The sequence below is a fragment of the Rhizobium mulingense genome, assembly GCF_029194105.1.
In the GTDB taxonomy this organism is placed as follows: domain Bacteria; phylum Pseudomonadota; class Alphaproteobacteria; order Rhizobiales; family Rhizobiaceae; genus Rhizobium; species Rhizobium mulingense.
The window spans coordinates 172473-228883 of the sequence record NZ_JARFVE010000007.1 but is presented as its reverse complement, the minus strand read 5'-3'; the positions used below and the strand labels follow the sequence as shown (position 1 = coordinate 228883).

The 56411-nt window shown below is 62.0% G+C and carries 54 protein-coding genes (2 of these 54 cut by a window edge); 29 read left to right on the top strand and 25 right to left on the bottom strand.

The genetic code is table 11. The features are described 5' to 3' along the window. From PYR71_RS18335 to PYR71_RS18280, 12 genes are all read right to left on the bottom strand, one after another. Positions 1–441: the beginning of a MotA/TolQ/ExbB proton channel family protein gene (locus tag PYR71_RS18335; RefSeq protein WP_275620346.1), read on the bottom strand. The gene continues 657 nt to the left of window position 1, outside the view; the window shows 441 of its 1098 coding nt (coding positions 1–441); its start codon is at positions 439–441; its stop codon lies off the left edge, out of view. A gap of 112 nt (positions 442–553) precedes the next feature. Then, on the bottom strand, positions 554–1354 hold the full coding sequence (locus PYR71_RS18330; protein ID WP_275620345.1) for an inositol monophosphatase family protein: 801 nt from the start codon (positions 1352–1354) through the stop codon (positions 554–556). 200 nt (positions 1355–1554) lie between these two features. Next, positions 1555–2652: a protein-glutamate methylesterase/protein-glutamine glutaminase gene (locus PYR71_RS18325; RefSeq protein WP_183918040.1), complete on the bottom strand. Its 1098-nt coding sequence runs from the start codon at positions 2650–2652 to the stop codon at positions 1555–1557. An 8-nt stretch (positions 2653–2660) separates the two neighbouring features. Beyond that, positions 2661–3518 carry a CheR family methyltransferase gene (locus PYR71_RS18320; protein WP_275620344.1) on the bottom strand — a complete coding sequence of 286 codons (858 nt, stop codon included), beginning with the start codon at positions 3516–3518 and terminating at the stop codon, positions 2661–2663. A 29-nt stretch (positions 3519–3547) separates the two neighbouring features. Then, the gene (locus tag PYR71_RS18315) at positions 3548–4030 is read right to left on the bottom strand and encodes a chemotaxis protein CheW (RefSeq protein WP_171049239.1); all 483 of its coding nucleotides are present in this window, start codon (positions 4028–4030) and stop codon (positions 3548–3550) included. Then, on the bottom strand, positions 4027–5853 hold the full coding sequence (locus tag PYR71_RS18310) for a methyl-accepting chemotaxis protein (RefSeq protein WP_275620343.1): 1827 nt from the start codon (positions 5851–5853) through the stop codon (positions 4027–4029). Before PYR71_RS18310 ends, PYR71_RS18315 begins: the two co-directional genes overlap by 4 nt. Before the next feature lie 221 nt (positions 5854–6074). Then, positions 6075–7997: a HAMP domain-containing methyl-accepting chemotaxis protein gene (locus PYR71_RS18305; RefSeq protein WP_275620342.1), complete on the bottom strand. Its 1923-nt coding sequence runs from the start codon at positions 7995–7997 to the stop codon at positions 6075–6077. Between the two features lie 266 nt (positions 7998–8263). Further along, complete coding sequence (locus PYR71_RS18300; protein ID WP_275620341.1) at positions 8264–9967, bottom strand: methyl-accepting chemotaxis protein; 1704 nt, start codon at positions 9965–9967, stop codon at positions 8264–8266. Between the two features lie 31 nt (positions 9968–9998). Then, on the bottom strand, positions 9999–10508 hold the full coding sequence (locus PYR71_RS18295; RefSeq protein ID WP_275620340.1) for a chemotaxis protein CheW: 510 nt from the start codon (positions 10506–10508) through the stop codon (positions 9999–10001). Next, positions 10505–12556, bottom strand: a complete 2052-nt coding sequence (locus PYR71_RS18290; RefSeq protein WP_275620339.1) for a chemotaxis protein CheA — start codon at positions 12554–12556, stop codon at positions 10505–10507. The genes PYR71_RS18295 and PYR71_RS18290 overlap by 4 nt, the downstream gene beginning before the upstream one ends. Then, a complete protein-coding gene (locus PYR71_RS18285) occupies positions 12553–12921 on the bottom strand; it encodes a response regulator (RefSeq protein ID WP_275620338.1) in 369 nt (122 codons plus the stop codon). Before PYR71_RS18285 ends, PYR71_RS18290 begins: the two co-directional genes overlap by 4 nt. Further along, positions 12918–13247 (bottom strand): STAS domain-containing protein, encoded by a 330-nt coding sequence (locus PYR71_RS18280; RefSeq protein ID WP_275620337.1) that lies wholly within the window; start codon positions 13245–13247, stop codon positions 12918–12920. The genes PYR71_RS18285 and PYR71_RS18280 overlap by 4 nt, the downstream gene beginning before the upstream one ends. A gap of 337 nt (positions 13248–13584) precedes the next feature. Between PYR71_RS18280 and PYR71_RS18275 the strand changes: the two genes are divergently transcribed. Next, a complete protein-coding gene (locus PYR71_RS18275) occupies positions 13585–15318 on the top strand; it encodes a chemotaxis protein (RefSeq protein ID WP_275620336.1) in 1734 nt (577 codons plus the stop codon). A gap of 24 nt (positions 15319–15342) precedes the next feature. On the opposite strand, the gene PYR71_RS18270 is transcribed toward PYR71_RS18275, so the two are convergent. Next, positions 15343–16425, bottom strand: a complete 1083-nt coding sequence (locus PYR71_RS18270) for a tetratricopeptide repeat protein (protein ID WP_275620335.1) — start codon at positions 16423–16425, stop codon at positions 15343–15345. 10 nt (positions 16426–16435) lie between these two features. After that, positions 16436–17089 (bottom strand): thiamine phosphate synthase, encoded by a 654-nt coding sequence (locus PYR71_RS18265; protein WP_275620334.1) that lies wholly within the window; start codon positions 17087–17089, stop codon positions 16436–16438. A 108-nt stretch (positions 17090–17197) separates the two neighbouring features. Between PYR71_RS18265 and PYR71_RS18260 the strand changes: the two genes are divergently transcribed. Both PYR71_RS18260 and PYR71_RS18255 read left to right on the top strand, forming a co-directional pair. Continuing rightward, positions 17198–17962: a sulfite exporter TauE/SafE family protein gene (locus tag PYR71_RS18260; RefSeq protein ID WP_183918019.1), complete on the top strand. Its 765-nt coding sequence runs from the start codon at positions 17198–17200 to the stop codon at positions 17960–17962. 71 nt (positions 17963–18033) lie between these two features. Beyond that, a complete protein-coding gene (locus PYR71_RS18255) occupies positions 18034–18294 on the top strand; it encodes an ArsR/SmtB family transcription factor (RefSeq protein ID WP_003552646.1) in 261 nt (86 codons plus the stop codon). Between the two features lie 198 nt (positions 18295–18492). Here the strand turns inward: PYR71_RS18255 and PYR71_RS18250 are convergent, their stop codons facing one another. After that, positions 18493–18666: a YdcH family protein gene (locus PYR71_RS18250; protein WP_009996782.1), complete on the bottom strand. Its 174-nt coding sequence runs from the start codon at positions 18664–18666 to the stop codon at positions 18493–18495. A 228-nt stretch (positions 18667–18894) separates the two neighbouring features. On the opposite strand from PYR71_RS18250, the gene PYR71_RS18245 reads away from it, so the two are divergent. The 8 genes from PYR71_RS18245 to PYR71_RS18210 all read left to right on the top strand — a co-directional run bounded on the left by PYR71_RS18245 (position 18895) and on the right by PYR71_RS18210 (position 25833). Beyond that, positions 18895–19098: a YdcH family protein gene (locus tag PYR71_RS18245; protein WP_010028538.1), complete on the top strand. Its 204-nt coding sequence runs from the start codon at positions 18895–18897 to the stop codon at positions 19096–19098. A gap of 38 nt (positions 19099–19136) precedes the next feature. Further along, a complete protein-coding gene (purE, locus tag PYR71_RS18240; protein WP_004679370.1) occupies positions 19137–19631 on the top strand; it encodes a 5-(carboxyamino)imidazole ribonucleotide mutase in 495 nt (164 codons plus the stop codon). Next, positions 19628–20704, top strand: coding sequence for a 5-(carboxyamino)imidazole ribonucleotide synthase (locus PYR71_RS18235; RefSeq protein WP_275620333.1), 1077 nt, complete (start codon positions 19628–19630; stop codon positions 20702–20704). Before purE ends, PYR71_RS18235 begins: the two co-directional genes overlap by 4 nt. Before the next feature lie 164 nt (positions 20705–20868). Further along, on the top strand, positions 20869–20994 hold the full coding sequence (gene ykgO / locus PYR71_RS18230) for a type B 50S ribosomal protein L36 (protein ID WP_003582204.1): 126 nt from the start codon (positions 20869–20871) through the stop codon (positions 20992–20994). Between the two features lie 108 nt (positions 20995–21102). After that, entirely contained in the window at positions 21103–21717 is a 615-nt protein-coding gene (locus tag PYR71_RS18225; protein WP_183918015.1) for a tetratricopeptide repeat protein, read from the top strand. A 120-nt stretch (positions 21718–21837) separates the two neighbouring features. Further along, positions 21838–22923: an alpha/beta fold hydrolase gene (locus tag PYR71_RS18220; RefSeq protein ID WP_275620332.1), complete on the top strand. Its 1086-nt coding sequence runs from the start codon at positions 21838–21840 to the stop codon at positions 22921–22923. 75 nt (positions 22924–22998) lie between these two features. Then, entirely contained in the window at positions 22999–24735 is a 1737-nt protein-coding gene (ggt, locus tag PYR71_RS18215; protein WP_275620331.1) for a gamma-glutamyltransferase, read from the top strand. A 123-nt stretch (positions 24736–24858) separates the two neighbouring features. Further along, positions 24859–25833 carry a threonine ammonia-lyase gene (locus PYR71_RS18210; RefSeq protein ID WP_275620330.1) on the top strand — a complete coding sequence of 325 codons (975 nt, stop codon included), beginning with the start codon at positions 24859–24861 and terminating at the stop codon, positions 25831–25833. Positions 25834–25837: 4 nt separating this feature from the next. On the opposite strand, the gene PYR71_RS18205 is transcribed toward PYR71_RS18210, so the two are convergent. Beyond that, positions 25838–26731, bottom strand: coding sequence for a LysR substrate-binding domain-containing protein (locus PYR71_RS18205; RefSeq protein ID WP_275620329.1), 894 nt, complete (start codon positions 26729–26731; stop codon positions 25838–25840). A 117-nt stretch (positions 26732–26848) separates the two neighbouring features. Between PYR71_RS18205 and PYR71_RS18200 the strand changes: the two genes are divergently transcribed. Both PYR71_RS18200 and PYR71_RS18195 read left to right on the top strand, forming a co-directional pair. Continuing rightward, positions 26849–27265 carry a tautomerase family protein gene (locus PYR71_RS18200; protein WP_275620328.1) on the top strand — a complete coding sequence of 139 codons (417 nt, stop codon included), beginning with the start codon at positions 26849–26851 and terminating at the stop codon, positions 27263–27265. Continuing rightward, complete coding sequence (locus PYR71_RS18195; RefSeq protein ID WP_275620327.1) at positions 27265–27816, top strand: DUF4865 family protein; 552 nt, start codon at positions 27265–27267, stop codon at positions 27814–27816. The genes PYR71_RS18200 and PYR71_RS18195 overlap by 1 nt, the downstream gene beginning before the upstream one ends. Positions 27817–27824: 8 nt before the next feature. Here PYR71_RS18195 and PYR71_RS18190 read toward each other — a convergent pair whose 3' ends face one another. From PYR71_RS18190 to PYR71_RS18180, 3 genes are all read right to left on the bottom strand, one after another. Then, positions 27825–28460, bottom strand: a complete 636-nt coding sequence (locus tag PYR71_RS18190) for a LysE family translocator (RefSeq protein ID WP_275620326.1) — start codon at positions 28458–28460, stop codon at positions 27825–27827. 123 nt (positions 28461–28583) lie between these two features. Next, positions 28584–30023 (bottom strand): pyruvate kinase, encoded by a 1440-nt coding sequence (gene pyk / locus PYR71_RS18185; protein WP_097580356.1) that lies wholly within the window; start codon positions 30021–30023, stop codon positions 28584–28586. After that, positions 30023–30508 (bottom strand): DUF1036 domain-containing protein, encoded by a 486-nt coding sequence (locus PYR71_RS18180; RefSeq protein WP_012485172.1) that lies wholly within the window; start codon positions 30506–30508, stop codon positions 30023–30025. Before PYR71_RS18180 ends, pyk begins: the two co-directional genes overlap by 1 nt. Positions 30509–30710: 202 nt before the next feature. Here PYR71_RS18180 and PYR71_RS18175 point away from each other — a divergent pair, with 202 nt between their 5' ends. The 3 genes from PYR71_RS18175 to PYR71_RS18165 all read left to right on the top strand — a co-directional run bounded on the left by PYR71_RS18175 (position 30711) and on the right by PYR71_RS18165 (position 32171). Next, positions 30711–31499: an N-formylglutamate amidohydrolase gene (locus tag PYR71_RS18175; protein WP_275620325.1), complete on the top strand. Its 789-nt coding sequence runs from the start codon at positions 30711–30713 to the stop codon at positions 31497–31499. Positions 31500–31514: 15 nt separating this feature from the next. Beyond that, the gene (locus PYR71_RS18170) at positions 31515–31820 is read left to right on the top strand and encodes a DUF1244 domain-containing protein (protein ID WP_275620324.1); all 306 of its coding nucleotides are present in this window, start codon (positions 31515–31517) and stop codon (positions 31818–31820) included. An 87-nt stretch (positions 31821–31907) separates the two neighbouring features. After that, entirely contained in the window at positions 31908–32171 is a 264-nt protein-coding gene (locus tag PYR71_RS18165; protein WP_003585771.1) for a DUF2312 domain-containing protein, read from the top strand. 165 nt (positions 32172–32336) lie between these two features. On the opposite strand, the gene PYR71_RS18160 is transcribed toward PYR71_RS18165, so the two are convergent. Next, positions 32337–34181 carry a peptidoglycan L,D-endopeptidase MepK gene (locus PYR71_RS18160; RefSeq protein ID WP_275620323.1) on the bottom strand — a complete coding sequence of 615 codons (1845 nt, stop codon included), beginning with the start codon at positions 34179–34181 and terminating at the stop codon, positions 32337–32339. 179 nt (positions 34182–34360) lie between these two features. After that, entirely contained in the window at positions 34361–35908 is a 1548-nt protein-coding gene (locus PYR71_RS18155; RefSeq protein ID WP_183917995.1) for a sigma-54-dependent transcriptional regulator, read from the bottom strand. A 207-nt stretch (positions 35909–36115) separates the two neighbouring features. Between PYR71_RS18155 and PYR71_RS18150 the strand changes: the two genes are divergently transcribed. From PYR71_RS18150 to PYR71_RS18105, 10 genes are all read left to right on the top strand, one after another. Then, complete coding sequence (locus PYR71_RS18150; protein WP_275620322.1) at positions 36116–37969, top strand: M3 family oligoendopeptidase; 1854 nt, start codon at positions 36116–36118, stop codon at positions 37967–37969. Between the two features lie 365 nt (positions 37970–38334). Then, positions 38335–39489 (top strand): aminodeoxychorismate synthase component I, encoded by a 1155-nt coding sequence (locus PYR71_RS18145; RefSeq protein ID WP_275620321.1) that lies wholly within the window; start codon positions 38335–38337, stop codon positions 39487–39489. Then, entirely contained in the window at positions 39486–40115 is a 630-nt protein-coding gene (locus PYR71_RS18140) for an aminotransferase class IV family protein (protein WP_275620320.1), read from the top strand. The genes PYR71_RS18145 and PYR71_RS18140 overlap by 4 nt, the downstream gene beginning before the upstream one ends. Positions 40116–40117: 2 nt before the next feature. Continuing rightward, positions 40118–40402, top strand: coding sequence for a YciI family protein (locus PYR71_RS18135; protein WP_275620319.1), 285 nt, complete (start codon positions 40118–40120; stop codon positions 40400–40402). A 192-nt stretch (positions 40403–40594) separates the two neighbouring features. Then, on the top strand, positions 40595–42046 hold the full coding sequence (locus tag PYR71_RS18130; protein WP_275620318.1) for a homospermidine synthase: 1452 nt from the start codon (positions 40595–40597) through the stop codon (positions 42044–42046). 170 nt (positions 42047–42216) lie between these two features. Beyond that, positions 42217–42585 carry an outer membrane lipoprotein Omp10 gene (gene omp10, locus PYR71_RS18125; RefSeq protein ID WP_275620317.1) on the top strand — a complete coding sequence of 123 codons (369 nt, stop codon included), beginning with the start codon at positions 42217–42219 and terminating at the stop codon, positions 42583–42585. Positions 42586–43089: 504 nt separating this feature from the next. Then, entirely contained in the window at positions 43090–45066 is a 1977-nt protein-coding gene (locus PYR71_RS18120) for a 5'-nucleotidase C-terminal domain-containing protein (RefSeq protein WP_275620316.1), read from the top strand. A 123-nt stretch (positions 45067–45189) separates the two neighbouring features. Beyond that, a complete protein-coding gene (gene hemH / locus PYR71_RS18115; protein WP_275620315.1) occupies positions 45190–46224 on the top strand; it encodes a ferrochelatase in 1035 nt (344 codons plus the stop codon). 160 nt (positions 46225–46384) lie between these two features. Further along, on the top strand, positions 46385–47413 hold the full coding sequence (locus PYR71_RS18110; RefSeq protein WP_275620314.1) for an SPFH domain-containing protein: 1029 nt from the start codon (positions 46385–46387) through the stop codon (positions 47411–47413). A gap of 3 nt (positions 47414–47416) precedes the next feature. Next, on the top strand, positions 47417–47872 hold the full coding sequence (locus PYR71_RS18105) for an NfeD family protein (protein ID WP_010033200.1): 456 nt from the start codon (positions 47417–47419) through the stop codon (positions 47870–47872). 14 nt (positions 47873–47886) lie between these two features. Here PYR71_RS18105 and PYR71_RS18100 read toward each other — a convergent pair whose 3' ends face one another. Further along, positions 47887–48882 carry a KpsF/GutQ family sugar-phosphate isomerase gene (locus tag PYR71_RS18100; protein ID WP_183917973.1) on the bottom strand — a complete coding sequence of 332 codons (996 nt, stop codon included), beginning with the start codon at positions 48880–48882 and terminating at the stop codon, positions 47887–47889. A gap of 143 nt (positions 48883–49025) precedes the next feature. Here PYR71_RS18100 and PYR71_RS18095 point away from each other — a divergent pair, with 143 nt between their 5' ends. Beyond that, complete coding sequence (locus PYR71_RS18095; protein WP_275620313.1) at positions 49026–50549, top strand: outer membrane beta-barrel protein; 1524 nt, start codon at positions 49026–49028, stop codon at positions 50547–50549. Positions 50550–50672: 123 nt separating this feature from the next. On the opposite strand, the gene galU is transcribed toward PYR71_RS18095, so the two are convergent. Continuing rightward, entirely contained in the window at positions 50673–51560 is an 888-nt protein-coding gene (gene galU / locus PYR71_RS18090; RefSeq protein ID WP_183917969.1) for a UTP--glucose-1-phosphate uridylyltransferase GalU, read from the bottom strand. A gap of 203 nt (positions 51561–51763) precedes the next feature. Here galU and PYR71_RS18085 point away from each other — a divergent pair, with 203 nt between their 5' ends. After that, the gene (locus PYR71_RS18085) at positions 51764–52987 is read left to right on the top strand and encodes a lytic murein transglycosylase (protein WP_275620312.1); all 1224 of its coding nucleotides are present in this window, start codon (positions 51764–51766) and stop codon (positions 52985–52987) included. 92 nt (positions 52988–53079) lie between these two features. Beyond that, positions 53080–54324: an SGNH/GDSL hydrolase family protein gene (locus tag PYR71_RS18080; RefSeq protein ID WP_275620311.1), complete on the top strand. Its 1245-nt coding sequence runs from the start codon at positions 53080–53082 to the stop codon at positions 54322–54324. A gap of 31 nt (positions 54325–54355) precedes the next feature. Here PYR71_RS18080 and PYR71_RS18075 read toward each other — a convergent pair whose 3' ends face one another. Then, on the bottom strand, positions 54356–54988 hold the full coding sequence (locus PYR71_RS18075; RefSeq protein ID WP_275620310.1) for a hypothetical protein: 633 nt from the start codon (positions 54986–54988) through the stop codon (positions 54356–54358). A 215-nt stretch (positions 54989–55203) separates the two neighbouring features. After that, positions 55204–56411 carry the 3' portion of a glutamate synthase subunit beta gene (locus PYR71_RS18070; protein WP_275620424.1) on the bottom strand. The gene runs 247 nt beyond the window's last position, so only the last 1208 of its 1455 coding nucleotides appear in the window; the start codon falls outside the window, past its right edge — the gene reads right to left on this strand; the stop codon is at positions 55204–55206.

Sequence of the window (56411 nt, the reverse complement as noted above, 5' to 3'; positions counted from 1 at the left end):
GACGTCGCGCGATTCATCGAGGCGGGTCGCGATCGAATCGAGGATCGAACGCAGCGCCGTCGTCGATAGCGCCAACGAGGTCTTGCGATTGCCGATCAGTGCCCGCATCGGCGCCAAAAGCCGCGGATTGCGGTTGACCTTGTCGGCGCTGCCGGCGGCGCGGAAGGAGTTGAACCAGCGCACTTCGGGGCGAAGCGCTAGCACGTGACTGAAAACAAGGATGATGCCGACCGCGAGAACGCCGACGATCAGGCCGTTGAGGCCCGGATTGTGCATGAAGGCGGTCTGCGTCTGCCGGAAGAGGATGGCGGCAATGAACCCGACGATGACGAGGAAAAGCAGCATCGTCCAGAGGAAGGGCATGGGGCTCGAAAGCCTGTAGGCATAACCGCCCGGCGTCTTTTCGGTGGAGCCGAGCTCCGCCACATTCACATTTTCCATAGGTTCAGCAGCCTCCGAACTCATTGCTGGCGGAGACTAGAGCAACATTGTGCCGAATTGAAGTATCTGGAGGCGAAAACCGTGACTTTACAACAGCCGCGTTTTCCTTCGCCTACTTGGCGGGAATCGGTCGCTTGATAACCTCGACCAGCGCCTTGTGGATGTGTTCGTTGCCGGCGACGATCGCGCCACCCTCTAGAATGGCCGCTCCGCCGTCCCAATCGCTGGCAAAGCCGCCGGCTTCGCGGATGAGCAGGATCCCGGCCGCCATGTCCCAGGGTGCAAGCTCCGCCTCCCAGAAACCATCGAAACGTCCGGCGGCGACATAGGCGAGATCAAGCGTCGGCGAGCCCAGGCGGCGAATGCCCGCCACTTCGCCCATCACGTGGCGAAGCTCGACCAGGAATTTGCCGTGGTTGCGTTTGCCGAGTGCCGGCACGCCGCAGCCGATGACGCAATCCGACAGCACGCGGCGCGCGGCGACGCGCAGGCGCCGGTCGTTGAGGAAGGCGCCGCCGCCGCGCTCCGCAGTATAAAGCTCGTCGGTCGCCGGATTGAAGACTACGGCCGCAACGATCTCGCCGTTGCGTTCGAGGGCGATCGAAACCGCGAAGGCCGGGATGCCGTGCAGGAAGTTGGTGGTGCCGTCGAGCGGATCGACGATCCAGCGATGCGCGCCGTCGGTGCCCTTGATCTCCTCGCTCTCCTCGCCGAGGAAGCCATAGGTCGGACGCGCCTTCATCAGCTCTTCCCTGACGATCTTCTCGGCCTTGCGGTCGGCGGCGGAAACGAAATCGCCCGGCCCCTTCACCGAAACCTGCAGGTTCTGCACTTCGCCGAAATCACGCCCCAGCGATTTTCCTGCCTTGAGAGCAGCCTGAACCATGACATTGAGAAGAGCTGAGCGGGCCATCGGCGCATTTCCTTGGGACTGATACGGGACGCGCGCTGCCAGGGGCGGGAAATGTCCCTGAACATGCATGACAGGCAGCGCTGCAAAGATTGGCGGCCTCAAGACCACAAAATCGCGGAAATTTCAAGGGGAGGCACGCATGGCTGCCCGCCGGCCTGAAAAGCGCCCGCTTTATTTGCCCAACGGAACTGGAACCGCCCTCAGAACTTCTGTTGCGTTATCAGGACTTCGCGGGCGATCTGATCGAGCGGCAGAATGCGGTTGACCCCGCCCCTGGCAATCGCCTCCTTCGGCATGCCGAAGACAACCGAACTCGCCTCGTCCTGCGCCACGGTGTAGGCGCCGGCTTCATGCATCTCCAGCATGCCGCGCGCACCGTCGTCGCCCATGCCGGTCATGATGATCCCCATGGCGTTGGAGCCGGCCGAACGCGCCGCCGAACGGAAGAGCACATCGACGGAAGGCCGGTGGCGGGAGACCAGCGGCCCGGTCTTCACGCTCACATAATAGCGCGCACCCTGGCGTTCGAGCAGAGTGTGCTTGTCACCGGGCGCGATCAGCACATGGCCGCGCAGCACCGGATCGCCGTCGGCGGCCTCCTTGACCTCGACCTCGCAGAGCCCGTTCAGGCGCTTGGCGAAGGCGGCGGTGAATTTCTCCGGCATATGCTGGACGATCACCATGCCGGGCGCATTGGCCGGCAGCTCCTCCAGGAATTCGCGCAACGCTTCGGTTCCGCCGGTAGAGGCGCCGACGCAGACGACCATCTCCGTCGTCTTCGCCATGGCGCGGCCCGTTGGCGGCGGCAGCATGGCATCGGCCGTCAGCTTCTTGGCTGGTCCCTCGGCGGAAGCGGAACGAATGGTTCCGGCGGCACGGCGCGCGATGGAAAGTCGCGCGTGCGAGGCGCTCTTGACGACTTCGCGAATGCGCATCGCATCATCGGCAAGACCGTCGGCGGCGCCGATCTTCGATTTCAGAATGACGTCGACGGCGCCCGCCTCCAGCGCCTGGATCAGCGTTTCCGAGCCCGCTTCCGTCAGCGACGAACACATCACTACCGGGATCGGCCGCTGCGACATCAGTTTGCGCAGGAAGGTGATGCCATCCATGCGCGGCATCTCCACGTCCAGCGTGATAACGTCGGGAATCTCCTCCTGCAGCCTTCGCGCCGCCACGAAAGGATCGGACGCCACTGCCATGATCTCGATATCAGGATCCTGCTCCAGCACATGAGCCAGCGTCTGCCGGACGCTGGCGGAATCGTCGATGATGAGAACCCGGATTTTCTTGCGCATGAATGCCTCTAGATACGCTGAAACACCGTATTCGAGACCTGCTTCAGCGGCAGGTCGAAGCCGGTGATCGATTCGGAATGACCGATGAAAATATAGCCGCCCTTCGCCAGGCAATCACAGAGACGGCTGAGCACGCCCGCTTGAGTCTGCTTGTCGAAATAGATGAGCACGTTGCGGCAGAAGATGACGTTCATAGAGTCGCCGATCGGATATTTTTCATCCATGAGATTCATGCGGGCAAAGCCAATCTTGCTGCGCAGCTTCGGCGTGATGCGCACTTCCCGCCGATTGGGCTGCTTGGCTGTCAGCACATATTTGCGCTGTAGGTCGCGCGGCACGGGCGCAATCAGATCTTCCGGATAGATGCCCCGGCGCGCGGTCTGCAACACGTCTGTGGAAAGGTCGGTTGCCAGCACGCTGTAGGAGACATCGTTGCGACCTTCGGTGAACTCGGCCAGCACCATCGCCATCGTGTAGGGTTCTGCTCCCGTCGAGCAAGCCGAGCTCCAGGCGCGGATGGTCCGCACGCCGCAATTGACGATCTCCGGCAGCGCGACGCTCTGCAGATAGTCGAAATGCTTTGCTTCGCGGAAGAAGTCGGTCTTGTTCGTCGTCACCACATCGATCAGGTATACGGTTTCCTGGGCGAGGCCGTCGTTATTGAACAGGAAGTCGCAGTAATCGTCGAAGGTCGAGTGGTTGGTCGCGCGAAGGCGGCGTCTCAGCCGCCCTTCAAGCATCGTCAGCTTTGTCGGCGGCATCTTGATGCCGCTATAATCGTAAATGAACCGGGCAAGCTTGTCGAAATTGCGCTTGCTGATCCGGTCGCCGGGCAATTGGGTTTCGACCGCTGCTGGCATACTCATGGAACGCGTTTCTCCGGGTTGACGCGCGGTCAGGCCGCCGATTGCAGTGCAGAAGCATCCTCGCGCGACAAGAGCCGTGCAAGATCGATGATGACGACGAAGCCGTTTTCACGGCGGACGACGCCGGCAATATAGTCCGAGCGCCAGCGCACGCCGATGTCGGGCGCCGCCTCGATCTGGTCGCGCCGGAACGGCGTGACCTCGAAGACGCGGTCGGCGACGAGGCCCAGCGTCAGGAGCCGACTCTCCATCGGTACGTCGAGGACCAGCACCCGTGTGTGCGGCGTCGGCACGGTCTTGGTCATGCCGAGCTTCAATCGAAGATCGATGGTCGGCACACCTTGCCCGCGCACGTCGCGCAGGCCGAGCAGATAGTCGGGACCATTCGGAATCTTGAAGGCTTCCGCATAGTCGAGGATTTCCCGAACGACCTCAACCGGCACGGCGAAAATCTCCTCGCCGAGACTGAAGGTCACGAATTGCGCTTCCAGAGATGTAGTGGCCATGATCATGCGCTTTCCTTGAATTCGGCGTCTCCATCATCGGGACCGCCCATCGACATATCGAGGGCAAAGCCCTTCGCGCGGGCCTGCTGGCCTGCGATGCTGTTAGCGGCGGCCGCCTTGCCGGCAGGCTTGCGCACCGAGGCCGCAGCCGGGCTGCGCGCCGTCATCTTGACGGCAGCAGCGCGTCCATGGCGACCGGTCGCCGCCTTGCCGTTGCCGGTCATATCGACCTTGAAGAAGGCAATCGAAGCCTGCAGTTCTTCCGCCTGGGCGGCAAGCTCTTCCGAGGTTGACGACATTTCTTCGGAGGCGCCGGCATTCTGCTGCGTCACCTTGTCAAGCAGCTGGATCGCTTCGTTGATCTGCGCCGCACCGATATCCTGCTCGCGGCAGGCCGCGCTGATTTCGGAGACCAGTTCCGCCGTCTTGCGAATGTCGGGAACCAGGCGCCCGAGCATGTCGCCGGCTTCCTGAGCCGCCGTTACGGTATCGCTCGACATGGCGCTGATTTCGGCGGCGGCCGATTGGCTGCGTTCGGCAAGCTTGCGCACCTCGGAGGCTACGACCGCAAAGCCCTTGCCATGTTCGCCCGCACGAGCGGCTTCGACGGCAGCGTTAAGAGCCAGGAGATCGGTCTGGCGGGCGATCTCTTGAACGATGCCGATCTTCTCGGCGATAGTGCGCATCGCCTGCACGGCGCGGGTTACCGCGTCACCGCTGGCTTCCGCATCCTTGGCGGATTGACGCGCGATCTTTTCCGTCTGCGCGGCATTGTCGGCATTCTGCTTGATGTTCGAGGCCATTTCCTCCATCGAGGCAGAGGCCTCCTCGGCGGACGCGGCCTGCTCCGAGGCGCCCTGCGAAACCTGCTCGGAACTTGCCGACAGTTCCTGGCTGCCGGCCGAGACATTTTCGGCGGCCGAGATCGCATCGGCAACGACGCCGCGAAGCCGTTCGACCATCTGTTCCAGCGCGATACCAAGCGTATCCTTCTCCGAGAGCGGCTTCGGCGAGACCGTCAGGTCGCCGCCGGCGATTTGCATAGCGATCTCGGCGGTGGCTCGAAGATTAGAGGTCATGACGTTGATTGTATCGACGAGATCCCTGATCTCGTCGTTGCTCTTGATCTCGACCTTCTGGTTCAGGTCGCCGGCGGCGACGGCATTGGCAACGTTCATGATCTTGCTCAGGCCGCTGTCGACGCCGAGAGCGATCCACAATGCGGCCGCGAAGGCGATGAGGGATGCACCGAGTGCGATGCCGATCAGCATGTTCTTGGTGGTGCTATAGAGGACGTCGGTGTCGTTATCGGCCTGCGTCATGGCCTTCTGCTGCAGCGCGACGAGCGTGTCGAACACTTCTTCCAGTTCCACGACGACAGCACGAACCTCTCCTGACGAAAGTGCGTTGGCCCCTGCCCTGTCACCACTTTCCTGGATGGCGGCGACCTTAGCGGACCCTTCGCTGAAGCGTTTGGCCAGCTCGATCAGCCTGTCCCAGGTGGGCTTGCCCTCCGCGGTTGCGAGCTGTTGACCGCTTGTCGCGAAGGCGAGCATCTCATCCGTGCTCTTGGCCGACTTCTGATAGTCCCTGATCACCGTTTCAGGATTCATCTCCAGTAGGGCGTTCTTCTGCCAGCGAACAGCATTGAGTTCGGCCGTCTGGGCTTCCAGAGCCAACTCCAGTCTTTTTGCCGGACCGGAGATGAGGCTGCCGACAGCATCGTTCAGCGAGCCGAGGCTGATGATTCCATAAATCGCGCTCCCCACCAGCAACAGTATGACGAAACCGAATGCGGCTGCGAGTTTAAGTTTGATCGTAATACGCATCTCAATATCCCTCTCTGAGAGCGAAGCAACAATGTGGACCGGGCGCGCGGCGTCATGCAGCAAAGAAATTCCGGCAGGCGAAAAGCAGGTAAAAGGAATTGGCGTCCACCGCCCTCGAGCGGCGGAGTTATGCGTCGCGGGCCGTGCTGGCTGGCCCACGACAGTTGCGAGGGAAAGCACCCCATCCCTGGGGAACGTCATGCGCTATTCCCAGGGAAGCGTCATGCGCTCTCCCTGAAATCGTCGTCGCCGGCGTCAGGGCCGCCCATCGACATGTCGAGCGCAAAGCCCTTCACGCGGGCCTGCTGGCCGGCAACGCTGTTGGCGGCCGGCTTCTTTGCCGCCGGCTTGCGGGCGGCAGGAGCCGGGCTGCGCACCGTCATCTTGGCGGCCGGTGTGCGATCGCGGCGCCCACCCGCCATATCGACCTTGAAGAAGGCGATCGAGGTCTGCAGTTCTTCCGCCTGGGAGGCGAGCTCTTCGGAAGTCGCCGACATTTGCTCCGAGGCGCCGGCATTCTGCTGCGTCACCTTGTCGAGCTGCTGGATCGCTTCGTTGATCTGAGCCGCACCGATATCCTGTTCGCGGCAGGCGGCGCTGATTTCGGAGACCAGCTCCGCCGTCTTGCGGATGTCGGGCACCAGGCGCCCGAGCATCTCGCCAGCTTCTTGGGCGGCCGTCACGGTATCGCTCGACATCGAGCTGATTTCAGCAGCGGCCGACTGGCTGCGCTCCGCAAGCTTGCGCACTTCCGAGGCGACAACGGCAAAACCCTTCCCGTGTTCACCCGCACGAGCGGCTTCGACGGCAGCGTTGAGAGCCAAGAGGTCGGTCTGCCGGGCGATTTCTTGGACGATACCGATCTTCTGGGCGATCGTGCGCATGGCATCGACCGCGCGGGATACGGCTTCGCCGCTGGCTTCCGCATCCCTGGCCGACTGACGCGCGATCTTTTCCGTCTGCGCGGCATTGTCGGCATTCTGCTTGATGTTCGAGGCCATTTCCTCCATCGAGGCGGAAGCCTCTTCGGCGGAAGCGGCCTGTTCCGTAGCCCCCTGCGAGACCTGCTCGGAACTTGCCGACAGCTCCTGGCTGCCGGCCGAAACATTTTCAGCGGCCGAGATCGCGTCGGCAACGACACCGCGCAACCGTTCGACCATCTGCTCCAGGGCAAGACCCAGCGCATCCTTGTCGGAGAGCGGCTTCGGAGACACGGTGAGATCGCCATTTGCGATCTGGTTGGCAATCCCCGCCGTAGTCCTGAGGTTGGCAATCATGCTTTGCATGGCAATCCCGAGCGTGTCCTTGTCCGAGAGCGGCTTGGCATCGCTGGCCAGATCACCCATGGCAATCTGGTCGGCAAGGGCGGCTGTCGCCCGCAGATTGGCGGTCATTGTGTTGACCGTATCGATGAGATCCTTGATTTCGTCATTAGTCCTGACGTCGACCTTCTGATTGAGATCGCCGATTGCCACGGCGTTTGCGACGCTCACGATCTTCCTCAGACCATTGTTGATGCCGAGCGTGATCCACAATGCGGCGCCGAGCGCCACGAGCACGGCGATCCCGGATGCCGTGGTGAGGATGAGCTTGGTCGAGTTGTAAAGATCGGTGTTCGATTGATCGGTAGCTTGCATACCTTTGCGCTGAATCTCGGTAAGGGCGGCAATCGCGTCGCCCATGTCGCCGGTCATCGCCCGGAGATCACCAAGTGAAAGCGCCAGCGCGCCTGCCTTGTCCCCCCTGACATCGAGTTGCTGCAGCTCGGCGGACTTCTCGCGGAATTTCCCGCCAACACTCCGCAGCTTCTCCCAATGCGGCTTGCCTTCCGGAGAGGCGATGGCCAAGCCGGCGTCGACAGCGTCGAACATGGCCTGCAGATTCTGATCGGCCTCTTTGTAGAAATCGGCGGCCGTGTCGGGATCGGTGGAAAGCAGCGCGTTCTTCTGAGCCCGAATGGCGTTAACTTCGGCAATGTTTGCGTTCAGCGCCAGTTCCAGCCGGCGCATGGGGCCGTCGATCATGTTGCCGCTCGCCTCGTTCAAAGTGCCGAGGCTGAAGCTTCCATAAACTGCAATGCCGATCAGCAGCAGCGTCATGATCCCGAAAGCGAGACCCAATTTCAGTTTGATGGTGAAACGCATGTGATACCCCGTTCTATGCGCAAAACGATTGGATAGAGAGACGTTCCGGTCCAGGGAACGCCGAACTTCAGAGTGATGTGTGTGAAGAGGGAAAGCGACTGCATTCACTTCCCGGCAGCCGGACATCTATCGGTCGCAGCGCCAACGCCTACACGCGTTGGGGATATTTCCGCCTCGGGCCACCGGAGTGGCCCGAGATATCCGATGAGGGCGAAAGCGCTCAGGTGCCTCGCCGGGGAAACGCTATGCGCGTCCCCAGGAAGCTCCTACGCGCTTTCCCGAAAATCGTCATCGCCGGCGTCAGGGCCGCCCATCGACATATCGAGAGCAAAGCCCTTGAGACGCTGCTGCTGAGCCGAAACCGTCTGACCGCGGCCCTGGCCTTGGACCTGCGTCGCAGCCTTGCGGGCCGGGGCCTTGATCACCTTGGCCGGGCCGTTCGCCGGCATCTTCTGGGCGCCGGGCCGCGCGCTGCCCGTCGTATCGACCTTGAAGAAGGCGATCGAGGTCTGCAGTTCTTCCGCCTGGGAGGCGAGCTCTTCGGAAGTTGCCGACATCTGCTCCGAGGCGCCGGCGTTCTGCTGCGTTACCTTGTCGAGCTGCTGGATCGCTTCGTTGATCTGAGCCGCACCGATATCCTGCTCGCGGCAGGCGGCGCTGATCTCGGAAACCAGTTCCGCCGTCTTGCGGATGTCGGGCACCAGGCGGCCGAGCATCTCGCCGGCATCAGCGGCGGCCTTGACGGTATCGCTCGACATCGAGCTGATTTCGGCTGCCGCCGACTGGCTGCGTTCGGCAAGCTTGCGCACTTCCGAGGCGACCACCGCAAAACCCTTGCCGTGTTCGCCGGCGCGTGCTGCTTCGACGGCGGCATTGAGGGCCAGCAGATCGGTCTGACGGGCAATTTCCTGCACGATGCCGATCTTCTGGGCGATCGTGCGCATAGCGTCGACAGCGCGCGTTACCGCTTCGCCGCTGGCTTCAGCATCCCTGGCCGACTGGCGGGCGATCTTTTCGGTCTGGGCGGCGTTGTCGGCATTCTGCTTGATGTTGGCGGCCATCTGCTCCATCGAAGCGGAGGCCTCCTCGGCGGACGCGGCCTGTTCTGTGGCGCCCTGCGACACCTGTTCGGAGCTTGCCGAAAGCTCCTGGCTGCCGGACGAGACGTTCTCGGCAGCCGAGATCGCATCGGCGACGACGCCCCGCAGGCGTTCGATCATGATGTTGACATTGCCCAGCAGCTCGCCGATTTCGTCATGGCTGGTGATATCGGCCATTTTCGTCAGGTCGCCTTCGGACACTTCGCGAACCACGGTGTTGGCGCGGCCGAGGCCTTTGCTGATCGTGCTGGCGATCCAGAAGGCCGTAATCGCGGCAATCAGCAGTGCCACGGCAGCGACGGCGATCATCGTCGTGCGTGTCGTCGCATACTGCGCGTCGGCATCGGCGTCGGCGGTCTTCATGCGCTGCTTCTCAAGCGCCAGAATTTCGGCGAGTGTCGAGTCGATATCGTTGGCGGCGGCACGCGCCGTCGTGATGGAGATAGTGTTGGCACCGTCCGCATTGCCGGCCTTCAGATAGTCGCGGATCTGGTCGTCGGCTGCGTTGAAGGCCTTGGAAAGCTCGGCAATACGCGCCCAACGCGCCTTGCCTTCTTCCGTGGCAAGCGCCAGAACCTGGTTGAAGGCATCGCTGAAATCCTTGCGAGCCGCGTTGCCCTTGTCGGTCGCACGGGCACTTTCTTCTGGAGTGCGGGCGGTGAGCAGGTTCTTCTGTTGGCGAATGGCTTCGAGCTGCGCGATGTTGATCTGCTGCGCAAGGTCGAGGCGGGCTGCCGGGCCGGCAAGAAGATTGCCGATCGTATCGTTCAGTGATCCAAGGCTGAAAATGCCATAAGCGGCAGTGCTCAATAACATGAGAATAATAAAGGTGAACGCCGTCACCAGCTTCGTCTTGATTGTCAGTCTCATCGTCCCAAACCCCTCTTGGATTTATCTGCCGTCAATTGACGGCCCCCGCCGCGTCATGTCGCGATGAAAAAATCGCCTGCAGATTCGGGAGAATGATGAACTCTCCACCCCTCTTCACCAGGCAGTTGATGTAGTCGGCGCGCCAGCGCATACCGACGCTCGGAGGCGCCTCGCTCGCGGTCTTTGCGAGCGTCGTCACCTCGTTCACCTTATCGGTTCTGAGGCCGACGAGCGTCGGCTCGCCCTGCAGATCGATTTCGATGACGATGAAGCGGCTGTCGATCGTCGCCTCCGCCGCCTCCATCCCGAAGGCGAGACGCAGGTCGGCGAGCGGAATGACCTTGCCGCGGAAGTTGATGACGCTGGCGACGAAGGGCTGGCTGCCCGGCACCGCCGTCTCCGGAAGCAGATCCAGGATTTCCTGGACGATGGCCGCCTCCAGCGCGAAAGTTTCGCCGTTGAGATCGAAAGTCAGAACCTCGACTTCCTTGGCATAGCTCCAATGATTGTCGAAGCGTTCGAGTGCTGCTGTTGCATTCATCCTGCTACCCGCAATTGCGCCTCCTGTTGCTGACCCGCGGCAACCAGGTGCCCGACGTCGAGAATGAGAGCGACGCTGCCGTCGCCGAGAATGGTGGCGCCGGAGAAGGTCGCCACGTCGTTGTGCAGTTTCGACATCGACTTGATGACCGTCTGGTGATCGCCGATGATCTGGTCGACGACGAGGCCGACGCGCTCCGTGCCTGTCGAGATGACGACGACCTTCTGATGCACGTCGGGTTTCGTGCCGGTGCGGAAGAGATCGCGCAGGCGCAAGAACGGCACCAGGCTGTCGCGCAGCGAAATGAAGCTGCGACCACGCGAGCGCAGATCCTCCTCGAGCGACAATTCGAGGCATTCCTCAACGGCCGAGAGCGGGATGACGTAGCGGCCGGAGCCGACACGCACCAGCAATCCGTCGATGATGGCGAGCGTCAGTGGAATGCGCAGTGACACTTCCGAACCCTGTCCCGGCACACTGACGATATCGATCGCACCGCGCAGCGCTTCGACGGTCTTCTTGACCACGTCCATGCCGACGCCGCGACCGGAGAGATCGGTGATCGCCGCAGCCGTCGAAAAGCCGGGGGCGAAGATCAGTTGCAGCAGCTCTGAGTCCGAAAGCGGCTGTCCGGGCTGAATCAGGCCGGAGGATTCCGCCTTGGCGCGGACCCGTTCACGATTGATGCCGCGGCCGTCGTCCTTGATCGAGATGATCACTTCGCCGCCGGCTTGGCGGGCAGAGAGCGTCACTGTGCCGGCTTCGGTCTTGCCGGCGGCCAATCGATCGGCTGGCGTTTCAAGGCCATGATCAATCGAGTTGCGCACCAGATGCACCAGCGGATCGGCCAGCCGCTCGATCACCGTCTTGTCGACCTCGGTCGTCTCGCCTTCCGTCACCAGCTCGATCACCTTGCCCGTCTCGCGGGCAAGGTCGTGGACAAGACGGCGAAAGCGGGAGAAGAGGCTTGCGACCGGCACCATCCGCAGCACCATCATCGTGTCGCGCAATTCGCCGGACAGACGTTCGATTTCTTCTGAGACGGAGCGCAATGCAATATCGGTGCTGGCGCTGGCGAGCTGACTGAGCCGCGATTGCGCGATGACGAGCTCACCGACGCGGTCCATCAGTTCGTCCAAGCGCTCTGCCGGGACGCGCACGTTTTCGGCAGCCTTCGCCTGGCTGGCTGCTGGCGCCTCACGCTTGACGGGGACCGCTTCGACGGGACGAAATTCCTGCACGGGGACCGCCGGGACAGGCAGTGACGATACTGAGGCGGCAGCGGCAGGCACCGGCTTTGCCTCGAGCGGAGCAGCCATTGCCGCTGCCGCGCCGTCGATCTCCTCAACGCTGAGTTCCATGTCGTCGAGCACGAAGATGAAGACGTCGTCGATCGCCGAACGGTCCTGCTCGCTCATCAGCGTCACATCCCAGGAAATGTAGAGTTCCGTCGGAGTGAGCTCGTCGAGGGGCGGAATGGCCGAAGTGTCGGCGCGCACGGTGCATTCGCCGAGATCGCGCAGTTCGTCCAGCAGACCGAGCGGATTGGTGCCGTTGGCCATCGAATTGGCCGGCAGGCTGAAGCGGATGCGCCAGCCGTTCTTCGTCTTCTTCGCCGACGCCTCCTGCACGGGCGCTGCAACGGCGGCTGTCGCTGTGGCAGGCGCGGCAGCCTTGGCGCCGACCGCAGCCTGCAGCTGTGTCAGAAGCTTATGCCCAGTGTCACCGTGATCGGCGTCGGGCTGGTCCACGAGGGCACGCATATGGTCCTGGGCAGCGAGAACGGCGGCGACGAGTTCGCTGGTCGCCGCGACCTCGCCCTTTCGGACGCGGTCGAAGGCGGTTTCGCAATGATGGGTGAAGGCGGCAAGCGCCTCGAAACCGAACATCGCGCCCGATCCCTTAAGCGTGTGAAGCCCGCGGAATACCGCGTCGACGAGATCCTTATTGTCGAGTTGGTGAGTGAGGTCGAGAAGACCGGCCTCGATCGCTTCGAGGCATTCGGCAGCCTCCATGCGGAATACGGCAACGGGATCGAGCGTGCTCATCTTCCTAAGACCTTCTTGACGATCTTTACGAGATTCTCCGGGTCGAATGGCTTTGTCAGCCAGCCGGTGGCACCGGCGGCCTTGGCGCGGGCCTTGAGATCGGCGTCCGATTCCGTCGTCAGAAAGATAATCGGGACGCCTGCCTGCGCCGGCAGCTTGCGCAGCTCCTCGATCATCGTCAGCCCGTCCATGACGGGCATGTTGAGATCGGTCACGATCAGATCGAAGCTGCTGCCCTTGGCTGCCATGAGGCCTTCCGCCCCGTTGACCGCTTCGGTGACGCTGTAGCCGGCATTGGTCAGCGTGACTTTTGTGGTCAGGCGGATGCTGGCGGAATCGTCTACCGTCAGGATGTTGGCACTCATAACGTCACCTCTTTATGCAACCAGAACTTTAAGTCCTCTTGATCGAAGGATTCGATGAAACCGGCGCGCTTAAGTACCTTCAGAACATTGCCGCTGGCGGGAGAAGAAAGATTGAACGTCTTTCCATCAGATTTTGCTTGGCGACGCGCCGCCTCAATAAGTTGGATGAAACTCAGGTCAGCTTCAGCCCCAGCGGGAATGCTGAGAAAAATTTCATCCTTACTACGAAATGCTTCACTAAGCTTGGAATGTAATTCAGACATGCTGCGAATGTTTAGCGCGTCCGGCAAACCTATAGATTCACAATATTGTCTCTTAGTATCCAATGCAGCCTCCTGGGCCCGAGAAATACTTGCTACCCTAAGAGGACTCTCACGACAGCGTTAATGCAGCGTAAACAGCGGTTGTATAAAACTGTCGTATAGCGCGTACCGCGACTCCTAATTCTCATCCAGGATAAGTTGTATATGTCTAGAAACCTAGAAAAATAACAAAGTGAAAACATACCCTTATTGATCTCTTTCCGCTGAGGACTGTACCAACCCCCATTCACACCTTTCATTAATCACAACGCAGGCGAGTCTGGACGTGTTTACCTGGCATTTCCATTCTGCCCGTAAAAATAGAGTCGAATGGCCTACGTTTTTAAGAAAAGGTATAAATGTGGCACACGCTCTGGTATCATCTGACGCTGCAGCCTACAGATCGGGGCGGGGGATCACCCAGACCCTGGAATCTGCCCGCAGCCAAGTCGAGGAGCGTTTTCTCAAGGGCGGCTCGGTCCTGCTGTCGGTGATGGATGTCCTTAATCGCCTGCTGAATTCGCTCGAAAGTGTCGCCAAGGCACTCGACAACAATGAGGCGAGCGACACCAGCGCCGATCTTCGTGCCACGGTGGAAGGCCTGACTGCATTGCCGGTCAGCGAAGAAAAACGCCAGCAGGCGCTCATCTTGCTGGCGCAAACCGGCAGGGAACTGCGCAAGCACGTCGCCGACATGCAAGAGACGATGCGTTATCTCAGAACCTTTGCCGTGACCGTAAAGATCACCGGCGCTGGCCTTGCCGAATTCGCCGGCTTCGCGCAGGAGATCCTGGAGAGGATCTATTCCGGCACCGACGAGGTCAACCTTTTCGCCGCGCATCTCGACAGCCTTGAGAAAGAGGTCAAGCTTGCCGCCGCCTTCGGCGCCAGCGTTTCCAAGGGCTACGCCGATACCGTACCGGCCGTTGCCGGAGCCTTGCGTGACGATGCCGCCAAAATCACCGAACACCGCAAGAATCTCGGCGTCATTGCCCGCGAGGTTGGCGCGATCGCACGTGGGGTCCAGAGCAAGGTCGCCTCGACGCTGTCCGCCCTGCAGATCGGCGACATCACCCGCCAGCGCATCGAGCATGTGCAGGCGACCTTTTCGCTGCTTGAGGAGTTTTTCGCCGGCGGAGACGGCGCGAAGCTCGACGCTGGCGCACGCCAACGCCTTCAGAACGTCGTCCATCATCTGACAGCGACGCAAATGAGCGACATATGCGTTAATTTCCAGCGGGACTCCGAGAACGTCGTCAAGACGATCGCGAGCTTCGATCACGATATGCGCGAAATTCTAAAACTGCGGGACCAGATGAGCGGGGAGAACGGCGGCAACTTCATGCGCGCCCTGGAATCCAGCGTTTCGGCCGCCCACGAAATCGTCAAGCAGGTCGACACAGCAAGCCGGCAGGCCGACCAGGTGAGCCAATCGACGATCGGCACGGCCGCCAAGCTTTCCGAAGCGATCGCCAATATCCGCACCGTCAAGACCGATATTCATTACATGGCTTTGAATACCAATCTGCGCTGCAGCCGCCTCGGCGAGGAAGGTAGGTCAATCAACGTCGTCACCGCCGAGCTGCGCATCTTTGCCGGAAAGCTTGACGATTCCGCTGACGCCATCGTTAACGGACTGCCGGCGCTCGAAGCCGCAGCCGGACGTGTCGCCCCAGCGGCCGCCACAGAAGCCGGCGGCTTGGGAGAAAGCCTGACATCGGCCGTCGGCAATATCCGCTCCGCAGCCAACCTGATGGAAAACGAACTGAAAACACTTGCCGAGAACGGTCGCGAGGTCGCCACCAAAATCGGCCAGCTGATCGGCAAACTCGATTTCCAGCATGAACTTGGCGATGTCCTTGCTCGTTGCGCCGATGTGTTGGAAGGCGTCGCCGGCGCCGATCTCGCCGATATCTCTGATCTCGCGGAGACGATCGCGCCGCTCGACCGGAAGATCTTCAAGCTTTATACCATGGTCCAGGAGCGCAACATTCATCGCGACATCATTCCGGCGACCGAGGACACCACCCCTGCCCCCGCCGAAACCGTTAGAGCGGAAAACGACGAGGATCTTTTCGCCGACGCACTTTTTTGAAACCGCCCCCCGGCGACGCTCCGACTATCGCCGCCGGAACTTGTTGGCGGCCTCGATCGCCGCCTTCTGCTGGTCGTCCTCGATGCCTAGATAAAAATCCTCGAGCGCCGGATCGGCAAGCCCGGCGCGGCGCGACAGCACGTACCATTTCGCCGCCTCGACCGGATTGGGCGGCGTGCCGATGGCATTGACATAGAGGTGGGCGAGCTTGTTTTGCGCCGCAACATTGCCGCCATTGGCGGCAAGTTTCAGCCATTCGAAACCTTTGACATAATCCTTCGGGCCGCCGACGCCGTTGACGAGCCAGATGCCGAGATCGAGTTGAGCCGTGTCGAAGCCGGCACGCGCCGCGCGCGCCATCCACTCGCGGGCGAGTCGCTTCTTTTCTTCCGGCAGATCTTTCAGCGTCGCGTAAAGCTGCGCCACCGCATATTGCGAATCGGCAATGCCCTGCTCGGCCGATTTCTCATAGAATGGCAGCGCCAGCTTCAGCCCCTTCTCGCCCGGATTGTCGGCCACGAGGATTTGCGCCCAGTTGAATTCGGCCGAAGGGTTGCCCGCCTCGGCCGCCTTGCGCATGTAGTCGTCGGCCTTGACCTTGTCGCGCGGCACGCCTTCGCCTTCCATCAGCATCAACGCATATTTGAACATTGCCGCCGGATCGCCGCCTTCGGCCGCCTTGCCATACCAGAAGGCCGCGTTCTTCACGTCCTTCTTGACGCCGAGACCCTGTGAGAGGATTTCGCCGATCAGCGTCTGCGCCGCCGGATCGCCGAGTTGGGCGCGCGGCAGCGCCTTGTCCATCGCTGTCAGGTAATAACCGCGCTGGTAAGCGCCGTAAGCCTCATCGATCGGTCCCTTGTAGTCCTTCTCCGGCGGCAGGTCCGGCAGTTTCGCGCCCATCCGGTCGAAAACCCCGACGCCATCGGAGGGTCGCACGCCGGGACCGGCAGGTCGGTCGGTGCGAAAGGTCGAAGCCGGCGCCGGGACCGGCTGGCTGATGACGCTGTCGGCTGCCTGCGCCAGGGCGACATCCGGCCCGGCTGCAAGCAGAACGGCGATGCTGGCGAGCAGATATTTCAAGTGGCGGGCGGGCGGGATCGGCATGAGCGCGATTTCAATCCTCAAACCGTGGCGCTTTTTCGTCAAGCAGCGCGTTGATTTCGGCAATGACGGATGGCGCCCGAGCGGGCTCGCCGAAGACCGCCAGCCGCAGCGCCACGAACTCCGCTCCCGTTTCGGCAACGGCGAGCGCCGAGGCTGGATCGGTGCCGCCCATGACGATGCAGGGGATTTCGATCATCGAAGCCCACCATTCGCCGAGCGCAAGGTTCTTCGGATGGGCCTCCGGCTTGATGTCGCCATCGAGCTTGCCGAAGAAAATATAGTCCGGCCGGACTTCGCCGATCTCCAGCGCCGTGTGGCGGTCGGCCGCATTGCCGCCGCCGACGATCAGCTTTGGCGCATGTTTGTCGATCGCCTCCGAAAGCGCCTCGGCATTGGCGGAAAGATGCAGGCCATCGGCCTTCGCCCGTCCCGCCACGCGACTGTCGCCCGCAATCAGCGCCGCCGCGCCGGCTTCCTGAATGACAGGCACCAGCTTTTCGGCATGTTTTTGAAAGGCGCCGTCGTCGAGTCCGTATTGCGGCACGATCACCGAGGCGACATCGCCGCCTTTCAGTGCGTCGGCAACGATCTTTGCCTGTTCATCGGCATCGGCGATATCGGGGGCGATGAGCACAAGACGGCAGCGGTTTTCCGGTTCGGTCATGAGGTCTTTCCGTTTCCAGCGAATTCCCGTTTCGAAAGCACGGATCCGCACTCGTTTTGTGTGAGTAGTTCCGATAGAGGAGGCTTGCAAGAGGAGGACGCCGAAAGCATGCCGCAGGATTTGTCATTCTACTACGCCGCCGTGCCCGCCGTCCTCCTGATCGGCCTCGCGAAAGGCGGCATGGGCGACGCTTTGTCGCTGATCGGCCTGCCCTTTCTCGCCCTGGTCGTCTCGCCGGTCGAAGCGGCGGCGATCCTGCTGCCGGTTCTGATCTTCATGGATATGATTTCGCTCGTCATCTGGCGCAAACATGGCGATTGGACGACGCTGAAGATCATGCTGCCGGGCGCAATCTTCGGCATAGGCCTCGGCTGGGCGACGTCGGCGCTGGTTCCGGGCAACATGCTGCGCATCGTCATCGGGGCGGTTACCATCCTCTTCTGCCTGCGTTATTTCTGGAACAATTTCGGTCCCGGCACCGGCAAGGTGATCCCGCCGCGCGGCCAGCGGCCTATCGCCGCCAGCCTCTGGGGGACGTTTTCCGGTTATGGCAGCTTCGTCGCCCATGCCGGCGGCGCGCCCTTCCAGGTTTATGCCCTGCCGCTCAAGTTGCAGCCGCGCGAATATACCGGCACCAGTGTGCGCTTCTTCGCGATCCTCAATGCCGTCAAGCTGATCCCCTATTTCGCGCTCGGCCAGCTCGACACGCAGAACCTGGCGACCTCGGCAACGCTGTTGCCCTTCGCCCCGCTCGCCACGCTTGCCGGCGCTTGGTGCGTGCGCCGCATGAAGCCGGCGATCTTCTATCCCTTCATGTACGCGATGGCTCTGATCGCCGCCTTGCTGATCGTGCGCGAGGGCCTCGGCGGGTAAGGGCGGCGCTGTTCCACGCTGCAACGCACAATTTCCTTGCCGCCGCGGCCGGTTTGCCGTAGCGTTGCGCCATGTCGAACACGGACCCCTTCTCTGCGATTGCCGATCCGAACCGGCGGTTTCTGCTGGAGGAATTGCGACGCGCGCCGCGGACAGTCAACGAGCTCGCCGAGGGCCTGCCGATCAGCCGGCCGGCCGTGTCGCAACACTTGAAGGCGTTGCTCGACAGCAACCTCGTCTCGGTGACGTCGGAAGGCACGAAACGCATTTACGCGGTCAACAACCGCGGCTTCGACAAGCTCAATCTGTGGCTGGATCAGTTCTGGGCCTGATCACCCTCCGACAAGACCCCAAACCTAATCCTATGAACGCGATCGGCGGCGGGAGATGCAAAGGCGCCAGCCGCGATGCCGCGAGCATCGGGCTGGCGCAATTCTGGTGTAAAATCACCGGGTCTTGCAAATTTTAGGCGGAATGGATGGATTTACCTCTTCATACGCAAGATGATCGGCCGGCGACCCTTGGGAAGATCAGTGGACGGATGACTTGAGACGCTGAATCTCGTCCTTGATGCGCAGCTTGCGGCGCTTGCATTCGGCAATTTCCGTATCGGAGATAGAGGGAGCTGTTCTGAGCGCGTGCAGCTCCTCCTCGAGAGCAACATGCTTTTTCTGGAGTGATTCAAGATGAGCTTGAACTGTCATTTGACCCTTCCTTCCTCTTACCCTCCCCGGCCATCATCGTCGGGGATCAAGGTGTCAACGCGCCGGACTGTGACATATTTTTGAAGGCTTGTCGAAGGCGAAAAGATGAAGATGAGATGGCAAATTCATGATCAAGACTAACTAGCCGTTACCCGTATTTGGTGATAGGAGCTTGCGGAAATCATCGGCAGATCGGACAAGATCCGAAGACGATAACGGGGAATGCATATGGCCGATCAGGAACAGGCGGAAATCAGGCTCATGGTGGCGCGTCTGCGTCAGGAGCACGAGGATTTCGACGCCGCGATCAACGCCATGATCGAGACCGGATGCGACGCACTGCGAATCCAGCGCATGAAAAAGAAGAAGCTCGTTATCAAGGACAAGCTTTCCAAGCTGGAAGATCAGATTGTCCCTGATATCATCGCCTGATCGTATCGCCCGATCGCTTGAGAGGAATAGCGGCAACGATGACAGACAGACCACCCGTCGCCATTATCATGGGCAGCCAATCCGATTGGGAAACCATGAAGAACGCGGCCGATACGCTGGAAGCCCTGGAAATCCCTTATGATGCGCGCATCATCTCCGCGCACCGCACGCCCGACCGAATGGCGAATTTCGCCAAGGGCGCGCGCGCCGAGGGCTTCAAGGTCATCATCGCCGGCGCCGGCGGCGCCGCCCATCTGCCGGGCATGACCGCATCGATGACGCCGCTGCCGGTCTTCGGCGTACCGGTCCAGTCGAAAACCATGTCCGGGCAAGACAGTCTTCTGTCCATCGTGCAGATGCCGGCCGGTATTCCTGTGGGAACGCTCGCCATCGGCAAGGCGGGCGCCGTCAACGCCGCCCTTCTCGCCGCCGCCGTGCTTGCCCTTTCCGACGAAGAAATCGCCGAGCGGCTCGACGAATGGCGCGAACGTCAGAGTGCCAGCATCGCCGAATATCCGATGGACGACCAATGACTGTAAGCACGATCGGCATTGTCGGCGGCGGCCAGCTCGGCCGCATGCTGGCCATCGCCGCCGCCAGACTGAATTTCCGCACGATCATTCTCGAGCCGCAGGCGGACTGCCCAGCCGCTCAGCTCGCCAACCGGCAGATCGTTGCCGCCTACGATGATCCGGCGGCGCTGGCCGAACTTGCCGCTGCCTGCGATGTCGTCACCTACGAATTCGAGAACGTGCCGGTTGCCGCCGCAGAAACGCTTTCGGCAAGCATTGCCGTCTATCCGCCGCCAAGAGCGCTGGAAGCCGCCCAGGACCGCCTGGTCGAGAAGCGCTTCCTCAACGATTGCGGCATTACCACCGCCCGCTTTCACGCGATCGACAGCCAGGCCGATCTCGAGGCGGCGCTGAACGATTTCGGCGGTCGGGGCGTGTTGAAGACCCGCCGTCTCGGTTATGACGGCAAGGGACAGAAGGTTTTCCGTTCAGCGGCCGACAGCCCTGACGGCGCCTATGCTGCGCTCGGCGCCGTGCCGCTGATCCTCGAAAGCTTCGTCGCCTTTGAGCGCGAGGTTTCGATCATCGCCGCGCGCACCGCCGACGGCGCGGTCGTCTGCTTCGATCCTGCCGAAAATATACACCGCAACGGCATCCTCCATACCTCGACGGTTCCCGCCGCGATCTCCGCGACGACGGGCGAAGCCGCACGTCGCTCGGCCGAAAAAATCCTCGCGGCATTGAACTATGTCGGCGTCATCGGCATCGAATTCTTCGTGCTTGCCGACGGCAGCCTAATCGCCAACGAGATGGCTCCGCGCGTGCACAATTCCGGACACTGGACGGAGGCAGCCTGTACCGTCAGCCAGTTCGAGCAGCACATCCGTGCCGTCGCCGGCCTGCCGCTCGGCGATGCCGTGCGCCATTCCGACTGCGTCATGCAGAACCTGATCGGCGACGATATCCTTGCCGTTCCCGACTGGCTGCGACGACCCGATACGCTGGTCCATCTCTACGGCAAGACGGAGTGGCGCCCCGGCCGCAAGATGGGCCATGTCACCACGTTGGCGCCGAAATCCCCGCTTTCCCGGTGAGAAAACACCCTCTCGCCGGGGGAAAAACACCGTCACGTGGTTGACACGGAAAAGGTGACGGGGTATCTGCTCCCCCACCTAAAGAGCGCGCCCCGACGGCGCGCTTTTGATTGTTAAAGATACGGGCGAATGTGAATTCCCCCATAAGATCGCGGATCAGAAAAATGAAGATCAAGAATTCGCTCAAGTCGCTCAAGGCTCGCCACCGTGACAACCGTCTGGTTCGCCGCAAGGGCCGCATCTACATCATCAACAAGCTGAACCCGCGCTACAAGGCTCGTCAGGGCTGATTACGCGCATCCGGATCGCCGCGCCGCGCAGTTGCGCCGTCGGACATCCGGTAGGTCGCTGCGGTGATCACGTCAAATTTGTTTGATCTTCGGCGTTGGCGGGCTAATATGTCCGCCATGCGCTTTTTTGCTTTGATGCCAGCGGCCCTGCCGCTCTTCCTCGTCCTCTCCATCTCTCCGCTTCCGGCCATCGCGGCGGAAAAGGATGTCATCGTCGAGCAAAGCAATGCCGCCAATTCGCCGAAGCAGCGCCTCGATCAGCTCTTCAGCCAGCTGAAGCGTGAGCGCGATCCCGACAAGGCCAGCGGTATCGCCAACGAAATTCGCCTGGAATGGAATGATTCCGGCAGCGCGACCGTCAATCTGCTGATGCAATGGGCCGACAAGGCGATTGAGGAAAAACGCAATCCCGCCGCGCTCGATTTCCTCGATGAGGCAATAGCGCTTAAGCCCGATTACGCCGAAAGCTGGAATCGGCGCGCCACGCTGAATTTCGTCATGGGCAATTACCGCAAGTCGATGTCCGACATCGAACATGTGCTGGATCTCGAGCCGCGCCATTTCGGCGCGCTCTCCGGCATGGCCGCGATCCTCAGCAATTCCGGCAACGATCAGCTGACGTTGAAAGCCTGGGAGCGGTTCCTCGACATCTATCCCGCCGAGCGCACTGCGCAGGAACAGGTCAATACGCTGTCGGAAAAACTCGCCGGCAACCGCACGTGATGTCGGCTCGCCCGATCTTGAAGCCCGGCCGGACCGCACAATTTTAGCATTATCGAGGGAGCAACGCGGCGCTTCGCCCACCGCTCTCGAGAACCGCCGCAACCATCGCCCGTAAAGATCATGCTTGCAGAAGTTTCTACTCTTCTCGCTCCCCTCGCCGCCGCCATCGGTTACACCTCCTACAAGGCGCGGCGCTTCGAACAGACCTATCCAAATATCGGTGAGCTGACGGATGTCGGCGGGTACCGCATGAATGCCGTCCATATCAGGCGTCCGGAACATGCCGATCTGCCGGCGCTCGTCTTCATTCACGGCGCCAGCGGCAATCTGCTCGACCAGCTCGTCGCCTTCCGCGCTGCACTCGAAGGCCGGGCGGAAATGCTCTTCGTCGACCGTCCCGGCCACGGCTATTCCGAACGCGGCGGCCCTGAAAATGCGGTCCCTTCCGGCCAGGCGGATGCGATCGCCCGGCTGATGGAGGCACGCGGTATCGATAGGGCGATCATCGTCGGTCATTCTTTCGGCGGCGCGATCACTGCAACCTTCGGCCTGCGCCATCCCGAAAAGACAGCCGGCCTGCTCTTTCTGGCACCCGCCACCCATCCCTGGCCGGGCGGTATCGACTGGTATTATCACGTCGCGACGACGCCGGTCGTCGGCTGGCTGTTCAATCACGCCATCGTCGTGCCGTTGGGGCTCAGCCGGCTGGAACGCGGCACGCTGAATGTCTTCAGCCCCAATCCGCGCCCGCTCGATTACATCGAAAAGACCGGCCCATCGCTGGTGCTGCGGCCCCGTACCTTCCGCAACAACGCCGCCGATTTCAAAAGGCTGCTAGCCTATCTGAAGGAGCAGGCGCCGCTCTACTCGCAGATCACCGCGCCGACCGTCATCATAACAGGCGACAGCGACGAGATCGTCTGGGAACACCTGCATTCACGCGGCCTTGCCCGCGACATAGCCGGCTCCGAGCTCATCACCGTCCGCGGCGTCGGCCACAAGCCGGATTATCTCGCGACCGATGTCGCCATCGCTGCCATGGAAAAGATCGCCGGCAAGCCGCGCGACCTGCAGGCAATCGCCCGCCGGACCGAGGAGCGGCTCGCCGCGGCGTCACCCGATCGGACATCGCTGCCGTCGCTGGAGCCTGGCGCCCCCCGCGGGCATGACCCTTCAGCAGGAAACTCAATCGAACGCCTCGCATAAAGCCGATCGCCCGCATTGCCTCGAGCGGGCGCAGCCCCATATGTTTTTCCGTTGTTGTCCATAGGAGGGGAATTCATGGGCCGCCTGCATATCGGGACGATCTCGGTCATATCGGCATTGTCGCTATGCCTGACCTCGGCTTTCGCGGCCTCGCCCGCACCTGTTGAAGCTGAACACGGCATGGTCGTTACCGCTCAGCATCTGGCGACCGATGTCGGCGTCGAGGTGCTAAAGAGCGGCGGCAACGCCGTCGATGCGGCCGTCGCCGTTGGTTATGCGCTGGCGGTGGTCTATCCCTCCGCCGGCAATCTCGGCGGCGGCGGCTTCATGACCATCCGCCTGAAGGACGGCACCAAGACCTTCCTCGATTTCCGCGAACGTGCGCCGCTCGCCGCGACGAAGACCATGTATCTCGATGCCAAGGGCGAGATCGTGCCGCGGGCCAGCCTCGACGGTTATCTCGCCGTCGGCGTTCCCGGCTCGGTCATGGGTTTTGAAACCGCACGCGAGAAATACGGCACCCGCTCGCGCCAGGATCTGATCGCGCCGGCCCTTCGCTTCGCCAAAGAAGGCTTCACTCTGGAACAGGGCGACGCGGCCATCCTCGCCAGCAGCGCCAAACGCCTCGCCAAGGATGAGACGGCGTCGAAAATCTTTCTGAAACCGGATGGCAAGCCCTATGCATCGGGCGAAAAACTTGAGCAGCCGGATCTCGCCGCAATCCTGGCCGCCATCTCCGAAAAAGGCCCCGACGCCTTCTACAAGGCCGCACCCGCCGATGCGATCGTCACTGCGAGCCAGGCCAAGGGCGGCATCCTCGCCAAGCAGGATTTCGAGCAATATGCCGTGCGCGAATTGAAGCCGATCGAGTGCAATTACCGCGGCTATGACATCATCTCCTCGCCGCCGCCCTCCTCCGGCGGCGTCATCATCTGCGAAATCCTCAACGTCCTCGAAGGTTATCCGCTCTCCTACCTCGGCTACGCCTCGGCCGAAACTGTGCATGTCATGGTCGAGGCGATGCGCTACGCCTATGTCGACCGTAACGCGGCGCTCGGCGATCCCGATTTCGTCGAGAATCCCGTCGAAAAGCTGCTCGACAAGGGTTACGCCAAGGAGATCGCAGCAAAGATCGACCTCTACAAGGCGGGCACGTCGGCGAACCTGAAGCCGCTGGGCGGTAAGGAAAGCAACGAGACGACGCATTATTCGATCATTGACGACGAGGGTAATGCGGTCGCCGTCACCTACACGCTGAACGGCTCCTTCGGCGCCGCCGTCGTAGCACCCGGGACCGGAGTCCTGCTCAACAACGAGATGGACGATTTCACCTCCAAACCCGGCGTGCCGAACCTCTACGGTCTGGTGCAGGGCGAGGCGAACGCCATCGCCCCGAAAAAGACGCCGCTCTCCTCGATGAGTCCGACGATCATCACCCGCGACGGCAAGCCCTTCATGGTGATCGGCAGCCCCGGCGGCTCGCGCATCATCACCATCACGTTGGAGGCGTTCCTCAACGTCGTCGATTTCGGCATGGATATCAGCCAGGCGGTCAATGCACCGCGTTTCCATCACCAATGGCAGCCTGATAAGGTCTTTCTCGAGCCCTATGCACTTTCACCGGATACGGAAAGGGCCCTCGCCGCCATGGGCTATAGCTTTGACGGCGGTAATGACGCGCCGGTCTGGGGCCAGGCTGCCGGCATCCTCGTCGGCGGCAAAAGCCTTTCCGCGATCGCAAAGGGCGGCGGCGCCCGCTACAACGGCGCCATGGACGCCCGCGCGGCGGAAGGCTCCGCCGGCGGCTATTGACCGGCGCCAAGCGGTTCAGGCTGCGGCGGATATCCATTCATGTCACGGTGACAAAGTCGACGTTCACAAACGGCGTGCCGCATCCTATGCATGTACGAACTCTCCAAGCAGGACGATTCCCGAATGGCAAGCATTGAAATGATTGTCGCCGCCCGCGCCCGTTTGCGCGGCCATGCGCGCCGCACGCCGCTTCTCTCCTCTCCCTTCCTGAACGAAATCGCCGGCCGGCGCCTGTTCGTGAAGGCGGAATGCCTGCAGCATTCCGGCTCCTTCAAGTTTCGCGGCGGCTGGTCTGCCGTCTCCGGCCTCGACCCGGCTGTACGCGCCTGCGGCGTCATTGCCTTCTCCTCGGGCAATCATGCGCAGGGCGTGGCGCTGGCCGCCAAGCTGCACGGCGTGCCCGCCGTCATCATCATGCCGAGTGACGCACCGAAGCTGAAGATCGCCAACACCCGCGCCTTCGGCGCCGAAGTCGTGCTCTACGACCGCGCCAACGAGGATCGCGACGAGATCGGCGCCCGGCTTTCGGCCGAGCGCGGCCTGACGCTGATCAAGCCCTTCGACGAAGCGCTGGTGATCGCGGGCCAGGGCACAACCGGCCTCGAGATCTCCGAACAAGCCGAAGAAGAGGGCGTGACGTCAGCCGAGGTCCTCGTGCCCTGCGGCGGTGGCGGATTGACCTCCGGCATCGCCCTTGCCCTCGAAGCCAGCGCCCCCGGCCTCCGCGTCCGGCCCTGCGAGCCCAAGGATTTCGACGATACCACCCGCTCGCTCGCCTCCGGCAGGATCGAACGCAACGCGTCGATATCAGGCTCGATCTGCGATGCGATCCTGACGCCGCATCCCGGCAACATCACCTTCCCGATCCTCAAGCGCCTTGCCGGCGCGGGCATCGTCGTCACCGACGAGGAGGCGCTGCGCGCCATGGCGCTCGCGTTTACCCGGCTGAAAATCGTCGTCGAGCCCGGCGGCGCCGTGGCGCTCGCCGCCGCCCTCTTCCACGGCGAGGCGCTGGAAAGCGATGCAATCATCGCCGTCACCTCGGGCGGCAATGTCGATACCGATCTCTTCGCCATGGCGCTGGAGCGCTTCGGCTGAGATGTTAGAGCCTTTGCTGCAGCGCGCCCTCTACGGACTGCAGCACGAGCTCGCCGAGCCGCGCCGCAGCCGGCGGCAGCTCGGCTTCGGCCCTATGCAGAACTAGGCCAAGCTTCGGCAGGTCGGGCAGGCCGGCGGCCTTCGGCATAAGCGGCCGGAGCTTCGCCGGCAGGCCAATCGGTGTGCGGATGGTGAGACCGAGGCCGGCTGCCGTCGCCGCCCAGAGGCCGCCGAGACTGGCACTGACGAAGGCGAGCCGCCAGGAAATGCCGGCCGCATCAAGCGCCTTTGTCGCGGCACTGCGCAACAGGCACGGCGCCTCCAGTGAGGCGAGCGGCATCGGCTCGCCGCTGGACGCATGCCAGCCGATCGGCCCCTCGGCAGGCCCGATCCAGCACATCGGCACTTCGCCGATCCGCTCGCAATGTGCCGTCAGCGCGCCGTCGCTCCAGGCAAGCGCCAGATCGAGCTTGCCTGATGTCACGCGCTCGAGCAGTTCGGTATTGCGTGCCACCCGCGCCTCGATGCGGACCTTCGGATGGGCTCGGGCGAAACGGCCGAGCACCTCGGGCAGCAAGGTCTCTCCGAAATCCTCCTGCAGCCCGAGCCGCACCCAACCCTCAAGCTCGATGCTGTCCACGGCGGCGGCCGCTTCGTCGTTGAGCTCCAGCAGCCGCCTGGCATAGCCGAGCATCGTCTCACCGGCATCGGTCAGCGCCAGCCCGCGCCCCGCCTTGCGGAAGATCGGCGTGCCCGCCTGTTCCTCCAGCTTCTTCAGCTGCGCGCTGACCGCCGAGGTCGATCGCCCGAGCCTTTCGGCCGCCTTGGCGAAATTGCCTAGCTCCATGCCGGTCGAAAAGGTTCGAAGCACATCGAGATCAAAGATGGTCCGCCGCATCACACAGTCCATATTTTCAGGATGATTTGTCAAAAATATTCTGATTTTCAGCATCATCGTGCCGTGCGATGGTGCTGTTGTCAAGGCCGGCGGACGGCCGCAACCATGGAGATCCCGATGCCCTTCGTTCGCATTTCCCTTCGCAAAGGCAAGTCGGCGGATTATCTCGCAGCACTCGCCGGCGCCATCCAACGCGCCCTTGTCGAAACCTTCGACGTGCCTGAGAACGATCGCTTCCAGGCCATCCACCAGCACGACGAGAACGAGCTGATCTTCGACAGCCGCTATCTCGCCGGCCCTCGCTCCGGCGATTACGTCTATATCTCGATCACCATCGGCCGACCCCGAACGGCCGAAATGAAGGCGGCGCTCTATCGCCGGCTTGTCGATCTCGTGTCGGAATCGCCGGGTCTTCGGCCCGAGGATGTGATGATCGTCATCAGCACCAGCGCCCCGGAAGACTGGTCCTTCGGCAACGGTATCGCGCAGATGACGGATCCCGACTGGCGGCTGCGGGCAGCGGGGGAACGGTGATGATTGCCATGCAATACAGCTTCACCCTGCCCGCCGATTACGACATGTCGATCGTCGACCGACGCATCCGCGACAAGGGACCGCTGCTCGACGGTTTCCCCAATCTCGGCTTCAAGGCCTATCTCAGCGCCCGCCAAGGCGAATGCGCCAGCCGCGACAATCTCTATGCGCCCTTCTATCTCTGGCAGAAACCGGAAGGGGCAAGCGACTTTCTCTGCGGCCCCGGATTCGAAGCCCTGACCGGTGCCTTCGGCTGGCCCACGGTCAGAACCTGGATTGTCTGGCAGGCCGAGCTTTCGGCTGAGATCGCTGCTGCCAGGTTTGCGACCCGCGATATCCTGCTGACAGAGCCTTATGCGCCGCTCGCTGATATCCGGCGGGCCGAAAGCGCGCAGGCTGAAGCCGAGGTTGCGACAGGCGGCGCACTCGCCTCCGTCTCCGGTTTCGAACCGACGACTTGGACGCGGGTGCGCTTCAGGCTATGGCGCGAGATGCCCGAGATCGACGCCCAGACGCAGGCCTATCGCGTCGGTCACCTGTCCCTGCCCTGACGCTGGCGTCAAACGGTTGCCCGACGATAGAAGGCGAGCGACCCGGCAAGCGCCAAGAGCGCACCGCCGCAGGCTCGCTCCAGCCAGAGGGCGCCCGACGCCTTCAGAAAACGCACCGCCTGCGAACCGAAAAAGGCGTAGCCGAACATGATGATGAAATCGAGCGTGGCAAACACCAGCGCCAGCAGCGCATATTGCCCTGCCTGCGTCAGCGTCGGGTCGATGAACTGCGGCAGAAAGGCCGAGAAAAACAGGTAGCCCTTCGGATTGGTCGCCGCGACCATGAAACTCTTCAGGCCGATCGAGAAGGTCGACGCCGCGCCGGCCGGCGCGCCTGCTTTCAACGCCGCATCGATCCCGCCTTTCGAGCGCAGCAGCATGATGCCGAGAAAGACAAGATAGGCAGCACCTGCCCATTTCAGCATCGAGAACCAGAATTCCGATGCCGCGAGCAGTGCGCCGAGCCCGACCGCCACGGCGCCGATCAGCACGAAATCGGAAAGCACGGCGCCGACCATGCCGGCGATTGCCGGCCGCAGACCATGCCTCGAACCATTCGTCAGCGCCAGCAGCACTGTCGGGCCCGGGGTCGCGATGCCGACGAAGGAAACGGCTGCAAAGGCCAGAAGCGTGACGGTGTCCATAATGTTCCCTCCCAGGTCAGAGGAACGAAACTTGCACGCGCCGCAAGCCCTGGCAATGCCGGACCGTCAACAAAAAACCCGCAGCCTCTGTGAGGCTGCGGCGCTTGAAAGGATGCGATCGGATCAGATACCGCTCTGGCCGTCGGAACCGATATAGGCGATGCGGATCATGTTGGTGGCGCCGGGCGTGCCGAGCGGCACGCCGGCCGAGATGATGATGCGGTCGCCCGGCTTGCCGAAGCTTTCATCCGCGACGATGCGGCAGGCGCGGTTGACCATGTCGTCGAGATCGGTGGCATCATGGGTGACGACGCAATGCAGACCCCAGACGATGGCAAGCCGGCGCGCCGTCTTGATGATCGGCGACAGTGCCAGGATCGGCACCTGCGGTCGCTCGCGCGAGGCGCGAAGACCCGTCGTGCCCGACGAGGTATAACAGACGATCGCCGACAGTTTCAGCGTTTCGGCGATTTGGCGCGCAGCGAGCGAGATCGCATCGGCGCCAGTCGCTTCCGGCTGGGCGCGCTGGGCATAAATGATGCCGGGATAATGCGGCTCGCGCTCGATGGCGGTGGCAATCGACGCCATGGTTGAGACGGCTTCGACGGGATAGTCGCCCGAGGCCGATTCGGCCGAGAGCATGACGGCATCGGCACCTTCGAAGACGGCGGTCGCGACGTCGGAGACTTCGGCGCGCGTCGGCACCGGCGCCGAGATCATCGATTCCAGCATCTGCGTGGCGACGACCACCGGCTTGCCCGAGCGGCGGCAGGCGCGAATCAGCTGCTTCTGGATGCCGGGGACGGATTCGAGCGGCATTTCAACGCCGAGATCGCCGCGGGCAACCATCAAGGCATCGGAAAGCTCGATGATTTCCTCTATGCGCTCGAGAGCCTGCGGCTTTTCGATCTTCGACATCAGTCCGACGCGGCCGCGGGCGATCTTGCGCACTTCGGCGAGGTCGTCGGGACGCTGGACGAAGGACAGCGCCACCCAGTCGACATCGTCGGTGGCGAGCACCGCGTCGAGGTCGGCGCGGTCCTTATCCGTCAGAGCGCCGACGCCGAGCAGCGTGTCGGGAAGGCTGACACCCTTGCGGTCGGAGATGCGCGTGCCCGAAATAACCGTCGTGACGATGCTCTTGCCGTCGCACTTTTCCGCACGGAGCGCGAGCTTGCCGTCGTCGATCAGCAGGCGGTGGCCGGGCTGCACCGATTCTAGGATTTCGGGATGCGGCAGATAGACGCGGGTCTGATCGCCAAGCGCCTCGTTGTTGTCGAGCGTGAAGGTCTGGCCGGGTTTCAGGTCGACTTTGCTATCAACGAATTTGCCGACGCGCAGTTTCGGTCCCTGCAGGTCGGCCAGAATGCCGATTGGCCGGCCGGAGCGCGCTTCGACCGAGCGGATACGCTCGATGAGCGTACGCATCAGGTCATGGCTCGCATGGCTCATATTGATGCGGAAGACATCGGCACCCGCCTGGTGCAGCTTCTCGATCATCGATTCCTCGGAGGAGGCGGGCCCGAGGGTGGCGAGGATTTTAATTTTGCGATTACGCTTCATCAATTCTGGCTTTCTTGCGTCCCTGGGGTGTCGGAGAGTTGGACCATCCAGCTGCCCTGGCGGCCCGTGTCGTATTCCTTGAAACCCATCTTCTGGTAACCGCGGGCATAACAATCCTGTACACCCGAGATCTTGAACTCGTTTTCCGCCACGCACATCTGCACGTCACCCGTCCATCGTCCTCCCCGGGCGGCGTCCTCTGCGTAGAGGTAATAATAACGCGACTGCAGTTCTCCCTCGATCAGGGTGGCGCAGGTGGTCGCCGGCACTTGCCACCAGCCTTCCGTCACCCAGCCATCCTTGGCCCGGTACCCGATCGCTACGCCGACGAGATTCTGTGTTCCGTTGCAGACGCGAAAATCGGCGCGTGCGGCATCTGCGATGAAGAACGGCATAAAAGCTGCAAGAGCGAACAGAGCGAGTCGGACCAGCGGTCCGGACCGCGTGAGGAAACTTGGCGCGGCTTGAATCAACACGGCTCCCAAATAGCTCCACGGTTATTCGTATCCGTGTCTTCTTGCGCCGCCGTCATGCGAAAGTCAACGCGATGCTAATCGATTATATTTCCTTTCACAAACTGCGCATGAAGGCTTCATCTTCGCTTCCCGCCGCCTGTCGCGCTTGAACCGGCGGCAGCACCATGCGATCACAGCGCGCGACTGCGCAAAGACGAACGGCAATTCCTTCATGGACGACTTCCAATCCTTCGAGATCCTATCCGGCAAACATGACAAAGGCATGGTTATCCTCGCCGATCACGCGATGAACCGCCTCCCCGCGCGATACGGCCGGCTCGGCCTGCCCGATGCGGCCTTTGCCCGCCACATTGCCTATGACATCGGCATCGAGGGCCTGACGCGGCAGCTCTCGGCGAGACTCGCCGTGCCCGCGGTGCTCGGCGGCTTCTCGCGCCTGCTGATCGACCCGAACCGCGGCGAGGATGATCCGACGCTGATCATGAAGATTTCCGACGGCGCAATCATCTCGGGCAACCATCCGATCACACCGCAGGAGTGGGAGTATCGTATCGAGACCTTCCATCGCCCCTATCACAATGCCGTGGCGGAGACGATCGATAAGGTGGCGAATGCCACCGGCCGGGCGCCGCTGGTCCTGTCGCTGCATTCCTTCACGCCGGCGTGGAAAGGAATTCCTCGCCCGTGGCATGCCGCAGTCCTCTGGGACAGCGACCGGCGCGCGGTCGGCCCACTGCTCGACATGCTGCGCGCCGATCCCTATCTCTTCGTTGGCGACAACGAGCCCTATGACGGCGCCCTGAAGGGCGATACCATGTACCGGCACTGCATGATGACCGGCATCCCGCACGCGCTGCTCGAAGTGCGCCAGGATCTGATTGCAGACGAGACCGGGATTGCTGCATGGGCCGAACGCCTGGCACCGATCTTTGCGGCGATGAACGCCGATCCTGTCTTGCACGACTACGACGTCCATCTGTCGCGCACCGGTCCCTATTGAAGGAAGGAAAGCTAGATGACCGCGCTCAGTAAAGAACAGCAGACCGAATTCGAAGCCGCCGCCTTCCGCCGCCTTGTCGAGCATCTTCGTGAGCGCAGCGACGTGCAGAATATCGACTTGATGAACCTGGCCGGTTTCTGCCGCAACTGCCTGTCGAACTGGTACCGCGAAGCCGCCGAGGCCGAGGGTGTCGCGGTAACCAAGGACGAATCGCGGGAAATGGTCTACGGCATGCCTTACGAGGACTGGAAAAATCTCCACCAGAACGAGGCCTCGCCTGTGCAAAAGGCCGCTTTTGAACTGAACAACCCGCACAAATAACCCATCACCGAGCGAATAGGCTTGACCCTCGCGCCGCTTCGCGGCAGTCACGGGCATCCAAATGATCATCCCAATCAGGAGAACACGATGTCTGATGCTCATGGCGTCGCCCGCGACCAGCTTCGCGCTTTCATCGAGCGCATTGAACGGCTGGAAGAAGAAAAAAAGACCATCGCCGACGACATCAAGGACGTCTACGGCGAAGCCAAGGGGATGGGCTTCGACACCAAGATCCTGAAGAAGGTCGTGGCGCTGCGTAAAAAGGACGAGCAGGAGCGCATGGAAGAGGAAGCGATCCTCGATACCTATCTGCACGCGCTCGGCATGATCGAGTCCCCGCCGGAAGGCTGATCCGACTGGCATCACCGATGTCGACAAGCCGCTGGAGCAATCCGGCGGCTTTTCTTTTGCAGAGAACGCGGCCGGCTGAATATCGACGGTGTCCGATCGAAACGACCAAAAGAAAAACCGCCGGATCGCTCCAGCGGTTTTTCGATATTTCGATGATCGGCGCGCTTAGTTCGTATTGAACTTGCGCACCTCCATGAAGTTGACGGCGGTGCCGCTGAAGCGGGCCGGATCGACCGAGGCGGTCTTGACGTTGAAGCCCTCGGCATAGACAGCGGTTGGCTGGGCGCGCATCGTCTGGCTGACGAAGCGCGGCGCCTTGACCTGCTTGGACGCCATTTCGAGACGGGCATTGGTTAGCGCCCACTGCGAAATCATCTTCTGCGTCAGCTTCGGCTCGGTCCGCACCGTCGCGCGGCTGGCGTCGGCTGCGGCGGCCTGCTTCTGCGTCGGGCGGCCACCCTTGGTGGGAAGAGCCGGCACCACGGCGTTTTCGGCGGCAGGTTCGTCGAAGGCGTCGCCGAAGCTTGCCGACTTCGTTGCTGGCGCCAAGGCTGCGAGCTGAAGCGACGGTTTCTGGGCAGGCGCCTGTTGCGGCATCGCCGCGTTGATCGCCTGCTCCACCGTCATTGCGGGCGCATGCGCGGCGACCTGGTTTTCGTCACCCTTGTTCTGCTGGTCGAGCGCATCGGCAAGGGCAGGAGACAGTCCGCCGTCCTGGTCGGCCTCGTCGGCCTCTGCTTCCGGATCGGCATTGGCGGCAGCGAGAAGCTTCTCGGCAAGGGCGGGACGTTCGACCGGCGTCGGGATCGGCATTCCGCTCAGCATGGCGGGATCGGCCGACGCGACTTCGGCATCGCCGGGCGCGCGGCGCTGGCCAAGAAGCGAGGGAACCGGGATGCTGTAGGCGCTGAGATCGGCGAATTGCTGCGGCTGGGCCTGGTCGGCCGGGAGCGCGGCGGCCAGGGCCTGCTGCGCGGCATTGCCTGAAGGCGGCGCGACCAGGGCGCTTGCCACTTCGCTGCCGGCCGGCTGGTTGCTGAATGCCGGGCGAACCTGCGGCACTGGCGCGTTCACATCGGCGACCTCGGTCTGCTGCGGCTCGGCGGCAGGGGCAGGCTCGGCCTTCGGCGGCGTCGCCTTGGCGACGGCGACCGGGGCCGAATCGTCGGAATCGTCTTCCTGTTCGTCGGCGCCGCCGCCGAAGAGCGCCTCAAACAGCGTCTTGTGCTTCGGTGCCGATTCGGAGGCGCTGGCGATCTCGATCTGCGTGCCGTTGGCGCGGCGCTTGTAGTCGGCCATCGCCTGCTGGTAGCCCGGCAGCGGCTTGCCGTCGGCCGGAATATGGATGGTATTGCCGTTCGGGAAAAGCCGGACAAGCTCGTCGCGGCTCATGCGCGGCCAGGCGCGAACACCGCCGACATCCATGTGCACGAAGGGCGAACCCGATTTCGGATAGAAGCCGACGCCGCCGACCTGCATCTTCATGCCGATGGCGCGAAGCGTCGCCAGCTTGACGTCGGGAATGAAGAAGTCCATCGCCTTGCCGAGCATGTGCTGGCTCTTTTCGGCAACACCGGACTTGCGCGAGCGGCCGCGCAGCATCTCGTTGGTCGCCGGCGAGCGGAAGCCGCAGACAACATTGATATAGTCCCTCGAACCGCTCTGACGATAGACTTCCCAGATCAGGTCGAACAGGCGCGGATCCATCTTCGTCGGCTGGTTCTTGCGCCAGTCTCGCAGGAAGCGGTTCAGCTGCTCCAGACCCTTGGGGTCGAACTTGCCGTTACGCTTGTAGGTGATGACGGCTTTTTCGCCGGTATGGATGAAATAGAGCTTGAGGCTGCGGGTGTCGCCCGCGGCCTGAGAAGGCGTACTGACGAATACCGGCGAGGAAACCGCAAGCGCAAGAAGGGCGGCCGCCGCCGTCCTCACTGCCTTTCCGCAGATGTCGGCGCACAAAGAACGCCAGCTCAAGCGCGAAGGCTTGGAATTCCCATTCAGATTCGGCAACTCGATCCCCGTCAGACAGACAATGTCCCGTACTGTCCCAGATGACTGTCAAATGCGGTCACACGATGGCAAAAATGCCACACATGATCAACCTTTTCTTTACATAGTGAACGAGCCACTAACAAGTGGTTTATGAACAGTAACAAATCGTGGTTGCCCGAGTCTTAACAAATGCGGGCTTAGGCCGCATCTTTCTGGGGATTATCGGGATCTATGCCGTAATCTTTGAGCTTGCGATAAAGTGTGGACCGCCCGATGCCAAGCTTGCGTGCCACTTGACTCATCTGTCCGCGATAGAATTTAAGCGCGAATCGGATGAGTTCCTCCTCGACATCGGCAAGCTTGCGCACGTCGCCTGAGGGGTTGACGCTAGCGATTGCATTTTCAGAGGTCTCGGAGAGGCGGTGGTGGTGGACCTCACCGTGCGTCGGAACCCGGTAGTCTTCGCTATATGCCTCGTCCGGGTCGAGGCCGGTATTGTCGGCCACGAGCGCCAGGTGATCCACCACTTCATATTCCGGAAGCTGGGCGGCGATCTGCGGGAAGTCCGCCTCGGTCAGCTCCGGCCCCTCGGCCAGAACGACCGCGCGGAAGATCGCGTTTTCGAGCTGGCGGATATTGCCCGGCCAGTCATAGGCGGTCAAAAGCGCCAGCGCGCCCGAATTCACCGTCATGCGGCGGCCGTTCTTCTGCTCGCTGGAGAAGCGGTCGGCAAAGACGCGCACCAGGTGGGGAATATCTTCCTTGCGCTTGCGCAGCGCTGGAATGGTGATCGGGAAGACGTTGAGGCGATAGTAGAGATCTTCGCGGAAATGGCCGTTCTTGACCTCCTCGATCAGATCCTTGTTGGTCGCCGAAATCAGCCGGACATTAACCTTGTGGGCGGTGCGCGCACCGACAGTCTCGATTTCGCCCTGCTGCACGGCGCGCAGCAGCTTCACCTGCACTTCGAGTGGCAGGTCGCCGATCTCGTCAAGGAAGATGGTGCCGCCGTCGGCTTCCATGAACTTGCCGATGTGACGTTCGGTCGCGCCGGTGAAGGCGCCCTTTTCATGGCCGAAAAGGATGCTCTCGACGAGATTGTGCGGAATCGCTCCGCAATTGACGGTGACGAACGGCTTGTTCGAGCGTTCGCCGCCGGACTGGATGGCGCGCGCCACCAGCTCCTTGCCGACGCCGGATTCGCCTTCGAGCACGACGGGAATATTGGATTGCGCCGCCCGCTGGGCGAGATCGATGACGCGGAGCATTGCCGGGCTGGCCGAAACGATGTCGTCGAAACCGACGGAGCCTGAGCGCGACCGGCGTCCGGCCCGTGCCTTCACCTCGCGCTGGTCGAGCTTCATTGCATTCGAGATCGACGTCGCGATGCGTTCGGGCGAAACCGGCTTGACGACGAAATCGAAGGCGCCGGCGCGCATCGCCTGCACGACGGTTTCGATACCGCCCTGGCCTGTCTGAACGATCACGGGGATCTGCGTACCGAATTCGTGAAGCGCGTCGAGAAATTCGAGGCCGGTCATCTCGGGCATCATCAGGTCGAGCACGATGACGTTGAAAAGGCCGCTGTCGCGCTTGACCATTTCAAGGCCAATCCGGCCGTTTTCCGCCTGGTGCACGACATGGCCGTGACGCTCGATTGCGTTCTTGAGCAGGCGGCGCTGCACCGGGTCGTCTTCGACCACGAGGATTTGCCCTGCTCCCTTGAGCTCATTGTAACCGGTCATTGTCGCCTCACTTCATGCGAAACCATGGAGGGCACTCTCGCAGAAAGGCTTGAACATCCAGTTTTGAGAAATAATTGCATTTTAACGATTGCAACGACTGATTTTCGTGCCGAAACGAGGTCTTTGATGGGGCGAAAGGCCCTTGATGCGGGGCCTCCTCACGCTTATTCAAACAGACCTGATTTAAAGTGGAGAGGAATTGCGTTCATGAAAATCAAGCTCCCGCACGCCAGCCTTCGCTTGTCGCCTGCAGCGCCAGCTGGGCCCGCCGATCCGGCGCTCGGCGATCTGCCGGTCTGGAAGCTGCAGGACCTCTATCCCTCCGCCACGTCAACCGCCTTCGTCGCCGACATGGAAAAGGCCGGCAAGGCCGCGATCGCCTTCGAGGAAAGGTGGAAGGGCAAACTCGCCGACGCCGCGACGAAAACCGGCACCGAGGGCATCGGCGCGGCGCTGAAGGAATATGAGGCGCTTGATGACATCATGGGCCGCCTCGGCTCCTTTGCCGGCCTCACCTATTTCTCCGACACCACAAACCCGACCAACGGCAAGCTCTACGGCGACGTGCAGGCCAAGATCACCGAATTCTCAGGCCATCTCCTGTTCTTCGCGCTGGAACTGAACCGCATTGACGACGCGGTCATCGACGCCTGCATCGCCAATGACCCCGATGCCGGCCACTATCGCCCCTGGATCATCGACCTCAGGAAAGACAAGCCCTATCAGCTCGATGACAGGCTGGAGCAGCTCTTCCTCGAAAAGTCGATGACATCGGCCTCCGCCTTCAATCGCCTGTTCGACGAAACCATGGCGGAACTCCGCTACGAGATCGATGGCGAGAAAGTGCCGCTCGAAGTTGCCTTGAACATGTTGCAGGAGAAGGATCCGGACGTGCGCCGCAAGGCCGCCATGGCGCTCGCCGAAACCTTCAAGGCCAATATCCGCATCTTCACGCTGATTACCAACACGCTTGCCAAGGACAAGGATATCTCCGACCGCTGGCGCGGCTTCGAGGACATTGCCGACTCCAGGCACCTCGCAAACCGCGTCGAGCGCGAGGTCGTTGATGCGCTCGCCGCCGCCGTCCGAGAAGCCTATCCCCGCCTTTCGCACCGCTATTATAAGATGAAGGCGAAATGGCTCGGCATGGAGCAGATGAACTTCTGGGACCGCAACGCGCCGCTTCCGGAAACCTCCAGCGCCGTCATCTCCTGGTCGGAGGCAAAGGACACGGTGCTGTCGGCCTATGGCAATTTCGCCCCCGAGATGGCCGATATCGCCAGGCGCTTCTTCGACGAACAATGGATCGATGCCCCGGTTCGACCGGGCAAGGCGCCCGGCGCCTTTGCCCATCCGACAGTTCCCTCTGCCCATCCCTATGTGCTCGTCAACTATATGGGCAAGCCGCGCGACGTGATGACCCTTGCCCACGAACTCGGGCACGGCGTGCACCAGGTTCTGGCCGGCGCGCAAGGCGCGCTGATGTGCCAGACGCCGCTGACGCTTGCCGAAACCGCCTCCGTCTTCGGCGAGATGCTGACCTTTCGCACGCTTCTCGAAAAGACCACCGACAAACGCGAGCGCAAAGCGATGCTCGCCCAGAAGGTCGAGGACATGATCAACACGGTCGTGCGCCAGATCGCCTTCTACGAGTTCGAACGCCAGCTGCACACCGCCCGCAAATCAGGTGAACTCACCGCCGACGACATCGGTGAACTCTGGCTCTCCGTCCAGTCCGAAAGCCTGGGGCCGGCGATCAGCATTTCCGAGGGCTACGAGACTTATTGGGCCTATATCCCCCATTTCATCCACTCGCCCTTCTATGTCTACGCCTATGCTTTCGGCGATTGCCTGGTAAATTCGCTCTATGCCGTCTACCGGAAGGCCGAGAAGGGCTTCCAGGAGAAGTATTTCGAACTGCTGAAGGCCGGCGGCACCAAGCACCATTCCGAATTGCTGAAGCCTTTCGGCCTCGACGCCACCGATCCGTCGTTCTGGAGCCAGGGCCTGTCGATGATCGAAGGGCTGATCGATGAGTTGGAGGCTTTGGATAGAGCGTAAGGCTCGGCCAGACTCGAAACGAGTAGGCGCCTCGATGGGCAATTGTAACATTTGATCGACCAACCGCGCTCTATAGCGTCCATTAGGAACCATGACGGCAATCCACCCTCCCTCATTCCTGTACTTGTCACAGGAATCCAGCGCGCCCAAGTCCTTGGGCGCGGGAGACTCCTTGTTTGCCGGAAATGAGTCATTCACGGCGCGGACGCGCCGTGGCTGGATTCCTGTGACGAGCACAGGAATGAGGGAGGTGGGTGTTGCCGCCGTCTCGGCCTACAGCGAAACCACGAGCTTGGGATCGCCCAGCGATGCAGACCACAAAACCATCGCAAGCATCGGATAACCAAGCAAGATGCGGCGCAACCATGTCTGACCCCTATATTCTCTTCCGCGACGACACGACCGAACAGGTGATGCTGTTCGCCGATCCGGCGGAGATCATCGTGGCCAACACGCCCGCCGAATTCTTCAGCGGCCTCGCCCGCATGGAAGTAGCAAAGGCGGAAGGCAAATGGCTTGCCGGCTACATGGCCTACGAGGCCGGGTATCTCTTCGAAGAGAAACTTGCTTCCTTCGTCGGCGAAAATCGCAAAATGCCGCTCCTCTGTTTCGGCGTATTCGACGCCCCGCAACCGGACACACATCCGCTTACCCAGCCGAAACAGCGTCTCGAAAACGAGGAATTCCTCACCGAACCGAAAGCCGCCTGGGATTTCCCTATATATAAAGAGCGCTTCGACCGACTTCACGAGCATCTCAGGCTCGGCGACGCCTACCAGGCGAACCTCACCATGCCGGTCGAGGCCCGCTGGAATGGCGATCCTCGCGCCGCCTTCTGGTCGCTGATCGAACGCCAGCCGGTCAAATACGGCGCGCTGGTCAATCTCGGCGGCCCCGTCATCCTGTCGCGCTCGCCCGAACTGTTCTTCCGCACCGATGCGCAGGGCTGGATCGAGACCCATCCGATGAAAGGCACGGCCAAACGCGGCGCCACCGCCGCCGAGGATGCCGAAATCATTGAGGCCATGCGCAATGATATCAAGACGCAGGCCGAAAACCGCATGATCGTCGATCTGCTGCGCAACGATATCTCCCGCATCACCGAGGTCGGCACGCTCGATGTCCCGAAGCTCTTCGATGTCGAAACCTATCCGACCGTCCACCAGATGGTCAGCCATGTGCAGGCGAGGCTGCGCCCCGGCCTTTCGATCCGCGACATCTTCGCCGCCCTTTTTCCCTGCGGCTCGATCACCGGGGCGCCGAAGATGCGGGCGATGGAAATCCTCCATACGCTCGAGGATGCTCCCCGCGATGCCTATTGCGGCGCGATCGGCATGATCTCGTCCAGCGGCGCCATGCGTTTCTCCGTCGCGATCCGCACCATCACGCTTTTTGAGCGCGGCAGGGCCGTTTTCAATGTCGGCGGCGGCATCGTCTTCGATTCGACCGCCGAGGCCGAATACGAGGAGTGCCTGCTCAAGGCCCGCTTCGCCGTCGGCGACCAATGGATCGCGCGATGACCGACTTTTCGCTGATCGAGACGCTGCGCTGGCAGCCCGGCGACGGCTTCATCCGCCTGCGGCTGCATCTCGCCCGGCTTTCCCGCTCCGCCCGCCGCCTCGGCTTCCCACAGCCGATCGAGGCGGCCGCCAAGCTCGAGGACGCCGTTGCAGGCTTTGCCGGTCCGCTGCGCATCCGCCTGACCTTCGACGCGCAGGGCCGCATCGAGGTAACGAGCGCGGCTTTCGTGCCGCTGGCGCCGAAGACGGTCTGGACGGTGCGCATCGCCGAGACCCGTCTTGATTCCACCGACAGGCTGCTGCGCCACAAGACCACCCGCCGCGCCGTCTACGAGACGGCGCGGGCCGAATATGCGCCCGATGACGCCGATGAAGTCATCCTGTTGAACGAGCGCGGCGAGGTCTGCGAGGGCACCATCACCTCCGTCTTCCTGGATGACGGGGCCGGCTCGCTGCGCACTCCGCCGATCTCCTGCGGCCTGCTTTCGGGCGTGCTGCGCACGGAGCTCATTTGCGCGCGCAAAGCGCGTGTCGGCCGCCTCACACTTGCCGATCTCGATGCCGGCACGCTTTATATCGGCAACTCGCTACGCGGCCTGATCCGCGCCGATCTTGTCAGGAGCTGACCATGTTCATTCTCTCCCTCACCTATCTCAAGTCCAATGACGAAGCCGACAGGTACATGGAGCCGCACATGGCCTGGGTGAAAGAGGGCTATGCCAAGGGCTGGTTCCTCGCCTCCGGCCGCAAGATACCGCGCACCGGCGGCGTAATCCTCGCAATCGGCGACCGCGCCGCTATCGAGGCCTATGTCGCCGCTGATCCCTTCACCATCCATGGCGTCGCCGCATACGACATTACCGAGCTCACCGTGACGACAACGGCCGAAGGGTTGGAAATCCTGAAACACTGATTTTAATAGAGCGGGGCGGATGTTCCCGTCACCCCTTGCCGGCCTGCCCGGCCGATATTTGGCCTTTGCCCCTCAACGCTCTTTATTGTGACGCCGTTTTGTGGTTAGAGCCGATCACCTCGCAATTTCTGCGGCAATTTCAAAAGAATTCTTCAGGCTGATCGCCTTCGTCCCCTTCCACAGGAGAAAAGAATGACGGAAAAGAACCATCCGGTATATGCCGAAATTACCGGTCCGATCGTGATGATCGGCTTTGGCTCCATCGGCCGCGGCACCCTGCCGCTGATCGAGCGCCACTTCAAATTCGACAAGAGCCGGATGGTCGTCATCGACCCGCGTGAAGAACCCTCCGACATGGAGATTCTGAAGAAGCACGGCGTCCGCCACATCAAGGAATATGTCACCAGGGACAATTACAAGGAGCTGCTGAAACCGCTCCTGACCGAAGGCGAAGGCCAGGGCTTCTGCGTCAACCTCTCGGTCGACACCTCCTCGCTCGACATCATCAAGCTCTGCCGCAAGCTCGACGTTCTCTACATCGATACGGTCGTCGAGCCCTGGCTCGGCTTCTATTTCGACAAGAGCATGAGCAACGCCGACCGCACCAACTATGCGCTGCGCGAAACCGTGCGCAAGGAAAAGGCGAAGAACCCCGGCGGCGCCACCGCCGTCTCCACCTGCGGCGCCAATCCGGGCATGGTCTCCTGGTTCGTCAAGCAGGCGCTGGTCAACCTCGCCAATGACATTGGTGTCAAGTTCGAGGAGCCGGACCAGCACGATCGCGAAGGCTGGGCAAAGCTGATGAAGAAGCTCGGCGTCAAGGGCATCCACATTGCCGAGCGCGACACCCAGCGCACCAAGCATCCGAAACCGCTCAACGTCTTCTGGAACACCTGGTCCGTCGAAGGCTTCATCTCCGAAGGCATGCAGCCGGCCGAACTCGGCTGGGGCACGCATGAAGAATGGATGCCGAAGAACGCCAAGAAGCACAAGAAGGGCAACAAGGCGGCGATCTACCTGGAGCAGCCGGGCGCCAACACCCGCGTGCGCACCTGGTGCCCGACGCCCGGTCCGCAATATGGCTTCCTCGTCACCCATAACGAGTCGATCTCGATCGCCGATTATTTCACGGTCCGCGACAAGGACGGCAAAGTGACCTTCCGCCCGACCTGCCACTACGCCTATCATCCAGCCAATGACGCCGTGCTCTCCCTGCACGAGATGTTCGGCAATGGTGGTACGTCGCAGCCGGTCCATCACGTTCTCGACGAGGACGAATTGGAGGACGGCATCGACGAACTCGGCGTCCTGCTCTACGGTCATGAGAAGAACGCCTACTGGTATGGCTCGCGACTGTCGCTCGAAGAAACCCGCCGCATCGCGCCCTACCAGAATGCCACCGGCCTGCAGGTCACATCAGCCGTTCTCGCCGGCATGGTCTGGGCGCTGGAACACCCGACGGCCGGCATCGTCGAAGCCGACGAGATCGACTACAAGCGCTGCCTCGAAGTGCAGATGCCCTATCTCGGCCCGGTCGAAGGTCATTACACCAATTGGACCCCGCTCGACGGCCGTCCGGGCCTCTTCCCAGAGGACATCGACACCAAGGATCCGTGGCAGTTCCGCAACATTCTCGTTCGCTGAGAGTGCTCGCATACGCTCGATAATGCCCGCCGCAAGGCGGGCATTTTTGTAACGCCGGCTGTATAAATGGCGCCCCCGCGGCGCCAAGCCTTGCCATCATGTCGGGCGCACGCCATGTTTTGCCCGAACTTGGTGGGTGACCGCCACGCCGAATCGCCGGGAGAAGCCTTATGAAAATCAGAACTGGTCTCGTTCTTGTCGGTGCCGCGGCCGCTCTTGCCGCCTGCGTTTCACCGGAGCCGCGCCCCATGCCGATTGCGGCCGCGCCCGCCGCCACCGGCGTCGAAGGCAATTGGAGCGATCCAAACGGCATCGTTTCCACCTTCCAGGGTGGGACTTTCACAACCCGCACCACCGACAGCAACCAGCTTCTCGCCTCGGGCACCTACATCAATACCTCGCCGACGCTGGTGGAGATCAATATGACCTCGCTGGTACGCAAGACCCAATCCAAGGTCAATTGCGCCCTCGTCAATCCGAGCCAGCTCAATTGCACCTCGGATTCCGGCGCCCAGTTCACCCTTTCCCGCCGCGGCTGAAAGTGAGGCGATAGGCCGAAAGCACCATGCGGGCCGTCGCCGGTTACCTGATCCTGCTGCTCGCAATGCGCTTGCGGCGTTGGCGTCGTGTTGCCTGCCAACGATGCTCAGGACATCGACGCTTCCGATTGGGACGGACCGCTGCAACTGTTGATCTTCGCCCTGCCGGTCGTGCTGATCTTTGGCGTCGGCACGCTCCTTGTCTATCGCGCCGGGCGGCGCTTTCATCGCCTCGTTTCCCTTCTCTGCCTGTTCATGGCGCTCTCCGCGGTTCCGAATATTGCCGAGGCTATCCACGAACTCCACCGAAACGACGCCGGCGGCGAATGCCGGGGTAGCAGCCGGCTTTTTTGTCCCGCCCCTCTTGGAAAGAGTGCCGTCTGGCCCAGCTTTCCCTTGCAGTCATATGCTGTGTCATGGAACATCGGCATGCCGGGTACCGCCCCGGCGGACTATGGAAGGGATCGGCGAGGGGGATCTTTCGCCTCAATCAGGAGAACAGGGATGACGAAGTCTTTCAGCTTCGGTCTTTTGACCGCGTCCATGCTGGCGCTGAGCGCGGGCGCCGCCTTTGCGGATTACGAACTCAATATTCTTCATATCAACGATTTCCATTCCCGCATCGAATCGATCAACAAGTTCGATTCCACCTGCTCGGCCGAGGAGGAAGGCAAGAAGGAATGCTTCGGCGGTGCCGCGCGCCTGAAGACCGCGATCGACCAGCGCCGCCAGGCGCTATCGGGCAAGAATGTCCTTCTGCTGAACGCCGGCGACAATTTCCAGGGCTCGCTCTTCTACACCACCTACAAGGGCGCGGCCGAAGCCGAATTCCTGAACCTGATGAAGTTCGACGCCATGACCGTCGGCAACCATGAATTCGACGACAGCGAGGATGGTCTCGCGACCTTCCTCGACAAGGTGCAATTCCCGGTCGTGACGGCGAACGTCAAGGCGACCGCTGCCTCCAAGCTCGGCGACCGCATCAAGCCGTCGCTGGTGCTCGATGTCGGCGGCCAGAAGATCGGCATCGTCGGCGCCGTCACCAATGATACGCCCGAATTGTCCTCTCCCGGCCCGAACGTCACCATCGCCGATGACGTCCAGTCCATTACTTCAGCGGTTCAGGAGCTGAAGGGCCAGGGCGTCAACAAGATCATTGCGCTCACCCATGTCGGTTATCCCCGCGACCTCGCCGTCATCGCCAAGATTCCGGATGTCGATGTCGTCGTCGGCGGCCATTCCCACAGCCTGCTGTCCAACACCGATCCGAAGGCTGAAGGCCCATATCCGACGATGGTCGACAATCCCGGCGGCTACAAGGTGCCGGTCGTCCAGGCTGCCTCCTACAGCAAATATCTCGGTGATATCGTCGTCAATTTCGACGATAGCGGCGTCGTCAAGGATGCCAAGGGCGACCCGATCTTGATCGACTCGTCCTTCACGCCCGATCCGGCCATCGTCACCCGCGTCGCCGAACTCGCGAAGCCGATCGAGGAATTGCGCAAGAAGGTGATCGGCGCCTCCGAAGGTCCGATCGAGGGCGATCGTAAAGTCTGCCGCGTCAAGGAATGCTCGATGGGCAATCTGGTGGCCGACGCCATGCTTGACCGCACGAAGAACCAGGGCGTCACCATTGCCGTTCAGAATGGCGGCGGCCTGCGTGCTTCGATCGACGGCGGTGATGTCACCCAGGGCGAGGTCATCACCGTGCTGCCCTTCCAGAACACGCTCGCCACTTTCGAGGCCACCGGCGCAGACGTCGTCAAGGCGCTCGAAAACGGCGTCAGCCAGATCGATCAGGGCGCCGGCCGCTTTCCGCAGGTCGCCGGCCTGAAATTCTCGTTCGACCAGTCCAAGCCTGTCGGCAGCCGCGTCAGCGATGTCCAGGTGAAGGAAGGCGACAGTTTCGCTCCGATCGACCAGGCGAAGACCTACAAGCTAGCTACCAACAACTTCATGCGGGCCGGCGGCGACGGCTATTCGATCTTCAAGGAAGGCAAGAATGCCTATGATTACGGCCCGGATCTCGCCGACGTAACCGCCGAGTATCTGGCTGCGCATTCGCCTTATAAGCCCTATACCGATGGCCGCGTGACGGAAATCGGCACGACTGTGGCGCAGGCGCCGGCATCAACCACCCAACCTGCCCCCGCCCCTGCAGCTCCGGCAACGCCGGCACCAACCGCCGAGCCCGCCCCTGCTCCTGCAGCACCGGCCGCACCCGCTCCGGCCACCGAGCCTGCTCCGGCTGCACCGGCCGCACCCGCGCCCGCCGCGGAACCGACGCCGGCGCCGGCAGCCTCCGCGCCTGCGGCAACGACGCCCTCGACCCACGTGATCGCAGCCGGCGACACCTTCTGGGATCTCGCCGTGACCTTCTATGGCGACGGCACGCTGTGGCGGAAGCTTTCGGAAGCCAACGGCAAGCCGGACCCGCGGCACCTGACGGTCGGCAAGGAGATCCAGGTTCCCGCCAAGTAAGACGATTTGTCTCGACGCCATCGGCCGGCCCGGGGTTTCCCGGGCCGGCTTTTCTTTCTATAGCGTGAACCATGATCTCGAAGCTGCGTATGAGCCGACGAGACAACGAGTATTGGGGCCAGAATGACAGCAGATATTTCACTCCGTCCGGCGGATCATCCGGCCGTCAAGTCAGGCAAGATCGGCGTCCTGCTGGTCAATCTCGGCACGCCCGACGGAACCGACTACGCCTCGATGCGCCGCTATCTCAGGGAGTTCCTGACCGATCGCCGCGTCATCGAATGGTCGCGCTGGAAGTGGTATCCGATCCTGTTCGGCATCGTGCTCAACAGGCGCCCGCAGAAGGTCGGCAAGGCCTACGAGCTGATCTGGAACAAGGAGAGGAACGAAAGTTTTCTCCGTACCTATACGCGCAATCAGTCGGAACTGATGGCCGGGCGGCTGAAGGATCTCGATAACGTCAAGGTCGACTGGGCGATGCGCTATGGCACACCGTCGATCGCCTCACGCATCGACGTGCTGAAGCAGGAGGGCTGCGACCGTATCGTGCTCTTCCCGCTTTATCCGCAATATGCCGCGGCGACGACCGCCACCGTCAACGACAAGGCCTTCCAGAAACTGCTCACGATGCGCTGGCAGCCGGCGCTGCGTACCGTGCCCGATTATCACGACGACGAGACCTATATCGAGGCGCTCGCCCAATCTGTCGAACGGCAGCTTTCGACACTCGACTGGAAGCCGGAGATGCTGATCGCCTCCTTCCACGGCATTCCGATGTCCTATTTCAAGCAGGGTGATCCCTATTACTGTCAGTGCCAGAAGACCGGACGGCTGTTGCGCGAGCGGCTCGGATTGACCGAGGAAAACTTCATGGTCACCTTCCAGTCCCGCTTCGGGCCGGAGGAATGGCTGCAGCCCTATACCGACAAGACGGTGGAGAAACTCGCCCGCGACGGCGTCAAGCGCATCGCCGTCATCAATCCCGGCTTCGTTTCCGACTGTCTGGAAACGCTCGAAGAAATCGCCGAGCAGGCCGCCCATTCGTTCCACGAAAATGGCGGCGAGAAGTTCGCGCATATTCCCTGCCTCAACGACAGTGAGGACGGCATGAAGGTGCTGGAAAAGGTCGTCCGCCGCGAATTGCAAGGCTGGGTCTGAGAGACCTTCGCGGACCCGTCATCCGACGGGTCGCCCCGATGAATCCTGCCGAGACGCCACATTCTATTTCCCTCGGAGGTGGTGCATTTCTTCCTCGCAAAGAACATGCTAACTCACCACATTCAGTGAGTGGGCGCATGCGCCGATGGGAGGGTTTTTCATGCTTTTGGGCGGTTTCGATATCGTTGTGATCGTGCTGGTCGTCTTCGTCATCCTGGTCCTCTTCGCCGGGATCAAGACGGTGCCGCAGGGCTACCGCTATACGATCGAGCGCTTCGGCCGTTATACCCGCACGCTGGAGCCGGGCCTCAACCTCATCACCCCCTTCATCGAGCGCGTCGGCGCCCGATTGAACGTGATGGAGCAGGTGCTGAACGTGCCGACCCAGGAGGTGATTACCAAGGATAACGCCTCGGTTTCGGCCGATGCCGTCGCCTTCTATCAGGTGTTGAACGCAGCTCAGTCCGCCTATCAGGTTGCCAACCTGGAAAACGCCATCCTCAATCTCACCATGACCAACATCCGCTCGGTCATGGGCTCGATGGATCTCGACGAACTGCTTTCCAACCGCGATGCGATCAACGACCGGCTGCTGCGTGTGGTCGACGAGGCCGTGCAGCCCTGGGGCATCAAGGTCACCCGCGTCGAAATCAAAGACATCCAACCGCCGCGCGACCTCGTCGATGCGATGGCCCGCCAGATGAAGGCCGAGCGCGAAAAGCGCGCGCAGGTCTTGGAAGCCGAAGGCGCGCGCAATGCGCAGATTCTGAGGGCCGAAGGCGCCAAGCAATCCGCGATCCTGCAGGCCGAGGGCCAGCGCGAAGCCGCCTTCCGCAACGCCGAAGCCCGCGAGCGCCTGGCCGAGGCCGAAGCCAAGGCGACGCGGATGGTCTCCGAGGCGATTGCCGCCGGCGACGTTCAGGCGATCAACTATTTCGTCGCGCAGAAATACACCGAAGCGCTCGCCTCGGTCGGCTCTGCGCCCAACTCCAAGATCGTGCTGATGCCGATGGAAGCCTCGTCTATCCTCAGCTCCCTCGGCGGCATCGGCGCCATTGCCCGGGAGGTCTTCGGCGACGCCGGCAATCCGCCGCCTCCGCCGCCGCGTCCGCGCCCCGCGCCGGTCCGCTCGACGCCGCCGATCAATCCGCCGAGCCCCAACCCCTTCAACCCCGATCCGGAGCGCTGAGCCATGCTGGCGAAGATCATCGCCGAACTCGGTCCGTGGAGCTGGTGGGTTGTTGGCCTGGTTCTGCTCGCCGCGGAAATGATCGTGCCCGGCTTCTTCCTGGTGTGGATCGGCCTCGCTGCCTTGATCGTCGGTGCACTGTCGCTGCTGTTCTGGGACAGCGCGTTCTGGGTCTGGGAGTTGCAGGCGATCCTTTTTGCCTTGCTCGCCGTTGCCACGACCTTTGCCGGCCGTCGGCTGATGCTGCGCAATGCCGCCACCGACGAGCCCTTCCTCAATCAGCGCGGCGCGAGCCTCGTCGGCCGTACCGCGACGCTGCACGAGCCGATCCGTGAAGGCCGCGGCCGCATCCGTCTCGATGATACGCTGTGGCAGGTGATGGGGCCTGATCTGCCCGTAGGGACGCAGGTCAAGGTCGTCGCGAGCAACGGCCGCGACCTCACGGTCGAACCCATCTAATCAAATAATGCTGATCAGGCGACGCCGATCCGCAGCAGGTCATGGAAATGCACCAGCCCGAGCGGTCGTCTGTCGTCGTCGACGACGATCAGCGCGCCGATGCTGTGCTGATTGAGCAGCGCGAGGGCAGCGGTCGCCAGCATCGTCGGCTTCACCGTCTTCGGCGTCTTCGTCATGATGTCGTCGACGGCAAGCTCGGCGAGATTACGGGTCAGGTTGCGCGCCATATCGCCTTCAGTGACGATGCCGCAGAGCCGTCCCTCCTCGTCGAGCACGCCGACGCAGCCGAAATGCTTGCGCGAGAGCACCGTGATCGCCTCCGGCATTGGCGTGCCCTTGGCAACGAGCGGCAACCGCTCGCCGGTATGCATGATGTCGGCGACATGTGTCAGGCTCGCGCCGAGCTTGCCGCCGGGATGGAAGACGTGGAAATCCGTGGCGGTAAAGCCGCGCGCCTCCAGAAGCGCCACTGCCAAGGCATCGCCAAGCGCAAGCTGCATCAGCGTCGAGGTCGTCGGCGCCAGCCCATTGGGGCAGGCTTCCTGTTCGTTCGGCACCAGAAGCACGATATCGGCAGCGGTCGCAAGCGAGGAGTGTTCGCCGCAGGTGAGCGCGATCAATGGAATGGAAAAGCGCCGCGTGAAGGAAATAATGCTCTTGAGCTCGGCGCTCTCGCCGCCTTTGGAAATCGCCAGCACGACGTCGTCGCGCGCGATCATGCCGAGATCGCCGTGATTGGCTTCGGCCGCATGCACGAAGAAGGCAGGCGTCCCGGTCGACGCGAAGGTCGCCGCCAGCTTGGCGCCAATATGGCCGCTCTTGCCGACACCGGTGACGATCACCCGGCCGGAGATATCGCCAATGACTTCGATCGCGCGGGTGAACGGGCCGGCCAATCCATTGTCCAAGGCCTGTTCGAGCGCTTCAAGACCGCGTTTTTCGATTTCAATCGTGCGCTTTGCTGATTCGAGCACGCCGTTTTCGACCAGTTTTATCGCTCTTCTGTTCATGGACTTGCGTTAGACCTTTTCACTTTCCAAGTCCACCCCGGCCTCTTTCCGAATTGTGAACGGCGCCCGCCGACGGCAACGAATGATTAACCACGAGGCTTTACCTTTGGGTAAGAACCGAAAGCATGTCAGGCGCGAATTGCATGGGCCAGCCAGATCAGACGAGCAGTGTGACGCCGCTCCGCGCCATGAGCCGTGCCGTCTCTTTTGCTGCGTTCGGCAGTCTGCTGCTTAGCCAGCTAGCCTTTGCACAATCCGCCTCACAGCCGGCAAACAGCGGCTCCGCGGCCTCTCAGGACAATCGCACCACCTACAACGCCGCATCCACCGCTGACGATAGCGATGACGGCGCCATTCCCGCGGCGAACGGCACGACCGCGAACGCCGATGGCGCTTCGCAGAGGCCCGCCATATCGGATTCGCACGCCGGCGACGACATTACCGGCTCCATTCTCGACGAGGACATCCGCCGGCTGAACACCCGCGAAGCACCGGTCGACGAAGCGCCGCGCCGCCGGGCTGCCGAAAGTGCGTCGACGGCGGAAACGCCGGGCATTCCGCTCGGCACCTTCGTGCTTCGCCCAAGCGTCACCCAGAGCATCAACACCGAGACCACAAAGGACGGCAATACCAGGCAGCGGCGCGCCTTCCTCGAAACCGATGCGGCCGCGACGCTGACCTCCGACTGGGGCCGCCACCAGCTGAGCGTCACCTCGGAAGGCGCCTGGCAGAAGAATATCAGCGGCGAAGGTGAGGAGCAGCCGTCTTTCAAGGTCAACGGCGATCTCAGGCTGGATCTTCCCCACGATACGGTCGCGCACCTCACCGCCGGGTATAATTTTTACCGCGAAGATACGGACGATCCCGACGCGATCGCCAATGCAACGCAGCAATCCGATGTGCAGGAGTTTTCGGCCGGGGCCTCCGTCCAACGCGATTTCGGCATTCTGCGCGGCACGACGGCGCTGGCGCTCACCCGTTCGATCTATTCCGACGCCACGCTGGCAAGCGGCGCGACCGTCGCACTCAGTGACCGCAATCAGACGACCGGCACGTTGCGCGGCCGCCTCGGCTACGAGCTGTCGCCCGCGCTCATCCCCTTCATCGAGGCGACGGTCGGCCGGACGCTTTATGACGAGACGCGCGATTCAGCCGGCTACGAGCGTTCGAGCCAAAGCTACGGCACCAAGGCCGGCGTCGAGGTCGATCTCGGCGAAAAGCTGAAGGGAGAAGTTGGCGTCGGCTATGAGAGGGCGGATTTCGAAGATAACAGGCTCTCGTCGATCGACACGGCCACGCTCGATGCGAGCCTGCTCTGGTCGCCGGTCCGCGGCACCGATGTCAATTTCGACCTGCAGACGAGCATCCAGCCGACGACCACGGCCGGCGAGAGCGGTTATGTCTCGCACGCGCTGACGACGACGGTCACGCATCAGCTGCGCGACAATCTGGTCGGCAGGATGATCGGTGGGGTCGTATGGCGCAATTATCCCACTGACAGCACGATCAACGACGAGCTCGTCTATACCGCGGCGACCGGCCTGACCTGGAACATCAACCGCTATCTCGATCTGACCAGTTCGCTCGGTTACGAGCTGACGGCGCGCAAGGAAGGATCCGATTCGCAGCAATGGCGCGCGGGCGTCGGCCTCAAGCTGAAACGCTAAAGCGCAACGCAATCGTTCAGATTCGCTCCTTGCGCTTTAGCTCTTTGTTTTCACGCATGTCGTTGCCGCAAAACCGCGCACACTTTTGCGCGGCGCTGTGTCATTCATGCGCTAAAGAGAACCTTACCTCAGGCCGGCAAGCAATTCCTTGAAGCCGCCTTCGACGGTCGGGCGGATATCGGCGCGTTCGAGGGCGTAGGCGACATTTGCCAAGATGAAGCCATCCTTGGCGCCGCAGTCGTAAGTCGTGCCGCGGAAGTGGTAACCGGCAAAATCCTGTTCCTTCAGCAGCTTCAGCATGCCGTCGGTCAGCTGGATCTCGTTGCCGGCCCCGCGCTCCTGGGTTTCGAGGATCCGGAAAATCTCCGGCTGCAGGATGTAGCGGCCGTTGATGAAGAAGTTGGAAGGCGCCGTTCCCTTGGCGGGCTTTTCCACCATGCCGGTGATTCGGAAGCCCTCGCCGATTGCTTCGCCGACGCCGACGATGCCGTATCTATGGGCCTGGTCGGGCGCGCATTCCTCGACGGCGATAATATTGCCGCCGCTCTGGCCGTAAAGATCGATCATCCCCTTCATGCAGCCCTTGTCGCCCTTCATGATCATGTCGGGCAGCAGCAACGCGAAAGGTTCGTCGCCGACGATCTCGCGGGCGCACCAGACCGCATGACCGAGGCCGAGCGGCTCCTGTTGGCGGGTGAAGCTCACCGTGCCGGCCTTAGGTAATTGCTGCTGCAGGAGAGTAATTTCCGCCTTCTTGGCGCGCTCCTTGAGCGTCTGCTCAAGCTCGAAATGAATGTCGAAATAATCTTCGATGACGTGCTTGTTGCGCCCGGTGACGAAAACCAGATGTTCGATTCCGGCTTCGATCGCCTCATCGACGACATATTGAATGATTGGCTTGTCGACGACGGTCAACATTTCCTTCGGAACAGCCTTTGTCGCCGGCAGGAATCGCGTCCCCAACCCGGCAACCGGAAATACTGCTTTACGAACTTTGTTATGCTGAGCCACACCCGGCCTCCTGCTTCGCCATATCGCTTTGGAAAAAGAGCCTTTTGGCTCTACCTAGTATAGAATTGCTACTGTTTTGCAATGGTGACCGCGGCCGACCGCCATGGTAAAGAATTTGTTGACTCCGTTCCTGTAATCTCGGGTCTGGGCGGACGTGACGCCTCTGCTGCACCGAAAACTAAAGATGACGGATACGACTGTCGATGATCCAGAATCATAAAAACTCCCTTCGTGGTCTTGCTCTCGCCCTCGTTGTCGCCGCCCAGGTGGGCCTGGTCCCCGACAACGCGAAAGCCGATTCTCGGTTCCAGAAATGGATCGCGGATTTTTACCAAACAGCCGCACAGAGTGGCATCAGTAAGGCAACCTACCAAAAGGCCTTTTCCGGGGTGAGCGAGCCCGACCCGACGGTGCTCGAAAAAGCCGCCTATCAGCCGGAATTTACCTCGAAGATCTGGGATTACATCGATTCGCGCGTTAATCCCTACACGGTCAAGATCGGCCGCGAGATGGCCGCCAAGCATGCCCGCACGCTCAACGCGATTGAACAGCGCTTCGGCGTCGACAAGGCCATTCTGCTCGCAATATGGTCGATGGAATCCAATTACGGAGCGATCCTCGACAAGGACGACCGGCTGCATTACGTGCCGCGCGCACTGGCGACGCTTGCCTATGCCGATCCGAGCCGCGCCAAGTTCGCCAAGAAGCAGCTGGTTGCCGCGCTGAAGATCCTGCAGAACGGCGACGTGCCGGCACGTGAGATGACCGGCTCCTGGGCGGGCGCCATGGGCCATACGCAGTTCATCCCGACGAGCTACCTGCTTTACGCCGTCGATGCCGACGGCAACGGCCATCGCGACATCTGGAATTCGGTGCCGGACGCGCTGGCGACTTCGGCCAATCTCCTGATGAAGAACGGCTGGGATACCGGCAAGACCTGGGGCTACGAGGTCATCGTTCCCGCAGCCGCCGCCAAGCAGGCAGGCAAGACCCATACGCTCGCCCAATGGGCGGAACTCGGCCTGAAACGCGCGAACGGCAAGGCCTTCCGCGAAGGCGGCAGCAAGGCCGTACTGAAAATGCCGGCCGGACCGAACGGCCCGGGCTTCCTGATGACGGCCAACTTTTTCACCATCAAGAACTACAATGCTTCGGACAGCTACGCGCTTGCGGTTGGCCTGCTGGCCGATCAGATCGCCGGTTACGGCGGCATGCAGCAGCGCTGGCCGCGCCCGGACGGCGCCCTTGATATCACCGAGAAATTCGAGCTGCAGACCCGCCTCAAGACCCTCGGCTATTACAATGGCGAGGTCGATGGCAATTTCGGCTCGGGTTCGAAAGCGGCGATATCGGCGGTGCAGGAGCGCATCGGCATGCAGCCGGACGGCGAGCCCTCACTGCCGCTCCTGAACGCACTCCGCCGCTAGCGCCATGCCGAAAGGCAAGCCCTGATTGGAAGCCACAGAACCGTGACCTAAATTATGAGCGGGAGTGGACGCTGACCTACCCTGCGTGCAAGATGCCGGCAGATGCGGAACTGCCCATGATGAAGAAAAGTGATCGGACCCCGAAAATCCGTTGGCTGTTGCTCGCCTTGACGGCGGCTTCGCTGTGCGCCGGCGCGCTTGCGCCGGTGCATGTCGCCGAGGCCCAGGAACAGCGCTACCAGCGCCGGTCGATCCTCGATTTCTTCCTTGGCCGGCGCTATCTCGATGATGACGGTCCGCAGGCCCCTGATGCCCCGCAGCCGAGACGCCAGCAGCAGCGCAAGCGCTCGCCGACGCAGAAGGCGGTGATCAATACCCGCACCGCGCCGCCGGTGCGGCCGCCGGTGCAGGAAGAGCCGATCGTGCAGAAGCTTGGCGACGCCAAGAAGATCCTGATCGTCGGCGATTTCCTCGCCAGCGGCCTCGGCGACGGCCTGACCGCCGCCTTCGAGACTTCGCCCGGCGTCGTCGTCGAAGCCCGCGGCAACGTCTCCTCGGGCCTTGTCCGCGACGATTATTATGACTGGCCGGAACAGCTGCCGAAGATGATCGACGAGCTGAAGCCGGCCATGGTCGTCGTCATGATCGGCGCCAACGATCGCCAGCAGATGGTGACCGACACAGCCAAGGAAAAATTCCGCACTGACGGCTGGTTTGCCGAATATCGCCGCCGCGTTCTTTCCTTCGGCAAAGAAGTCACCGACCGCAAGATCCCGCTGCTTTGGGTCGGACTTCCCGCCTTCGAATCCGATCAGATGACGGCTGACGCCGTCCAGATGAATCAGCTCTACCGCAACCAGGTGGAAAGCATCGGCGGCGAATTCGTAGATATCTGGGATGGCTTCGTCGACGAGAACAGCAACTTCATCGTCACCGGTTCGGATGTGAATGGCCAGCAGGTGCGCCTGCGCACCTCCGACGGCGTCAACCTCACGCAGGCCGGCCGCCGCAAACTTGCCTTCTATGTGGAAAAGCCGGCCCGCCGCATTCTCGGCACCCAAGCAAGCCCGGATCTGGTGCGGCTCGACGAGAGTGCCCTGCCCGGTCTCGGCCTTCCCACCAATCCGGTCGAACACACCGTGCCGATCAGTCTCTCCGATCCCAATCTCGACGGCGGCACCGAGCTTCTCGGCGCAAGGCCGCCGCCTGTGACGCTGACGAAATCGCCGCGCGATCTCCTCGTCGAACAGGGCGAGATGACGCCGGCCCCAGTCGGGCGCGTCGACGACTACCGCATGCCGGCGGCCAAATCGCCGGCCGAAGTCTCGGTGAAATGAGAAAGGCCGCGCGAGGCGGCCTTCATTCCCTTCACTTCGCCGCCGTCTGCGGCCAGCTCAGATAATAATAGTTTGAGCCGATCAGGCCAAAGAAGGCATTGCCTTCAGTCGTCTGGTCGACATAGCTGCCGTTTTCCTTGATGAAGGCGCCGTCGGAACCACGCTCCAGATGTGCATTCAGGAATTCGCTCCAGCCTCTGACATCGATCGTCCTGCCGACCTTGCTTTCCGTGTCTGCCTCATCGGGATCGTCGACGTCCCAGGCGGCGACCGACACACCTTGCGTCGGATCGGAGATGGTGAGCGTGCCTGCCTCCAGCGCAGCCAGCATGTCATGGGCCTTGCCGCTTTCGCCCTCGGCCGCGGCCGCTTCCTGCAACTGCTGCTTCAGCATCGACATGAAGGAGCCGCTGGTCACATCGGCTCTGTCGTCAGTCGTGTCGGTCTCGTCGGAGGTGTCGTCCTTGGACGAAAGCGTGTCGAGCAGCCCCGACAGCGCCTGATTGGAAAGAAGCGACACGGAGCTCGAATCGAGTCCGTAGCCGCGCAGAATGCTTGCCGCCGACGAACTCTGCGTATCTTCTGAGCTTTCATCGGAACTACGAAGATTCTTCAAGGCGTATTGGGTCGAAACCATCCTGGAATTATCGAGTGCAGAAACCATTTGAATAATCCTTGTCGATCATTCGCGACGGCTCCTCCTGAGCCCGCGTCAGGCATAACCTCACCCTCCGGCATTGCTTCAAGCTTGCGTCCCACCCCGGCGCGGCAAGCGGTCGCACCGGCAAAAGAGCTCCCGCCGGACGCGCCGCGCACAATAAAAAACTCCGCCGGAAAGGCGGAGTTCGTGTCTTCGTCAGCCTATAGGAGGCGCCGCGATCAGTTCGGCAGCACGCTCGAGCCCATCAAGGCCTCATCGATGGCGCGGGCAGCCTGGCGGCCTTCGCGGATCGCCCAGACCACCAGCGACTGGCCGCGGCGCACGTCGCCCGCCGTCCAGAACTTGTCGATCGAGGTCTTATAGTCCCGGTCGTTGGCGACGACGTTGGTGGAACCACGCTTATCGGTATTGAGCGTCAGCTTGCCCTCGAGCTCCTTCAGCACGCTTGTCGTAAACGGGCCGCGGAAACCGATGGCGATGAAGGCCAGATCGGCTCGGATGACGAATTCCGTGCCCGCAACCGGCCGCCGGCGCTCATCGACCTCACAGCATTTGACGCCCGTCAGCACGCCGTCTTCGCCGATGAATTCGAGCGTCGCCACCTGGAACTCGCGCACGGCGCCCTCGGCCTGCGAGGAGGAGGTGCGCATCTTCGTTGCCCAGAAAGGCCAGACGGCCAGCTTGTCTTCCCTCTCCGGCGGCTGCGGCCGAATGTCGAGCTGGGTGACCTTGACGGCGCCCTGGCGGAACGCCGTGCCGACACAGTCCGACGCCGTATCGCCGCCACCGACGACGACGACATGTTTGGCGCCGGCAAGGATCGGATCCGACGGCCAGCCGACGCTGTCGATGTTCTCGCGCCCGACGCGGCGGTTCTGCTGCACCAGATAGGGCATGGCATCATGCACGCCGGCAAGGTCGATGCCCGGAATGCCCGCCTCGCGCGGCGTCTCGGAGCCGCCGCAATAGAGCACGGCGTCATGATCGGCCAGCAGCTGCTCAACCTTGACGTCGACGCCGACATTGACGCCGCAATGGAAGGTGACGCCCTCGCCCTTCATCTGCTCGACGCGGCGGTCGATGAAGTTCTTCTCCATCTTGAAATCTGGAATGCCATAGCGCAGCAGGCCGCCCGGCTTGGTCTCGCGCTCATAGACATGCACCTCGTGGCCGGCGCGGCCGAGTTGCTGGGCGGCCGCCATGCCGGCCGGACCGGAGCCGATGACGGCAACCTTCTTGCCGGTATGAACTGTCGCCGGCTGCGGCCGGATGAAGCCGAGCTCATAGGCCTTGTCGGCGATTGCCTGCTCGACCGTCTTGATGGCAACCGGCGCATCCTCGAGATTCAAAGTGCAGGCTTCCTCGCAGGGCGCCGGGCAGACGCGGCCGGTGAACTCCGGGAAGTTGTTGGTCGAATGCAGGTTCT

Bases quoted from the DNA above. Each gene is read 5' to 3' on its own strand.
- PYR71_RS18330 (WP_275620345.1), bottom strand. From the start codon at position 1,354: ATGGCCCGCTCAGCTCTTCTCAATGTCATGGTTCAGGCTGCTCTCAAG.
- PYR71_RS18325 (WP_183918040.1), bottom strand. From the start codon at position 2,652: ATGCGCAAGAAAATCCGGGTTCTCATCATCGACGATTCCGCCAGCGTC.
- PYR71_RS18320 (WP_275620344.1), bottom strand. From the start codon at position 3,518: ATGAGTATGCCAGCAGCGGTCGAAACCCAATTGCCCGGCGACCGGATC.
- PYR71_RS18315 (WP_171049239.1), bottom strand. From the start codon at position 4,030: ATGATCATGGCCACTACATCTCTGGAAGCGCAATTCGTGACCTTCAGT.
- PYR71_RS18310 (WP_275620343.1), bottom strand. From the start codon at position 5,853: ATGCGTATTACGATCAAACTTAAACTCGCAGCCGCATTCGGTTTCGTC.
- PYR71_RS18305 (WP_275620342.1), bottom strand. From the start codon at position 7,997: ATGCGTTTCACCATCAAACTGAAATTGGGTCTCGCTTTCGGGATCATG.
- PYR71_RS18300 (WP_275620341.1), bottom strand. From the start codon at position 9,967: ATGAGACTGACAATCAAGACGAAGCTGGTGACGGCGTTCACCTTTATT.
- PYR71_RS18295 (WP_275620340.1), bottom strand. From the start codon at position 10,508: ATGAATGCAACAGCAGCACTCGAACGCTTCGACAATCATTGGAGCTAT.
- PYR71_RS18290 (WP_275620339.1), bottom strand. From the start codon at position 12,556: ATGAGCACGCTCGATCCCGTTGCCGTATTCCGCATGGAGGCTGCCGAA.
- PYR71_RS18285 (WP_275620338.1), bottom strand. From the start codon at position 12,921: ATGAGTGCCAACATCCTGACGGTAGACGATTCCGCCAGCATCCGCCTG.
- PYR71_RS18270 (WP_275620335.1), bottom strand. From the start codon at position 16,425: ATGCCGATCCCGCCCGCCCGCCACTTGAAATATCTGCTCGCCAGCATC.
- PYR71_RS18265 (WP_275620334.1), bottom strand. From the start codon at position 17,089: ATGACCGAACCGGAAAACCGCTGCCGTCTTGTGCTCATCGCCCCCGAT.
- PYR71_RS18260 (WP_183918019.1), top strand. From the start codon at position 17,198: ATGCCGCAGGATTTGTCATTCTACTACGCCGCCGTGCCCGCCGTCCTC.
- PYR71_RS18255 (WP_003552646.1), top strand. From the start codon at position 18,034: ATGTCGAACACGGACCCCTTCTCTGCGATTGCCGATCCGAACCGGCGG.
- PYR71_RS18250 (WP_009996782.1), bottom strand. From the start codon at position 18,666: ATGACAGTTCAAGCTCATCTTGAATCACTCCAGAAAAAGCATGTTGCT.
- PYR71_RS18245 (WP_010028538.1), top strand. From the start codon at position 18,895: ATGGCCGATCAGGAACAGGCGGAAATCAGGCTCATGGTGGCGCGTCTG.
- purE (WP_004679370.1), top strand. From the start codon at position 19,137: ATGACAGACAGACCACCCGTCGCCATTATCATGGGCAGCCAATCCGAT.
- PYR71_RS18235 (WP_275620333.1), top strand. From the start codon at position 19,628: ATGACTGTAAGCACGATCGGCATTGTCGGCGGCGGCCAGCTCGGCCGC.
- ykgO (WP_003582204.1), top strand. From the start codon at position 20,869: ATGAAGATCAAGAATTCGCTCAAGTCGCTCAAGGCTCGCCACCGTGAC.
- PYR71_RS18225 (WP_183918015.1), top strand. From the start codon at position 21,103: ATGTCCGCCATGCGCTTTTTTGCTTTGATGCCAGCGGCCCTGCCGCTC.
- PYR71_RS18220 (WP_275620332.1), top strand. From the start codon at position 21,838: ATGCTTGCAGAAGTTTCTACTCTTCTCGCTCCCCTCGCCGCCGCCATC.
- ggt (WP_275620331.1), top strand. From the start codon at position 22,999: ATGGGCCGCCTGCATATCGGGACGATCTCGGTCATATCGGCATTGTCG.
- PYR71_RS18210 (WP_275620330.1), top strand. From the start codon at position 24,859: ATGGCAAGCATTGAAATGATTGTCGCCGCCCGCGCCCGTTTGCGCGGC.
- PYR71_RS18205 (WP_275620329.1), bottom strand. From the start codon at position 26,731: ATGCGGCGGACCATCTTTGATCTCGATGTGCTTCGAACCTTTTCGACC.
- PYR71_RS18200 (WP_275620328.1), top strand. From the start codon at position 26,849: ATGCCCTTCGTTCGCATTTCCCTTCGCAAAGGCAAGTCGGCGGATTAT.
- PYR71_RS18195 (WP_275620327.1), top strand. From the start codon at position 27,265: ATGATTGCCATGCAATACAGCTTCACCCTGCCCGCCGATTACGACATG.
- PYR71_RS18190 (WP_275620326.1), bottom strand. From the start codon at position 28,460: ATGGACACCGTCACGCTTCTGGCCTTTGCAGCCGTTTCCTTCGTCGGC.
- pyk (WP_097580356.1), bottom strand. From the start codon at position 30,023: ATGAAGCGTAATCGCAAAATTAAAATCCTCGCCACCCTCGGGCCCGCC.
- PYR71_RS18175 (WP_275620325.1), top strand. From the start codon at position 30,711: ATGGACGACTTCCAATCCTTCGAGATCCTATCCGGCAAACATGACAAA.
- PYR71_RS18170 (WP_275620324.1), top strand. From the start codon at position 31,515: ATGACCGCGCTCAGTAAAGAACAGCAGACCGAATTCGAAGCCGCCGCC.
- PYR71_RS18165 (WP_003585771.1), top strand. From the start codon at position 31,908: ATGTCTGATGCTCATGGCGTCGCCCGCGACCAGCTTCGCGCTTTCATC.
- PYR71_RS18155 (WP_183917995.1), bottom strand. From the start codon at position 35,908: ATGACCGGTTACAATGAGCTCAAGGGAGCAGGGCAAATCCTCGTGGTC.
- PYR71_RS18150 (WP_275620322.1), top strand. From the start codon at position 36,116: ATGAAAATCAAGCTCCCGCACGCCAGCCTTCGCTTGTCGCCTGCAGCG.
- PYR71_RS18145 (WP_275620321.1), top strand. From the start codon at position 38,335: ATGTCTGACCCCTATATTCTCTTCCGCGACGACACGACCGAACAGGTG.
- PYR71_RS18140 (WP_275620320.1), top strand. From the start codon at position 39,486: ATGACCGACTTTTCGCTGATCGAGACGCTGCGCTGGCAGCCCGGCGAC.
- PYR71_RS18135 (WP_275620319.1), top strand. From the start codon at position 40,118: ATGTTCATTCTCTCCCTCACCTATCTCAAGTCCAATGACGAAGCCGAC.
- PYR71_RS18130 (WP_275620318.1), top strand. From the start codon at position 40,595: ATGACGGAAAAGAACCATCCGGTATATGCCGAAATTACCGGTCCGATC.
- omp10 (WP_275620317.1), top strand. From the start codon at position 42,217: ATGAAAATCAGAACTGGTCTCGTTCTTGTCGGTGCCGCGGCCGCTCTT.
- PYR71_RS18120 (WP_275620316.1), top strand. From the start codon at position 43,090: ATGACGAAGTCTTTCAGCTTCGGTCTTTTGACCGCGTCCATGCTGGCG.
- hemH (WP_275620315.1), top strand. From the start codon at position 45,190: ATGACAGCAGATATTTCACTCCGTCCGGCGGATCATCCGGCCGTCAAG.
- PYR71_RS18110 (WP_275620314.1), top strand. From the start codon at position 46,385: ATGCTTTTGGGCGGTTTCGATATCGTTGTGATCGTGCTGGTCGTCTTC.
- PYR71_RS18105 (WP_010033200.1), top strand. From the start codon at position 47,417: ATGCTGGCGAAGATCATCGCCGAACTCGGTCCGTGGAGCTGGTGGGTT.
- PYR71_RS18100 (WP_183917973.1), bottom strand. From the start codon at position 48,882: ATGAACAGAAGAGCGATAAAACTGGTCGAAAACGGCGTGCTCGAATCA.
- PYR71_RS18095 (WP_275620313.1), top strand. From the start codon at position 49,026: ATGGGCCAGCCAGATCAGACGAGCAGTGTGACGCCGCTCCGCGCCATG.
- PYR71_RS18085 (WP_275620312.1), top strand. From the start codon at position 51,764: ATGATCCAGAATCATAAAAACTCCCTTCGTGGTCTTGCTCTCGCCCTC.
- PYR71_RS18080 (WP_275620311.1), top strand. From the start codon at position 53,080: ATGCCGGCAGATGCGGAACTGCCCATGATGAAGAAAAGTGATCGGACC.
- PYR71_RS18075 (WP_275620310.1), bottom strand. From the start codon at position 54,988: ATGGTTTCTGCACTCGATAATTCCAGGATGGTTTCGACCCAATACGCC.